This window comes from Saccharothrix xinjiangensis (assembly GCF_039527585.1).
In the GTDB taxonomy this organism is placed as follows: domain Bacteria; phylum Actinomycetota; class Actinomycetes; order Mycobacteriales; family Pseudonocardiaceae; genus Actinosynnema; species Actinosynnema xinjiangensis.
Genome location: NZ_BAAAKE010000024.1, coordinates 56,653 through 114,323, shown reverse-complemented (window position 1 = coordinate 114,323; position 57,671 = coordinate 56,653). Strand labels below are relative to the sequence as shown.

The following is a 57,671-nucleotide window of genomic DNA, read 5'->3' as shown; positions in this document are numbered from 1 at the left end:
ACAGGAAGCCCCACAGCAGCGTGGCGATCACGCCGGGGATCGCGTAGGGCAGGAAGATCGCGATCCGGGCGAACCCGCGCGCCCGCGCCCGCTCCTCGTCCAGCAGCAGCGCGAAGACCAGCGCCAGCCCCAGCATGGTGGGCACCAGGATGCCGCCGTAGACCAGCACCCGCACCACGCCCGCGCCCAGTTCGGCGTCGGTGAGGGCGCGCACGTAGTTGTCCAGGCCCGCGAACACCTCGCTGCGGCTGCCCTTGCCCAGCCCGAGCCCCTTGACCTCGACGCGGAACAGGCTCAAGTAGACGGTGTAGCCGATGGGCAGCAGGAACGTCAGCGCGAAGAGCACGACCGCCGGCGCGGCGAAGGCGTACGGCGCCGCGCCGGCGGTCGTGGGCCGTGCGGTGGTCTTCCTCATCCGACCGAGAACCCGTTCGCCTTCAGGTCGGCGAGGGTCGCCTCCTGCACCTCCGCCAACGCCGGCACCAGGTCCGCGCCCGCCGTGATCGCCTCGCCGAAGGCGTTCTTGTAGGTGGTGTAGGCGACGTTCACGTTGGGGCCCCAGGTGAAGCCCGCCGCGGTGTCCGCGATCTCGGCGGCCCGGTCGTAGAAGTCGGGCTGGTTGGCGAAGAAGGCCGGCGGCTCGCTCAGCGCGCCACCGGTCTGCGCGGCGGTCGCGGCGGGGTAGACGCCGCTCTCGGCCACCAGGGCGGCGACGGCCTCGGGGTCGGTGTTGAGCCACACCGCGAACTCGGCGGCGACCCGCTGGTTCTTCGAGCCGCCGGTCACGGCCGTGGTGGAGCCGCCCCAGTTGCCGGTGCGCGGCGACGCGGGGTCCCACTGCGGCATCGGCGCCATGGCCCACTTGCCCTTGGTGCCCTCCGCGTTGCCCTGGAGCACGCCCGGCGCCCACACGGCGCTGAGCCAGCCGATCTGGACGCCGTCGTTGAGCGCCTTGTTCCACTCCGGCGTGTACATCGGCGACTTGTCCACCGCGCCCTCGGCGACCAGGCCGCTCCAGTACCCGGTGACCTTGCGCGAGGCCTCGTCGTCGACGGCGACCTTCCACTTGTCGCCCTCCACCGACCACCACTGGCCGCCGGCCTGCTGGACCAGGCCCGCGAACCAGCCCGGGTCGTTGGAGGAGAAGGTGCCCAGGAACCGGTCGGGGGCCTTGGCACGCAGGTCGCGTGCCGTCCGCGCGTACTCGTCCCAGGTCGTCGGCACGGTCAGGCCGTACTGCTCGAACAGGTCGGCGCGGTAGTAGAACATCATCGGCCCCGAGTCCTGGGGCACGGCGTACACGCCGCTGCCGCCGAGCGTGACCTGGTCCCACACGCCCGGCGCGAAGCGGTCCCGCGCGCCGCCCGCGACCTCGGAGACGTCGGCCAGCACGTCGTTGCTCACCAGGGTCGGCAGCGCCTGGTACTCGACCTGGGCCAGGTCCGGCGGGTTGCCGCCCTTGGCGCTGGTCAGCAGCTTGGTCACCAGGTCGTCGCCCGACGCCTGCTTGCTCACCACCACCCTGGCGCCCGGGTGGCCGGCGTTCCACTTCTCGACGACCTTCTCGATGTTGGGCGCCCAGGACCAGAAGGTCAGCTCGACGGGGCCGCCGGCGTCCTCCGCGCCGCCGCCGCAACCGGCGAGCAGGGCGAGTCCGAGTCCGACGGCGAGGGACTTCTTCGCCAGGTCGAGTCGCATGGGATCTCTCCGGGGTGTACGCGTCGCCGACGCCCTTGCCGGCGGGAACCGCGCTGTGAACGTGCACAGTAGTTTCGTGGCCCGGGACCATGTCAACCACTTGACACCGCCTTGTTGCACGTCGTTAATCAGCATTGGAAGTTGTGCACGTTCACAGCCGCAGGAGTGTTCATGGCGTTCGGGGTCTCACGTCCGGGTGGTTCGTCCTGGCCGGTGGGTGTGGGCGGTCTGGTGTACGGCGGCGACTACAACGCGGAGCAGTGGCCCGAGCAGGTGTGGGCCGAGGACGTGGAGCTGATGAGCCGGGCCGGGGTGAACCTGGTCAGCGTCGCCATCCACTCGTGGGCGCTGCTGGAGCCCCGCCCCGGCGAGTTCGACTTCGGCTGGCTGGACCGGCTGCTCGACCTGCTGCACGGCGCGGGGGTCTCGGTCAACCTCGCCACGCCCACGGTCGTGCCGCCCGCCTGGCTCTACCGGACCCACCCCGGGATCCGGCCGGTGACCCGCGAGGGCGTGGTCCTCGACCGGGGCTCGCGCGCGACGTTCTGCCCCAGCTCGCCCGCCTACCGCGACGCCGCCGCGCGCGTCACCCGCGCCCTCGCCGCCCGCTACGCAGGCCACCCCGCCCTGGCGCTGTGGCACGTGCACAACGAGTACGGCGCGCCGCTGGGCGCCTGCTACTGCGAGGAGTCGGCACGCGCCTTCCGCCGCTGGCTGCGGTCGCGCTACGGCAGCGCGGACGCGCTCAACGCGGCCTGGGGCACCACCTTCTGGGGCCAGCGCTACGAGGACTGGGACGAGGTCGAACCGCCCCGCGCCACGGCCACCGCGAACAACCCGGCGCAGGAGCTGGACTTCATGCGGTTCTGCTCCGACGAGCTGCTGGCCTGCTACCGCGCCGAGCGCGACCTCCTGCGCGAGCACTCGTCGCTGCCGGTCACCACGAACTTCATGACCACCAACTGCAAGTCCATCGACTACTGGCGGTGGGGCGCGGAGGTCGACGTGGTGGCCAACGACCACTACCTCACCGCCGAGGCCGAGCGGCCCCACGTGGACCTGGCCCTGTCCGCGGACCTGACCCGCGCGGTCGCCGACGGGCAGCCGTGGATGCTGATGGAGCACTCCACGAGCGCGGTGAACTGGCAGCCGCGCAACCTCGCCAAGCGGCCGGGGGAGATGGCCCGCAACAGCCTGGCGCACGTGGCCAGGGGCGCGGACGCGGTGATGTTCTTCCAGTGGCGGGCCTCCCGGTCCGGCGCCGAGAAGTTCCACTCCGCGATGGTCCCGCACGCCGGCACGGACAGCCGGGTGTGGCGCGAGGTGGTGCGGCTGGGCGAGGACCTGGCCTCGCTGCGCGAGGTGCGCGGCAGCCTGGTGCGCGCCGACGTGGCGGTGGTGTGGGACTGGGAGTCGTGGTGGGCGCTGGAGCTGCCCTGGCGGCCCTCGGTGGACCTGGGCTACCGGGAGCGGGTCGGCGCGTTCTACGAGCAGCTGTGGGACGCCCACCTGACCGCGGACTTCGTCCCGCCGGAGGGCGACCTGGCCGACTACCGGCTGGTCGTGGTCCCGTCGCTGTACCTGACCACCGCGTCGGCGGCGAAGGTGCTGGCGGACTACGTGTCGGGCGGCGGCACGCTGGCCGTCTCGTGCTTCTCCGGCGTCGTCGACGGCAACGACGCCGTGCACCCCGGCGGCCACCCCGGCGCGCTGCGCGACGTGCTCGGCCTGACCGTGGAGGAGTTCCTGCCGCTGCGCCGGGACGAGCGGGTCGCGCTGACCGGCGGCCTCACCGGCGACGTGTGGGCGGAGGACGTCCGGCTGGGCAGCGCCCGCTCCGTGCTGGACTACGCCGACGGCCCGGCCGCGGGCGGGCCCGCCGTCACCCGCAACCGGTTCGGCGCCGGCAGCGCCTGGTACCTGTCCACCAGGCTGCGCGGCGAGTCGCTGGCCCGGGTCCTGCGGCAGGTCGGCGACGACGCCGGCGTCCCGCCCGTCGACCTGCCCCGGGACGTGGAGGTCGTGCGCCGCCACGGCGTCCACGCCGACTACGCGTTCGTCATCAACCACACCGGCGCGCCCGCCGAGGTGGCGCTGAGCGGGGTCGACCTGCTCACCGGCGCGGACTGGCCCGCGGGCGTCACCGTGCCCGCCGGTGGCACGGCGGTGCTGCGGCTGGGGTGACCGGGCGCTCGGCATCCACCGGTTGCCCCACCCGCGAGGTGGGTAGCCTCCCGGCACGCGGAGCCGGACGTGCTGGACGGGGGAGGCCGATGCAAACGGGAAGCGGGTTGTGCTGCGACGTGCGACCGGTGGAGGGCTGCCTCCTGGTCCGCCCGAGCGGTGTGCTCGACGTGGCCAATTACGCCTCGCTGCGCAACACCCTGCTCAAGTGCGCCGTCGAGCAGCCGCGGGCCGTGGTGGTGGACCTCGCGGACCTGGAGGTCCGGGGCGAGTACCTGCTCAGCGTCTTCGCCGCGGTGTGGCTGCGGACCTGCGACTGGCCGTCGGTGCCGCTGCTGCTCGCCGGACCGGTCGAGCAGTTGCCGCGGGTCACGGCGCTGCGCCGGTACGTGACCGTGCACGACACGGTCGACGAAGCGTTGGCGCACGTCGGCAGGCCCGCACCGCGCCGGCGGGCGCACCGCGTGCTGCCGAGCGCCACCGGCAGCCCCCGGGCGGCGCGGGCGTTCGTGCGCGAGGTGTGCGTGGACTGGTCGGTGCCGGAGGCGGTGAAGCACACCGCGGTCCAGGTGGCGTCGGAGCTGGTGACGAACACCGTCCTGCACACGATGTCGGAGGCCCGGCTGAGGCTGGAGCTGCGGGGCGCCGGGCTGACCGTCGCGGTCGCCGACGACGACCCCGCGGCGGCGGTGCTGCGCGACCCCGGCGGTGCGCCGCAGCGGGGCGCGGGGCTGCTGCTGGTGGCGCAGCTGGCCCGGACGTGGGGGTGCGTGCCGGACCCGGTGAACGGGCGCAAGGTCGTCTGGGCGGTGCTGGACGCCACCGCCGGCTGAACCCGGGGCGTTCCGGCGACCCGGTCACTCGACCGGGTCGGACGGCTCCATCACCAGTATCGCGCCCTGCGAGGTGCCGTCCTGGCGGCGCATCGGCGCGACGACCACCCGGACCGTGGTGCTGCGGCCCCGCCGGTTGATCGCGTCGAGCAGGAGGACGTCCTCGACGTTCGTCCCGGACAGCGCCCCGCGGACCGCGGAGCGCAGCTCGCCGACCGGCAGGCCGATGTCCAGGTTGAGCAGGTGCGCGCCCACGGCCTCGTCGCGGCGCAGGCCCCACAGGTCCTCGGTGCCCCGGTTCCACACCAGCACCCGCAGGTCGGGGTCGACGACGATCACGCCGAAGCGCACGGAGGTCAGGATCGCCTCCAGGAAGTCGTTGACCTGGTCCAGCTCGGCGCTGCGCTCGCGCAGGGTGTCGTTGATGGCCTGGAGCTCGTCGTTGGTCGACTGGAGCTCCTCGTTCATGGTCTCCAGCTCCTCGTTGGTGGACTGGAGTTCCTCGTTGGTCGTCTCCAGCTCCTCCACCGTCGACTGGAGCTCCTCGTTCGTCGTCTCCAGCTCTTCGTTGGTGGACTGGAGCTCCTCGTAAGCCGTCTCCAGCTGCCGGTTGGTGTGCTCCAGCTCCTCCAGCAGCTTGCGCGCCGCGGTGACGTCGTGGAAGACGATGGTGACGCCCAGCAGGCCGTTGTCGGCGTGGACGAGCGGGTTGACGTGGATCTCGAACCAGATCACCTCACCCGGCGAGCGGCTCCACTCGACGTCCTTGATGCGGATCGCGCGGCGCTCGACCTTGGACCGCTCGACGTAGGCGCGCAGCTCGACCGGCCGGTAGGAGATCTCCAGGTCGCGCAGCGGTCGGCCGATGTCGCGGTGGGAGAGCCCGAACGCGATCTCGGCCTGCTGGTTGATCAGCGCGACGATGTCCTCGCCGGTGATGACGACCTGGGCGACCGGGCCGGCGGCGAACGCGTGCTCGCGCAGCTCGGCCAACCCGCCCACGTCGCCGGTGCGGTCGGGCACCCTGGCGTGCGGCACGAGGTTGCCCACGCCCGCCGGCGCGCCGGGCGTGCGGCGGAACGTGCGGCGCTTGAGGTCGACCGGGTCGAAGATCCTGGTGTGCGAGAGCAGCATCTCGGCCTTGCCCAGGAACAGCATCCCGCGCGGCGACAGCGCGAAGTGGAACCGGTTGAGGATCTTGCCCTGGGTCTCCGCGTTGAAGTACATCAGGGTGTTGCGGCACACCAGGAGGTCGATGCGGGAGATCGGGGCGTCCTGGACCAGGTCGTTGCGGCCGAAGATGACCGACCGGCGCAGGTCCTTGCGGAAGACGTGCCGGTTGCCCTGCTGGTCGAAGTACCGCTGGAGCTGCTCCTCGGTGAGGTTGTGCACCTCGGCGGCGGAGTACGACGCCTGCCGCGCCTGCCCCAGGGCCTCCTCGTCGACGTCGGTGGCGTAGATCTTCACCCGCTGCCGGAACCGCTCGGCCCCCAGCGCGTCGGCGAACACCATGGCCAGGCTGTACGCCTCCTGCCCGCCCGCGCAGCCCGCGCTCCACACCCGGATCGGGTCGTCCGGGCCGCGCTCGGCGAGCAGCTGGGGCACGACGTCGGCGCGGACGTGGTCCCACGCCTCGGCGTCCCGGAAGAAGTCCGTGACGTTGATCAGGATGGTGTTGAACAGCGCGTTGAACTCCTCCGGGTTGACCTGGAGGAGGTCCACGTAATCGCTGAAGTCCTCGATGTCGACCTGGGCCATCCGCCGCCGCACGCGACGGGCGAGGCTGGTGCGCTTGTAGCCGGTGAAGTCGAACCCGCGTGCTTCTTTCAGGTACTTGAGGACGGCTTCGAACTTGCTGTCCGGCTCGACGGGTTCGGTGTCCACGGAGGTGGAGGTTACTCGCAGTCCGGCAGGGGGACGCGTGCGCGGGTGACCGCTCAGCCGAGCTGGTCGCCGCTCGCGACGCCTTCCTCCGGAACCGGTTCGCCGCGGGCGAGCAGGAACCCGCGGAGCACGTCCACCGCGCGGACGGACTCCTCCAGTCGGCCCTGGTAGCGGGCGGCCTGGCGGCCGTCGCCCCGGGCGCGCGCGTTCTCCAGCATCCGCTCGGACAGCCGGACCTTCTCCTCCAGCGTGCGCAGCGCCGTCCAGAGCGCCTTCTCGAAGGCGTCGCCCTGCGCCTGCGCCAGGGCCTCGACCGACCACGCGTGCCCGATCTGGCACCGGAAGCGCAGCGTGCCCGGGTGGACCTCGTTCAGCACGCCGTTGCAGTCCGGGCACGTGTACCCGCTGGCCTCGCCGATCATGTGCGTGTCACCCACAATTCCCCTCCAATCCCGGACGATCCGGTCCTCCTGCTCCACCTGCGGCGGAGTGGGCGGCGCGGAGGACGGCGCCACCCGCTCCCGGGCGAGTTCCGCCAGCGCGGCGCCCAGTTCCGCGGCGGGCAGCACGCGGTCGGCCCGGACGTGGCGCAGCACGTTCTCCGGCATGCCCGGGTGCAGCGCGTCCGCCGGGGACTGCACCACGACCAGGCCACCGCGGGCGCGGACCGCCACCGCGCCCGCCACGCCGTCGTCGAGGACGCCCGAGAGGACGACGCAGGTCACCCGCGGGCCGCCCGCGATGGCGGCGGACCGGAACAGCGCGTCGACCGCCGGCCGGTGCCCGTTCTCGGTCGGGCCGTGGGACAGCGCGAACCGGTCCTCCACGACGAGCAGGTGGTGGTCGGGCGGCGCCACGCAGACCTGGCCGGGCGTCAAGGGCATGCCGGACCGCGCGAAGACCGCGGGCAGCGGACCGGAGCGGTCCAGGATGGCGGGCAACGCGCTCGCGCCGCCCGCGGGCATGTGCAGCACCACGGCCACCGTCGCGGGCAGCTCGGCGGGCAGGCCCGCGACCAGCGTGCGCAGCGCCTCCACCCCGCCGGCCGAAGCACCCACCACGATCAGGTCACGGTGCGCCTCGGCCATGTGGGCTCCCCCCTCGACGGACGTGCCAACCCTAGTGCCCCGGCCGGGTGGTCGCGACGCAGCGCGCGCCGGCCCAGGCCGCCGGTCACGTCGCCGCCGGTGACGTCGCCGCCGGTCACGTCGAAGGTCGGCTCAGCCCGTTCTCCACCGCCTGCCGCGAGGCCGCGGCGGCCTGCCGGTGCTCCTCGGCCTGGCGCAGGTGGTGCTCCCGGTCCGCCTTGAGCCCGTTGGCGGCGATCCTCTCGTGCACGACGGCGGCCCGTTCGTGCGCGTCGGCGGCGGAGAGGTAGGCGGTCATGGTGCGTTGCAGTCGGTCGGCCGCCCGCGCCGCGGCCTGCTGCGCCCGGCGGTTGGCCTCGGTCAGGTGCCGGGGCCCGGAGGCGCCGATCCTCGGGCCCTTCTCGGCGAGCCGGTTGTGCAGCTCGTTCGCCCGGGTGCCCGCCTCCCTGGCCGCCTGACGGGCCAGTTCCGCGGTGTCGCGGGGGTCGATGCCGGTGTCGCAGATGATCTCGGCGAGGCGCCGCACCTTGATGTTCAGCTTCTGCGAGGCCGTCGACAGCAGCTGGAACGCCTGGTCGGACTTGATGCGGTGCCGTTGCATCAGGATGCCGAGGGCCTGGCTGATGGTCTCGCGGCTGGCCACCGCGGTGCGCAGGTCCTCCTCCCTCAGCGCCGTGGCCAGCGCGATGGCCGCATGGGTCGCGTACAGCTCCGCCACCGCCTCGCCGCCCTCGTCGAGCGCGCCGGGTTCGCGGGCGTAGAGGTTGAGGGCCGACCGCCCGCCGTCGCGGGTGGGCAGGTGGCAGGCCACCACGCCGTGGACGCCCAGCTCCACCGCGCGTTCCCGGAACCGCGGCCAGCGCGCGTCCGCGGCCAGGTCGCCGGCCCGCAGCACCCGGGCGTGGGGCAGCACGCGGAGGCACGGCCCGTCGCCGGCGTCGTACTGGGCGGCGTCGGCGGAGACGGCCAGCTCGTCGGTCGCGGCCACGGTCTGGAGGGCGCCGGTGCGGGCCAGCGACAGCGAGGCGGAGTCCGCGCCGGGCACCACGGTGAGCGCGAGTTCCACGATGCGCTGGGCAGCCGCGTCGACCGACTGCTGCTCGGCGAGCACCCGAGCCGCGTCGGTCAGCACCCTGGCCAGTTCCAAGCCCACAGCCTTCCCCTCCGCCCCGAAGATATGGGGAGTCCTGGGCAGGGCGCCAGGTGGGCCGGTCACCGGTGACTCCACCTCCTTACCCGTTGATAGGGCCTCGGGTGAAGTTGTACCTCTGAACGGGTGAAGTTTGATTGGTGGCCGAAACAATGGGAAGTCAGTTCGGGCTCCGACCGGCCGGCGCTGCCCTTGGTGCGGGTGAAATCCGGTGACGACGTGGTGGACCTCGACGTCGCCGACCCCGTGCGCCGGCTCGTCGGGCGCGCGTCGGCGGGTCGTGGGCCGCGCGGGCGGGCCCGACGTCCCGGACCGCGTCCACCGGGTGGACCGCCGGTCCACCCGGTGGGGTGTGACACCGGGCATCCAGTCCACAACGGACAGTCCGAACAGGCCGGTTGTTTCGGTGCACACCGGTCGGGTAACCGGGATTCGGGCCACCCTCCCTGCACGGGTGGCCCGCTCAGCCGGTCGAACAGCGCGCCGCCGCCGCCGGGTGGTGGTCGCCGGGCGCGGCCCGCCCCGCGGCACCCGGCGCCAGAGCAGGACGGTGAACGCCATGGGCCAGCCACTCCCGCCAGCCGGGGTCCCGACGGTCGGCGTCGAGGAGGAGTTCCTCCTGGTCGACCCCGCGACCGGCGTGCCGGTGCCCAGGGGGCGCGAGGTGGTCGCCGCCGCGCGCGAGCGGTTCGGCCTGGACCTGGACCACGAGTTGCTCGCCGCGCAGGTCGAGGCCAAGACCGGCGTGTGCCACGACCTGGCGCAGGTCCGCCGGGAGCTGGTGGCGATGCGGTCGGCGGTCTCGCGGGCCGCGGGGGAGGCCGGGTGCCTGGCGCTGGCGGTGGGCGCCGCCCCGCTGGGCGAGCCCGCCGGGCCGATCGCCGACCTGCCGCGGTACCGGCTGATCGCCCGCACCTTCGGGCGGCTGGCCGACGAGCAGTCGATCTGCGGGTGCCACGTGCACGTCGGGGTGCCCGACCGCGAGGTCGCCGTCCAGGTGTGCAACCACCTGCGGCCGTGGCTGCCGGTGCTGGTCGCGCTCACCGCGAACTCGCCCCTGTCCCGGGGCCGCGACACCGGGTACGCCAGCTGGCGCACGGTGGTCTGGCACCGCTGGCCGACCGCCGGCCCGCCGCCGTACTTCTCCTCGTGGGCGCACTACCAGGAGGTGGCCGACCTGCTGCGCGAGTCCGGCGCGGCCACCGACCCCTCGATGCTCTACTGGGACGTGCGCCCGTCGTGCCACCTGCCGACCGTCGAGGTGCGCGTCGCCGACGTCGCGGCGGGCCCCACCGAGGCGCTGCTGCTCACCGCCCTGGTCCGGGCCCTGGCGACCACCGCCGTGGCGGACGTCGAACGCGGGGTGCCGGCCCCGGCGGTGCCCACCGAGGCGCTGCGGCCGGCCGGGTGGCGCGCGGCCCGCGACGGCCTCGCCGGCCGGACCCTCGACGTGCTGTCCGGCAAGCAGGTGCCGGTGCGGCACCTGCTGCGCAGGCTGGTCCGCCACGCGCGGCCCGCCCTGTCCGCCAACGGGGACCTGGACCTGGTCGAGCGGGCGCTGGCCGCACTGCACCGCGTCGGGTGCGGCGCCGAGCGGCAGCGCCGCCTCCTCGCCCGCACCGGCACGCCGACCGACCTGCTGGACGTCCTGACGGCCGACGCGCCGGACCCGCTCGTGCCGGCGCCGTACCCGGGGGAGCGGCGCGCCGGCGGGAGTTGGCCGGTGCCGCTGGGGGCTTCACGGGAGGGTTTCTGAGGGCGGGGAGGGCAGTTCGCTTCGCGCCGCCTGGCTACCCGCTCACGCCGCGCACCGGGGTGGTGCTGGCGCGGACCGTCAGGCGCGGCGCCAGGAGCCTGGCGGTCGGTCGGCCGTCGAGCACCGCCTCGACCGCGGCCCGGCCCAGGGCCGCCGGGGACACCGACACCGACGTCACGGCCCACCGACCGCGCCGCGCCGCCTCGTCCGAGCACAGCGCCAGCACCGAGACGTCCTCCGGCACCCGCAGCTGCCTGCGCTGGAAGTCCTCCAGGACCGCGGCCAGCGCCGCGTCGTCCGACGCCACCACGGCGGTCGGCCGGTCGTGCGCGAACACCTGGTCCACCTCGGTCGACCAGCAGTGCGCCCGCAGCGCCACGTTCCGCTCCCGCGCGCCGCGCGCGACGCCGTGCTGGAAGTCCTCCGGCGGCCCGCTGTGCACGAACGCGACCGCGCGGTGCCCGAGGTCGGCCAGGTAGTTGGCGGCGCGCACGCCTGCGGCGACCCGGTCCAGGTCCACCCGCGAGTGCGCCGGCGCGCCGGCGTCCCCGCCGACGAGCACCACCGGCACCGACGTGTCGAGCGGCGGCGACGCCGGGGCCACCACGACGACGCCCGACGCGCCGCGGTGGTGCGCCGACGGGCTCACCAGCAGGTCGGCCCCGCCGGCGTGCGCGGTCGCGGTGGCCGCGCCGAGGAACGCGCCCAGCCAGTCCGCGCCCAGCGCGCCGTGCCCCGGCAGCGCCAGGTGGAGCATGACGCCGTGCGCGTTCTTGCGCGGTTGGTACCCCAGGGCTCGGACGCTCGCCTCGACCCGCCGGCGCGTGCCGGGGGAGATGGAGCGCTTGCCGCTGAGCGCGTACGACACCGTGCTGACCGCGACCCCCGCGTGTCGTGCCACTTCCGCGATGGTCACCATGCCCGTCCTCCTGAAGGTGCGTGGGAAGCGGGGGTTCAGGATGCAGAGCTATAACGCTTAAGTCAACGAATCCCTGTTAGTTGGCTCGCTGAACTATTTCGGTCCTGGTGGGGTCCTGAGGATCGGGAGGCGTGCGGCTTCGGGGGTGGGTTGGTTTGTTCACGAATGTGGAAGGCTTGACCGCTTAATGGACCAACGCGTACCGTCCGATCGTTCGCATCGGGAGGGTGCAGGTCGGAGCGTCGCGGGAGAGGTTCGTCGTCGACGAACCCGATAAAAGCGGCTGTCGCGCGTTCATTCATGTGAACCTGCCCGACTTTTCACCACCGTGAATCTCCTTGTCGCCCGGAGAAATTCGTGGTTACTCTTCTGGGAGCGCTCCCAGATATCCGGTGACCCCGTGGACCCGCATCGTCGGCACGCCCCGGGGCGCCGCTTCCGGACAGTTCTGCTCGCAAGGAGGCGACGCATGAATTCGCGCACGGACAAGCACAGGAGAGGCCGGCTCGCGCTGGGCGCGGCGGCCGTGTCGGTCGCCGCGTTGACCGGGGGTCTGGTGGTGGCGGCGGGCACGAGCGCGAGCGCGGCGGTCGGGTGCCGGGTGGACTACGCCGTCACGAACCAGTGGACCGGCGGTTTCGGCGCCAACGTCACCGTGACCAACCTGGGTGACGCCTTGTCGGGGTGGACGCTGGAGTGGTCGTTCACGGCCGGTCAGCAGGTCACGCAGCTGTGGGGCGGTGTGTTCTCCCAGTCCGGCGGCGCGGTGGCGGTGCGCAACGCCGGCTACAACGGTTCGCTGGCCACCGGCGCGTCGGTCACGCCGGGCTTCAACGGCTCCTGGACCGGCTCCAACCCCGCGCCCACCTCGTTCAAGCTCAACGGCGTCACGTGCACCGGCTCCACCACCGGCACCACCACGACGACCAGGACCACCAGCACCACCAGCACCACCAGCACCACGCGCACCACCGGCACGACGACCCGGACGACGACCACCACGACCAACCCCGGTGGCGGCGCCTGGCCCTCGCCCACCGGCAGCGTCAAGCAGACCGACACCCGGAACGTCGGCACGTACTTCGACGGCGGTCTCAAGAGCTACTACGGCATCGGCGACGGCGGGCAGGGCGAGAGCCAGGACCCGATGTTCGTGGTGTCCGACGGCGGCACGATCGAGAACGTCATCATCGACGCGCCGGCCGGCGACGGCATCCACTGCGAGGGCTCCTGCACCATCCGCAACGTCTGGTGGAACGACGTGGGCGAGGACGCGGCCACGTTCAAGGCCTCCAGCTCCTCGGCCCGGTACCTGGTCGAGGGCGGCGGCGCGAAGTCCGCGTCGGACAAGGTGTTCCAGCACAACGGCGCGGGCACCCTGACCATCCGCAACTTCCAGGTGCACAACGCGGGCAAGCTGTACCGGGCGTGCGGCAACTGCTCGACCTCGTACCAGCGGCACGTGGTGATGGAGAACGTCACCGCGTACTCCACCAAGGTGCTCGCGGGCATCAACACGAACTGGGGCGACACCGCCCGCTTCTCCGGGATCAAGATCAGCGGCAGCACCACGGTCTGCGAGAAGTACCAGGGCGTCCCGAAGGGCTCCGAGCCGAAGAAGATCGGCGAGGGCGCGGACGGCGTGCACTGCATCTACTCGCCCTCCGACATCACCCAGCTGTAGCGGGAGGGCCACCGGGTGCGGGCGGGGCACCACCCGCCCGCACCCCTTCGCCGCGCCAGGGGGGCACGTCACGTTTGCCGTTCCCGCCGGGGGGCACCCGAGGGGCCAGAGCCCCTGCGGGAATCGAGGTCGTGGTGCCGTCCGACGAGGTGACGCTGCTGGCCGGTCGTTACCGCCTCGACCGCTTGATCGGTTGCGGCGGCATGGCGGACGTGCACCGGGCGTGGGACCTGGAGTTGGCGCGCGCGGTGGCCGTCAAGGTCTTCCGGCCGGGCGACGACCTGACCGCGGGACGCCGGTTCGACAACGAGGCCAGGGTGCTGGCCGGCCTGTCGCACCCCGGGCTGGTGCCCGTCCACGACGCGGGGCAGGACCGGGGCCTGGCGTTCGTCGTGCTGGGGCTGGTCGAGGGCGGGACCCTGCGCGACCGCATGGCGTCCGGCCCGCTCGCACCCGACGAGGTCCGCGCGCTGGGCGCGCGGCTGGCCGAGGCGCTGGCCCACGTGCACGCGTGCGACGTGGTGCACCGCGACGTCAAGCCGTCCAACGTCCTGCTCGACCCCGGTGGCACCGCCTACCTGGCCGATTTCGGCCTGGCCCGCCTCGCCGACGCCACCCGGCTGACCCGCGCCGACCAGATCGTCGGCACGGCCGCCTACCTCGCGCCCGAGCAGGTGCGGGGCGGCCCGATCGGCCCGGCGGCCGACGTCTACGCGCTCGGCCTGGTGCTGCTGGAGTGCCTGACCGGGCAGCGCGAGTACACGGGCGGCGAGGTCGAGGCGGCGGTCGCCCGCCTGCACCGCGAGCCCCACGTGCCCGACGACGTGCCCGGCGACCTGGCCCGGTTGATCCGGCGGATGACCGCGACCGACGCGCGGGACCGGCCGACCGCGGCGGAGTGCGCCGGGGCCCTGGCCGCCGGCGCCGCCGGCTTCGAGGAGGACCCTCGCGAGCAGGGCGCCGCCGACCGGTCCTGGGGCGTGGTGTTCACCGCGGCGGCGCTGCTGGGCGTGATGGGTGTGGTGGGGTTCGCGTGGTCGTCCACGACCGGTGTGCCCGACCCGCCGCCCCGGGTCGCGCCGTCCGGCACGCCGCGACCGGTGGAGCCCGCGGTGGAGCCCGCGGTGGAGCCCGCCGTGGAGACGGTCACGGTGACCGTCCCGGTGCCCACGGAAGCGCGTCCGGTGCAGGCGCCGTCCACGTCGGTCGAGCCCGTCGCCGGGGCTGCGCCGGAGCCCGGGGTCGAGGAGCCCAAGGGCCCCAAGGAGCACAAGCAGCCCGGGGCGCACAAGGACAAGGCCCGTGATCCCCAGTCGGTGGCCGGGTCGAAGCCCAAGCCCTGACGGGCGCTCCGCGGTCAGGCGCCGGTGGTGTCGGTGTCGGACGTGGTGGTGCCGGTGGAGCGGGTGTCGGCCGTGGCGGTGCCGGTGAGGTCGGTGCCGGCCGGGTCGTCGAGGTCGCGGAGTTGTTGCCGGAGGCGTCGGGCGTCGGTGTCGCGGCCCTGTTGCCGGTAGAGCTCCAGCGCCTCCCGCCAGGCCGCGCGGGCCTGGTCGTGCCGGCCGAGGGCGACGAGGGGGTGCCCCAGCCCGTCGAGCGCGTATGCGACCGCGTAGGTGCCGCCGTAGGCGCGTAGCCGGGTGAGGGCCCGCTGGTAGTGGTCGACGGCCCGGTGGTGGCGCCCGCTGAGGTGGTCGACGCCGCCGAGGTTCACCAGGGTGTCCGCCTCGCCGGCGTCGTCGTGGTGGCGGCGTTGCAGGACCAGGGCGGTTTCGCAGTGGTCGCGGGCGGTGTCGTGGAGCCCGAGCCGGGCGGCGATCCACGCCGCCGTGCTGTGCGTGCGCGCCGTCTGCACCGGGTTGTCGAACTCCCGGTGCAGGTCCGATGCGCGGGTGGCGTGCTCCAGGGCGCGCCGGTCGTCCCCGCGCTGCGCCAGGACCAGGGCGAGCGCTCGGAGGGTGTGGGCCCGGTTGACGGGGTCGCCGGCGTTCTCGGCCGTGGTGAGGGACTGCTCCAGGTGCGCCGTGGCCTCCTCGTGCCGCTCCAGGTCGGCGCAGGCGTAGCCGAGGTAGCGCAGGGCGCGGGCCTCGTCGGCGGGGCCGAGGTGCCGGGCGGCGTCCAACCCGGTCCGCAGGACGGCGAGCCGGTCGTGCAGGTGTCCCCGCTGGGACTGGTAGAGGTGGGTGGCCCAGGCCAGGTGCCACGCGGTGCGGTGCCACCCGGCGGTGGCGGCGTGGTGCTGGGCGGCCGGCAGGCACGGGTGCTCGGTGTCGAACCAGCTCACGGCGGCTTCGGCGGTGAGCGGCGCGTGAGCGGCGCGTGCGCGGGCGCCGGGGTCGAGCGGTATGGGCGTGGCGTGGGGGTCCAGCAGGTGGGCGGCGGTGGCCGCGGTGGCGGTGTAGAAGTCGAGCAGCCGCCTCGACGCCTCCGCCCTGACCCGGTCGTCCAGGTCGGAGGCGAGGCCGGCGGCGTAGGCGCGGACGAGGTCGTGCATCCGGTGCCGACCGCCGGGTGCGCGGTCGACCAGCGAGGCCTCGACCAGGGCGCGCAGCACTGAGTGGCACGCCTCCTCGGGCAGCCCGACCAGGCGGGCGGCGGCGGGCAGGCCGATGTCGGGTCCGGGGGCGGCGCCCAGCAGGGCGAAGACCCGGCGTTGCCGACCGGTGAGCCGGCGCAGGGACCAGGACAGCACCGCGGGCAGGCTGGCGGCGGGGTCGTCGGAGTCCAGGGCGCGCAGGCCGAAGGCGCGGAGGTCGGCGACGGCGTCGGCCGGCGGCAGGCGGGGGTCGGCGGCGCGGGCCGTGACCAGTCCCAGCGCCAGCGGCCACCCGCCGCACAGCTCGACCAGCTCGGCGGTGGCGCGTTCGTCGGTGTCGGTGCGGGCCGGGCCGAGGGCGGCGGTCAGCAGGGCGTGGGCCTCGGTTTGGGGGAGCACGTCCAGGCGCAGCGTGTGGGCGCCGTGACGGGCGACGAGCCCGTGCAGGCTGTTGCGGCTGGTCACCAGGACCGCGCAGCCGCCGCCGCCCGGTAGCAGCGGGATGACCTGGTCGGCGGTGGCGGCGTTGTCCAGCACCACCAGCACCCGCCGGTTCGCGACCAGGCTGCGGTACAGGGCCGCGCGCGCGACAGGGCCGGCGGGCCGGCGGTCCCGAGCCACGCCCAGGGCGTCGAGGAACCCCCCGAGCACGTCGACCGGTCGGGCCGGGCGGCCGGACGGGCTGAAGCCGCGCAGGTCGACGAACAGCTGCCCGTCGGGGAACCGGTGCAGGTGCCGGTGGGCCCAGACCAGGGCGAGCCAGGTCTTGCCGACCCCGCCCGCACCGCTGATCGCAGAGAGCGCCACCGCCCCGCCCGCGGCTGGCACCGGTCGTCCGTGACCCGGCGCGGCAGCGGCCAGGGCGCGGTCCAACCCGGCCAGTTCCGCAGCCCGTCCGGCGAACACGGAGGGGAGCGCGGGCAGCTGTCGCGGCACCACCGGCGCGGGTGCTGCCGCGTGCAGGTACACGTCTCCGTGCACCACACCGGCCTGCAACACCCCACCCGCAACGCCGAACGCCGCGTTGCGCACAACAGGACCGGCTCCGCCGGTGGGCGCGCGGTCGGAGTCGTGGTCGTCGGGTCGTTCCGGCTCGGGCGTCACCACCGGAGGGCACCTCCCCGGTCGGGTCGACGGCTGACGGGTCCCAGCGTTCCACCGCACCGGTCGATCGGCCCCCGCGCACGGCCGTCGGCTCACGTTTAGCGCTTAACCGGGGTGCGGCCTGGCACGATCTTCCTACTAGAGGTTCATACCATTGGCAATTGCGGTACGCCGTCATTTCGGCAAGACACTCAACTATTTAAGAGCAGGTGGCACCTGAGGTGCAGCTGGGTGTCCGTCACCTGGAACACCCTGGTCAGGGCGGTCCGGGGAGGTGCTTGACCGGTTAACGGAAATCGGCGTACGGTCCGTCACCTCTGGTCGGGCCGTCGCCCACCAGCGTTCCGCAACGACGCGCACGCCTTTCGAGGAGCGACCATGGGAATGCCCAGGGCGGTGGTCCTCGCCGCCGTGACCTGCCTGATCGCGGCCGGCTGCGGCAGCGGCGGCGGTGAGGAGGTCATCAGCGGGCCCAAGGGCGAGATCACGGTCCTGACCAACCGCACCGACCTCGTGGACACCCGGTTCGCCGAGTACGCGCGGCGGTTCAACGAGGTCCACCCCGGCGTCGAGGTGACCTTCGAGGCCATCACGGACTACGACAACGAGGTCAAGGCCCGGATGAGCACCGACGACTACGGCGACGTGCTGCTCATCCCGAACTCCATCACCTCGCTGAAGGACCTGCCGGACTACTTCGAGCCGCTGGGCGCGGTGTCGGAGCTGGGGGAGAGGTACCGGTTCGTCACCGAGAAGGCGTTCGGGGACGAGGTGTACGGCCTGGCGGTGGCCGGCAACGCGTTCGGCTTCGCGTACAACAGGAAGGTCTGGGCCGACGCGGGCGTGACCACGCCGCCCGGCACGCCCGAGGACTTCCTCGACGCGCTGCGCGCCATCGAGGCGAGGACCGACGCGATCCCGCTCTACACGAACTACCGCAACGGCTGGCCGCTGACCCAGTGGCAGGACGCGTACCCCTCGGTCAGCGGCAGGCCGGGCGTGTCCGCCGAGCTGGCCGCCGACGACGCGCCGTGGACGCCGGGCAAGCCGCAGCACGTCGTCGACTCGCTGCTGTTCGACGCGGTCGCCCTGGGCCTCACCGAGGACGACCCGACCACCACCGACTGGGAATCCTCCAAGAGCATGATCGGCACCGGCGCGATCGCCACCATGATGCTCGGCTCCTGGTCGGTCGCCCAGCTGCGCGCCGCCGCGCCGATCCCCGCCGACATCGGCTACCTGCCCTTCCCCGTGAAGGTCGGCGGCAAGTTCCACTCTGCGGTCGCCGGTGACTACAAGATGGGCATCAGCGTCCACTCGGCGAACAGGGGAGCGGCCCGCGCGTGGCTCGACTGGTTCGTCGACGAGTCCGGCTTCGCCGCCGCGGAGGGCGGCATCCCCCCGCGCAAGGACGGCCCGCGACCGGACACCCTGACCGACCTCACCGCCGCCGGCGTCGAGCTGTTCGAGGTCGACCACGCCCAGGACGCCCTGGTCACCGAGATCGACGACGCCGCCGGGATCGGGCTGTACGAGCAGGAGTACCGGCAAGCCCTGGTCGACGCCGCCCGCGGGGTGGGCGGGAAGGGCGAGCGGGAGGTGTTCGACGACCTGAACGCCCGGTGGGCGAAGGGCAGGTCCCTGGTCACGAAGTGACCCGCGCCCCTCCGGCGCCGGCCGTCCTCTCCCGGCGACCAGCGCCGGTCCTCCCGACCGTGGGAACTCCTGGTTAAGGTCGTGCCATGGGGGATTCACGTCGGATCACGGTGTTCGTCTCGTCGCCGGGTGACGTGGCCGAGGAGCGGGCGCAGTGCGGGCGCGTCGTCGAGGAGCTGAACACGATCCTGGGCGCGTTGGCGCCCGAGCGCGACGTCCGGTTGGAGCTGGTCCGCTGGGAGACGCACACCCACCCGGACCTGGGGGACCACCCGCAGCGCGTGGTGGACGAACAGCTGGGCGCGGACTTCGACGTCTTCGTGGGCATCATGTGGAGCCGCTTCGGCACGCCCACCTGGCTCGCGGGGTCCGGCACCGAGCACGAGTTCCGCGACGCCCACGCGGGGTGGCGGGCCCGGCGGCGGCCCGCGCACGTGTTGTTCTACTTCTGCGAAGCGCCGGTGGACGACCCCGACGACGGCGAGCGGGAGGCGATCCTGGCGTTCCGGCGGGAGCTGGAGCGGATCGGCCTGGTCGGCGTCTACGACGACCGGGCGGCGTTCGCCGACAAGGTGCGCCGTGACCTGGTCCTGGTGCTCGGCAGGATACTGCACGGCCACCGCCGACCGGCCGGCGCGGTGTCGGGGGCGGACCTGGAGATCGCCCGCGCTCGGGTGACCGGACCGGCCGCCGAGTACGACCGGGTGCGCGAGACCACGGCCCCGGGCCCCGACCGCACCAGGCGGCTGGAGGTGGTGGCCTCCACCCTGCGGACGCTGGCGCGGTCGACCTCGCCGCTGCTGCCCGAGCTGGTGGCCTCCGGGTCGGCCGGCACGCGGCTGGCCGCCGTGTGCGCCTTGCAGGCCCTGCCGGACGTCCGGTACCTCGACTGGCTCGCCCGCCGGTTCGACGGGGACCAGCCGTTCATCGCCTACCACGCCGGGATGGCGCTGCTGACCGCGGCGCGTGAGCTGTCCGCCGTCCACCCGCACCGCCTCGCCGGGGCACTGGAACTGGCCGAGGCGCTGGTCGCGAGGTTGTCCCCCACCTCGGACCGGGCGACCGCGGTGCGGGCGGCCCGGGTGGCGTTCGAGGAAGGGCGTTCACCCTGACGGGCGCCTGACCGGGGCGAACCCGGGGGCCGGCCGGTGCCGGGCGGCCCCCGGGACGCGTCAGAACCGCACCGTGGCGCAGCCCAACCGGGGACCCGCGGTGCCCGCCCGCCCCGGCTCGGTGGCCGTCCGCTCGGCGTGCAGCACCACGGAGCCCGCCCGGCGGTCCGCGAACCGCCACGGCACCGAGGCGGCCACCACCGCGCGCCCGCGCGCGTCGGTGGTGAAGTCGAGCCAGATCTCGTTGTCGGGGTTGGCGTAAGCCGGGTCGACCGACGGCTGCACCGGGTCGACCGCGTGCTGGTGGTGGGCGCCCGCGTCGGTGGGCAGGGCGCCGCACGGCCGCTGGTGGGCGTGCGCGCCGTAGGTGCGGTTGGGCACCAGGCCGTAGACGCTGAGCAGGGTCTTGGTCGAGGTCCGGGCGGGCGAGGCGACCACCATCACGGCCGCTCCGGGTGCGATGAGCGCGGTGTCGTAGGTGTAGGCCTTGGTCGCCTGGTCCGGCGGTGCGAAGCGGGCGACCGTCACCGCGACACCCGTTGGCGAGCCGGTGGCGGAGGCCGGGGGCGCGCCGGTCAGGCCGGCCGCGAGCACACCGATGAGCAGGAGCACTGGACGACGTTTCACGCGTCGTTGCCTTTCGGAGGGAGCGGCGGCGTCGGGGCGTCCTCGACGCTAGCACCGGTCGAGTGGTGAAAATCAGGGGTGTTCGGGTGTTCTTCTCGTCCACACTGGACCGGTGCTGCTCACCCTGACCACCACCCACCGCCCGGCGACCGACCTCGGCCACCTGCTGCACAAGCACCCCGACCGGGCGCAGTCGTTCTCCACCTCCTCGGGGACCGCGCACGTGTTCTACCCACGCGCGGACGACGAGGAGTGCACCGTCGCGCTCCTGCTGGAGGTCGACCCGGTCGCCCTGGTCCGCAAGCCCGGCAGCACGCTCACCCAATACGTCAACGACCGGCCCTACGTGGCCGGGTCGCTGTTCACCGTCGCCCTCGGTTCGGTCTTCCGCACCGCCATGAACGGCCGCAGCGACAGCCGGGCGGAGCTGGCCGCCACCCCCATCCCGCTGACCGCGCGCCTCCCGGTCCTGCCCCACCACCTGGTGGAGCGCCTGTTCACGCCGCTGGGCTGGACCGCCGACATCACCCCGATCCCGCTCGACGGCGTCGAGGGGGACTCCCGCTACGCCGACGTCACCCTCACCGGCACGCTCACCCTGTCCGACGCCCTGCGGCACCTCTACGTCCTGCTGCCCGTGCTCGACGGCGGCAAGCACTACTGGGTCGCCGAGGACGAGGTGGACAAGCTGCTGCGGGCGGGGGAGGGGTGGCTCGGCGCGCACCCCGAGCGCGAGCTGATCACCACCCGCTACCTGGCTCGCCGCCGCCCGCTGGTGCAGTCGGCGCTGACCAGGCTGGCCGAGGCGGAGGAGGTCGAGCCGGAGGAGCTGGACAACGCGCTGGACGAACCGGTCCTGGCGGAGCGGCGGGTCTCGCTGGCCGAGCAGCGGCGCGAGGCCGTCGTCGAGCAGCTCAGGGCCGCCGGCGCCCGCCGGGTGCTCGACCTGGGCTGCGGCGGCGGCGCGCTGCTGCGCGCCCTGCTCCGGGAACCGGCGTTCACCGAGGTCCAGGGCGTGGACGTGTCCGCGCAGGCGCTCCAGGTCGCGGCCCGCAGGCTGGACCTGGACCGGATGCCCGACCGGCAGCGCGAACGCCTCGTGCTGCGCCAGTCGTCGCTGACCTACGCCGACCCGGAGCTGGCCGGCTACGACGCGGCCGTGCTGATGGAGGTCGTCGAGCACCTGGACCCGGACCGGTTGCCCGCCCTGGAGCACTCGGTGTTCACCGTCGCCCGCCCGCGCACGGTCCTGGTCACCACGCCGAACGTCGAGTACAACGACCTGTTCGAGGCGCTGCCGCACGGGCAGCACCGGCACGCCGACCACCGCTTCGAGTGGACCCGTGCCGAGTTCCGCGACTGGGCCGCCGGCGTGGCCGGGCGACGCGGCTACACCGTGCGACACCTGCCGATCGGGCCGGAGGACGCCGAGCGCGGCGCGCCGACCCAGCTCGCGGTCTTCACCCTGGGGGACGACAACTGATGGAGCTCAAGATCCCGGACCTGTGCCTGGTCGTGCTGGTCGGCGCGTCCGGCTCCGGCAAGTCCACGTTCGCGCGCAGGCACTTCGCCCCCACGCAGGTGCTGTCCAGCGACTTCTTCCGCGGCCTGGTCGCCGACGACGAGAACGACCAGTCCGCGTCCGGCGCGGCGTTCGAGGCGCTGCACTTCGTGGCCGGCAAGCGCCTGGACGCGGGCCGCACGACCGTCGTGGACGCCACGAACGTGCAGCGCGGCGACCGGGCCCACCTGGTGGAGCTGGCCAAGCGGCACGACGTCCTGCCGGTCGCGATCGTCCTCGACCTGCCGGAGGAGGTGTGCCTGGCGCGCAACGCCGACCGCCCCGACCGCGACTTCGGGCCGCACGTCGTGCGCCGCCACCGGGCCGCGCTGCGCAAGTCGGTCAAGGGGCTGGGCCGCGAGGGCTTCAAGCGCGTGCACGTGCTGCGCTCGCAGCCCGAAGTGGACGAAGCGGTGGTCGTGCGGGAGCGGCTGCTCAACGACCTGCGCCACGAGACCGGCCCGTTCGACGTGATCGGCGACGTGCACGGCTGCCGCGCGGAGCTGGAGGAGCTGCTCGTCGAGCTGGGCTACGCCCTGGTGCGCGACGAGCGGGGCCGCCCGGTCGACGCCGTCCCGCCGGCGGGACGGCGGGCCGCGTTCGTGGGCGACCTGGTCGACCGCGGCCCGGACACCCCCGGCGTGTTGCGCCTGGCCATGGGCATGGTCGAGGCGGGCCACGCGTTCGCGGTGTGCGGCAACCACGAGCAGAAGCTGGTGCGCGCCCTGCGCGGCCGCGACGTGCAGGTCAAGCACGGCCTGGCCGAGTCGCTGGCCCAGCTGGCGGCCGAGCCGGAGGACTTCCGCGACCGGGTCGAGCGGTTCTGCGACGGGCTGGTCGCCCACTACGTGCTCGACGGCGGCGCCCTGGTCATCGCGCACGCCGGCCTGCCCGAGCGCTACCACGGCCGGGCGTCCGGGCGGGTGCGCGGGTTCGCGCTCTACGGCGACACGACCGGTGAGACCGACGAGTACGGCCTGCCGGTGCGCTACCCGTGGGCCGACGACTACCGGGGCCGGGCGACGGTGCTGTACGGGCACACGCCGACGCCGGAGGTCGAGTGGGTCAACAACACCCTGTGCCTGGACACCGGCGTGGTGTTCGGCGGGCGGCTCACCGCGCTGCGGTACCCGGAGCGCGAGGTCGTGTCCGTGCCCGCGCACCGGGTCTGGTACGAGCCGGTGCGCCCGCTGGTCGCGCCCGAGCCGGAGCGGGCCCCGGACGTGCTGGCGCTGACCGACGTCACCGGCCGCCGCACGATCGAGACCGGGCAGCACGGCCGGGTCACCGTGCGGCCGGAGCAGGCCGCGTCGGCGCTGGAGGTGATGAGCCGCTTCGCCGTCGACCCGCACGAGCTGCTGTACCTGCCGCCGACGATGGCCCCGACGGCGACCTCCGCGCGCCCGGACGTGCTGGAGCACCCCGAGGACGCCTTCGCCGAGTACCGCGACGCGGGCGTGCGCGAGGTGATCTGCGAGGAGAAGCACATGGGGTCGCGGGCGGTGCTGCACGTCCGCCGCGAGTCCGGCGGCGTGGTGCACACGCGCACCGGTCGCGCGTTCTTCGACGCGCCGCTGGGCGACGAGCTGGTGGCGGTGGTCCGCGAGGAGGTGACCCGGGCCGGCCTGTGGGAGGAGCTCGACACCGACTGGCTGCTGATCGACGCCGAGCTGATGCCGTGGAACGCCAAGGCGGCGGGCCTGATCCGGGACCAGTACGCCCCGGTCGGCGCGGCGGCGACCGGCGGGCTGTCGGCCGCGGCGGACGAGCTGGCGCGGGCGCGCGGGCGCGGCGTCGACGTGGCCGACCTGCTCGACCGCACCGCGCGGCGGCTGGCCAACGCGACCGGCTACCGCGACGCCTACCTGCGGTACTGCGCGCCCACCGACGGGCTCGCGGGCGTGACCATCGCGCCGTTCCAGCTGCTCGCCGCGCGCGGGCGGACCTTCCACGACCGGGACCACCTCTGGCACCTGGACGTGCTCTCGCGCCTGGGCGGCCCGTTCCGGCCGACCCGGCGCCTGGTGGTCGACACGACCGACGAGGAGCAGGTCGCGGCGGGCGTCCGCTGGTGGGAGGAGCTGACCGCGGCCGGCGGCGAGGGCGTGGTGGTCAAGCCGCTGGCCAACCTGGTGCGCGGTCGGCGCGGCCTGGTGCAGCCGGGCGTGAAGGTGCGGGGCCGCGAGTACCTGCGCATCATCTACGGCCCGGACTACACCGAGCCGCGGAACCTGGAACGGCTGCGCAAGCGCGGGCTCGGCGCGAAGCGGTCGCTGGCGCTGCGCGAGTACGCGCTGGGGCTGGAGGCGCTGGAGCGCGCGGCCAAGGGCGAGCCGTTGTGGCGCGTGCACGAGTGCGTGTTCGCCGTGCTCGCGCTGGAGTCCGAGCCGGTGGACCCGAGGCTTTGACGGCCCGGAACCCCCACCCGGCTCGGGGTGGGGGCTCCGGGCCCGGCTCGGTGATCACCCGGATACGGCGGTGCGGTGCGCTCCCTAGCGTCGTCCCATGCCAAGAAAACGATCGATCACCCGCCGGTTCGGCGCGCTGGCCGGCGCGGTGGTGGCCGGTGCGGTGGTGGCCGCGGTCCCGGCGACCGCGGCCACCGCGCCACCCCGGTCCGACCTGCCGGCGCCGACCGGCCCGCACGCGGTCGGCGTCACCGAGCTGCACCTCGTGGACCACGCGCGCCGGGACCCGTGGGTGCCCGGCGTGGTGCGGGAGCTGATGGTCACCGTCCGGTACCCGGCGAAGCGCGGTGGCGCGCCCGCGCCGTTCCTGACTCCCGCCGCCGCGGAGGTGGTGGCCGAGGCGGACGGGGCCCGGCTCGGCGTCGACGCGGACCTGGTCGACTACGGCTTCGCCACCCACTCGGTCGCGGGCGCCGACGTGGTGGGAGCCCGGTGGCCCGTCGTCCTCTACTCGCCGGGACGGGGTGAGTCGCGGGCCTTCGGCACCGCGCTGACCGAGCAGCTGGCCGCCGAGGGGTACATGGTGGTGGCCCTCGACCACACGCACGAGCCCCCGGCGGTGGAGTTCCCCGGCGGCAGGGTGGCGCGGCGCGCGTTGCCGCCGTCGAGCCCCGAGGTGCTCAGGGAGATGATCGCGACCAGGGTGGGGGACACCCGTTTCGTCCTCGACCGGCTGGAGGTGCTGGCCGCGGGCGGGAACCCCGACGCGGAGCGGCGGCGGCTGCCGCGCGGCCTCGGCCGGGCCCTGGACCTGTCCCGGGTCGGGGTGTTCGGCCACTCGGGCGGCGGGTTCACCGCGGGGGAGGCCGTGCTGGCGGACCGGCGCGTCGACGCGGGCGCGAACCTCGATGGCAGCATGGCCTACGCGCAGTCGACCGGCGACTTCGGCCGGGTCGCCCGGGAAGGCCTGGACCGGCCGTTCCTGCTGATGAGCGCCGGTGACCACAGCGCGGCGTCCGACCCGTCCTGGCAGGAGTTCCTGGCCAACCACCGGGGCTGGGTGCGGCGGCTGCACCTGCCGGCGGGCGAGCACTTCAGCTACACCGACCACCAGGTGCTGCTGTCGCGACCGGGCCTGGACCCGGCCGTGCCCGAAGCCGCCATCGGCACCGTGGACCCCGGTCGGAGCGTCGCCGCGCAGCGCGCGTACGTGACCGCCTTCTTCGACCTGCACCTGGGGCACCGGCCCCAGCGGCTGTTCGACGGGCCGTCCGACCGGTACCCCGAGGTGGAGTTCCACTAGGCGCTGGTCGCGCCGGTGCTCGTCGCCGCCGCACCGGCTCCACCCGCCGGCGCCCGCGTCACACCGCCCGCCCGGCGGCGGCGAGCCGCCGCCGGGCGCGCACGGCGCGGACCACCGGGTGCACGAGCACGACCAGCAGCGACAGCACCGGGGTGGACCGGCCCAGGACCAGGTGGCCCAACGCGTAGTCGAGCGCGGGCACGGCCAGGCACGCCGCGAACGCCCACGGTGGCGCGGTGCGCGGCTTCGGCCCGGTGGCCCACGGCGTCCGCCCGAACGGCTTGGCCACCGACAGCCACACCTGGCACGCCAGCGCCGAGAACATGAGCAGCGACCCGACGCGCAGCAGCGCCGTCGAGCCGCCCGGGTGCAGGTTCGGGCTGAGCACGAAGATGCCCGCGTACAGCTGGGTGATCGTGACGACGACCTTCACGGCGACCCACCAGTGCCGGAAGTAGCCCCACGGCGTGAGCCCCGACAGCAGCAGCCCGCTGAACGCCGACGCGCCCGCCATGGCCTGGAGCACCTCGACGTCGAGCAGCAGCGCCACCTCGAACGCCCACACGCGCCCAACCAGCGCGTAGTTCACCACCACGAACAGCGCCAGCGCCATGAACATCCACCCGGTGGACGTCATGACGTGCAACCACACCAGCAGCTTCCGGCTCATCGTCGACCCCCACTAGTAGCCGCACTACATATAGCACGGCTACTAGTGGGGTGGCGCTCAGACCCGGCAGGGGCTGCCGCCGGGCTCACCCGGCAGCGCCTCGACGTTCGCCCTGGCCTCGCCCAGCACCACGTCGGTCAGCGGCGTGTCCAGCACCAGCGCCTGCTGCGTCACGCTGGTCGCCGTCGTGGTCGTGCTGTTGAGCCGCAGCGACCCGATCACCAGCGGGATGGTCAGCGGTGCGCTGCCGACCGCCACGTTCACCCCGTTGATCCGCAGGCTCGCGATCTGCGACGAGCCGGCGAACACCGGGTTGAGCGACGCGTCGCAGGTCACCGAGGCGTTCGCCTGGATCACGCCCACTTCGACGTTGACCAGCAGCGCGGTGATGCGGGTGTGCTCGACCCGGGCCGTGGACACCGCGCCGTCACCGGGTGCGGGTGGCAGCGCGAGCAGGTCGTCCGGTGTCTGGTCCGTGCGCGCGGTCAACGCGCCGGCCTGCACGTTGAGGATGCCCGCGGGCAGGTTCACGTTCGCCACCTGCGCGAAGTCGTCCACGCACGGCACGTCCGGCGGGTTGGCCCGGGCGAGGATCACGCCGGCCAGGTTCAGCGCCGTGGCCTGGCAGGAGAACACGCCGGTCCGCTCGGAGGTCGTGATCCGCACGTCCGACAGCACCGGGCTCGTGCCGGACGGCGCCGCGGTCAGCGTCGCCCGCACCTCGATGTACCTGCCGACCAGCGCGAACTCCGTCCCGTTGGAGACCGGTGCGAACGCCTCGCCCGCCAGGCCCGCCTCGGTGTCCGAGGCCCGCGCCTCGAAGGTGATCGAGGTGCCCGGCGGCACGCTGCCCTGCGGTTCGGTGTTCCAGGTGACCGTGCCCCAGGTCTGGCCCGCGACACCGCCGTCCTGCACCACCGACCAGGTGCCGACGGGCGCGGTGATCTCGCCCAGCACCGACCCGGTCATGTCGCTGTAGTTGTACGGACCGGCCCCGGCGCCGAGGTCCACGGTCAGGTCGACCGCGCCGACCGGGAAACCGCCGCCGCCGATCGGACCCGCGTCCGGGTCGATCCGCTGGGCGTTGTTGGAGTTGATGTTGGCGACCCACACCTTGCCGTTGGTGTCCACGGCGACGCCGGTGGGCCCGTCGCCGCCGGGCAGGGTCACGTTGCCGACGTAGGTGCCGTCGGTGCGCAGGTGGCCGACCGTGGTCGTGCCCGCGTCGAGCGAGTGGGCGACCCACACGTTGCCGTCGTTGTCGACCGCGACGCCCTGCGAGCGCGCGTTGCCGTGCGGGAAGGTGCCGAGGATGTTGCCCGCCGGATCGAGCTTGACCACGACGCCGCCGTTGACGCTGGTGTGCCAGATCTCGCCGGTCCGCGGGTCCATGCCCAGGCCGTAGTCGCCGTGGGCGGTGTTCAGGCACGCGCCCGTGCCGGCGCCCGGCTCGTAGCGCAGGAGGTTGGCGCCGTACCGGGCGGACCACAGCGTGCCCGCCTGGTCGACCAGGCCGCCGTAGCCGCCGCAGCCGAAGCTGACCGGCGTGCTCAGCGGCGACCCGTCCACGCCGGAGATCTTCTGGTGCTGGGTGTTCGAGCCGCCGGTCCACAGGTCGTTGTTGGCGTCCACGGCGACCGTGCGGGTGTTGGTGCCCGCGACCCGGCTGTAGGTGATCAGGCACTCGTCGGCGGCGGTCTCGACGCCGCCGTCGTCGTCGACGCCGCCCGTGTTGACCCACGGCCGGATGTCGCCCAGGCCGCGCGAGGTCGCGAACAGGCCGTCACCGTCGCGGTCCTGGCAGGTGTTGTAGGCGAACGGGCCCTGGAGGTAGTCGCCGGCGGGGTCGGGCGTGCCGCCGGAGTCGACCCGCGTGCCGCCCCGGATCACGCCGACCCGGGTGACCGAGCCCTGGCCGCCGCCGGCCTCGTTGCGGTTGGACAGCCAGGTGTTGCCCAGCTTGTCCACGGTGGTGCGGGAGGGGTTGCGACCGCGGCCGTCCGGCGCGGACAGCCACTCGCCGATGATCTCGCCGGTGTCCACGTCGATGCGGATCATCGTGCCGCGCGCGGAGGCGGCGACGTTGACGTAGGGGAAGAACACGCTCTGCCGGTTGAGCTGGAGCTGGTCGTCGTTCGGCGAGTCGTGGTTGACGTCCTGGAGCACGCCCTGCTCGAAGTCGACGTCCAGCGTGTAGAGCACGTCTTCGCCGGTCACCGGGGCGGCGACCGCCGTCGCGGACAGGCAGACGGGGAGCAGGAGCGCCCCGACGGCCGCGATCGCGACTCGTCTTCGGGGGTGGCGCATGGGATCTGCCCTTCTGTGGTGGGAGCTGGATCGGGCATTTCCGTCACGTGACACCCGCGTGTCGACCGCGCTCCGAAGGGCGTTACCGCAGGTCAAAAGGTGAGTAGCCGGGTCGGCAAAAGTAGGGGTGGACGTTCACCCCCTTCCGCGAGGGCCTCCTCCCAACGGCCCTGCGAAGCGCTCCGCACGGTCACCGCCGACGCCCGTCCGCTGCGGCGAACGGTCCAGCTCGCAGGGCTGATAGGGGGGAACCCTCTTCACGGACGTCGCAATTCGGCGGGTTCGCGGAGTTCGTCATCGGAAAGGGCGGAATCGGCCGGGACGCGCAGTTCGCGCCCGCCGATCGGCTGACCGTTCACCGTGGTGGCCCAACCGGTGGGTGCATCGGTGAAGAAAGCAAATCCCGGTGATCCGGCGAAATGGTCGTGACCCGGCGCCGTCGAACGGCCCGCGCCCGGCTCGTTCGGCACCACGCAGTCCCGCGTGGCCGCGCCCAGGCCGGCGCGCCGCGCGCCGGTGGCCGCCTGTCGGGGCCGGGCATTCTCGCGCTCGTCCCGACGAAGGAGAGCGTCGGGCGCCGGAATACTCCTCGCGGGGAATTCGGGAGAGCGTGGCCGGCCAATCCTGCGGCCCGTGCCGATCGTGCCCCGATCAATTCACCGCGGAGGACCACGTCACCGGAGAAAAGTGACGGCAAAAAGGGGAGCGCCCTCCCCGGGAACAGCGGAGGGGCCCGCCGGAGCGGGCCCCTCCCTGGTCTTCCGGCGCCGGGGCGCCGAGGTCACCGGCGCGGGAACAGGTCCCGGTAGGCGCCCTGCGTCTGCACGTTCAGCTCGCCGACGCGGATGAACTTCGCCGTCACGGTCCGCGGGTCGCGGAGGTCAAGGACGTCGAGGCCCTTGGCCATGTCGGACGAGAAGATGTGGCCGTTGTAGTAGTAGGCCGACCACGTGCCGCCGCCCGCGCCGTTGGGCAGCGGACCGCGCTCGAACCAGGCGATCTCCCTGGGGTTGCGGGTGTCGGTGAAGTCGAACACCGAGATGCCGCCCTGGTACCAGGACTGCACCATGATGTCCCGACCCTGCACCGGGATCAGGGAACCGTTGTGCGCCACGCAGTTCTCGGTCTCCGCCTGGTGCCGCGGGATCTTGTAGTACGAGCGGAACTCCAGCTTGCGGCCGTCGCCGCGGCCGGTGATGTCGTACAGGCCGTTCGCGCCGCGCGTCGGGGCGATGGACGCCTTGCAGGTCGGCGCGCCGCCGCCGCCCAGCTCGTCGGTGAAGATCACCTTCGTGCCGGCGTTGTTGAAGGTGGCCGAGTGCCAGAACGCGAAGTTCACGTCGTCCTGCACGCGGTTGATCTCGCGCGGGTTCTCGCGGTCGGAGATGTTCCACAGCACGCCGTCACCCATGCAGGCGCCCGCCGCCAGGTCCTTCGACGGGTACACGGTGATGTCGTGGCAGCCCGAGGTGGCGCGCACGTAGCCGGTCTCGACCGTGCCGTCCCGGCCGGGGTTGCCGCCGTCCGGGAACATGACCTTCTCCGAGAGCAGGGACGCCTCGGTCGGCTTCTTCAGCGGCACCTTGACGATGGAGATCAGGTCGTGCGGCGGCTGGCAGTCGGGGAACTCGGCGTTGGGGCCGTACGAGGAGACGTACAGGTAGGCGTTCTTGCCGCGCTTGTCCGGCACCAGGGTGTGGGTGTGCGAGCCGCACTTGGTCTCGACGGCCTTGATGTAGCGCGGGTTGCGCTTGTCGCTGATGTCGAAGATCTTGATGCCCTCCCACGCGGCCTTGTTGCTCGCCGGGAGGGGGGTGCTGGTGCACGAGTCGTCGCTGCGAGACGAGTCGGTGGACAGGAACAGCAGGTCGTCCTTGACCGAGATGTCGTTCTGCGAACCCGGGCACAGCACCGCGCTGGCCACCTTCGGCTTGCGCGGGTTGCTGATGTCGTAGACGACGAAGCCGTCGTAGTTGCCGGCGAACGCGTAGTTGCCCTGGAAGGCCAGGTCGGACCACGTGGACGAGGTGGTGAACGGCGCCGGCTTCGGCAGGTTCGCGATCAGCTTGAGGTTGCGCGTGTTGCGGATTTCGTCGACGCCGGGGATGCCGCTGTCCGGCTGCTCCTGGCTCGACAGCTGCGCCTCCGAGAGGCCCGCCAGCTCGGCGTCCTCGGGGGCCGCGGTCGCTTGCGGGCCCAGGGCGAGCCCCGACAGGCTCAGCGCGAAGGCCCCCAAGACCGCGATCGGCGCTCGGCGGCGGCGTCTGGTCGACTCGCGTGGTTCCACTTCAGCTTCCCCTTCCAACCCAGTGCAGGGATCCGCAAATAGTGCCTGTTCGCAACGCTAAGTACCAGACCCGTTCGTCGGGAATTCTCGCCTTTTCACCCCGTGGACCACCGGGTAGGTTGGGGCGACCGGCGTAGTGGGGAGTTGTGGATGCGGGTCCTGGTCATCGCGGTGCTGGCGGCCGTCCTGGCGGGCTGCACGTCCGGCGCCGAGGATCAACCACCCATCATCGCACCCCAGGGGCCTGGTGAACAGGCGCGGACGCTCTCGCCCGACGACGTCGGCACCGACCGGTGGGTCGCGCCCAGCGAGGCCGACGTGACCTACGTGGCGAAGATGATCGGGCACCACCGGCAGGCGCTGGAGATGTCCGCGCTGGCGGCCGACCGCGCCGCCGACGAGACCGTGAAGGGCCTGGCCTCGCGCATCCACGACAGCCAGGGCCCGGAGATCGACGGCATGGAGCAGTGGCAGCGGGACCACGCCGAGAACGCGGCCACCCACGGGCACGGCGGCGAGGCCCCGGAGGTCGACCACGCGTCCATGCCCGGCATGGCCTCGCCCACCGACCTGGCCGCGCTGGAGGCGGCCCGCGGCGCCGACTTCGACCGCCTCTACCTGCGGCTGATGATCGCCCACCACGAGGGCGCCATCAAGATGGCCGTCGAGCTGCTGTCCTCGGGCTCCGACGTGCGGGTCGAGGAGATGGCCAACGACGTGGTCGTCACCCAGACGGATGAAATCGAGCGCATGAAGGCCCTCCTGCCCACCTGACCCCGAGCCCGCCCCGGCACCGCGTGTCCTCCAGTCGGACACGGCGTGTCGTCCGGTCAGGCATCGCGTGTCGTCCGGTCAGGCACGGCGTGTCCTCCGGTCGGACACCGCGTGCCCTCCGGTCAGGCGGTCGGGCCCGCCGGTCCCACCCAGACGCGGATCGCCGTGCCGTCCTCCCGCGTGTGCACGCGCACCAGGTCGCACAGCAGGTTCACCAGCATCACGCCGTACCCGCCGTTCGCGCTCGCGCCCGGGTTCCGCCTGCCCACCATCGGGTTGGCCAACCGCCCCGCGTCCCGCACCTCGCACACCACCACGCCGCCCTCGCGCCACAGCAGCAACACGCCCACGCCGCCGCCGTGCACCACGCTGTTGGTGGTCAGCTCGTTGACCGCGAGCACCAGGTCCTCCACCTGGTCGGCGGTCAGCCCGGTCTCGGACGCGAACCCCGCCACCAGCCGCCGCACCGCCGACAGCTCGTCCAGGTCGAACCGGCTGACGATCGCGTCCGCGGGCACCGGCGGCAGCGGCCGGTTGAACTCCTCCGCGGTCAGGAACGGCTCGCGGTAGGCCGTGCTCGGCCGCTGCCGCGAGTCCTCGACCACGACCGGGTGCGTCGTCTCCGCGTCCAGCACCACCGCGCGGTCCAGGCGCGAGGCGTCGTACGGGCACAGCAGCCACGCCGCCCGGTCCTCGAACGCGGTGTTGACCATGGCCTCGTGCTGCACGCACGCCGGGTACTCCAGCTCCGTCCGGCCGGGCCAGACCGGCTCGCCGATGATCCGCACGCGCGCCGCCGAGGAGTTGTCGGCGAACGCGGCCAGCACGCCCGGGATGATCCGGCCGGGGTTGCGCCCGGCGCGCCTCATGTCCAGGAACTCGACGTGGTCGGCCCGCCGCCCCAGCGCCGAGCGCAGCAGGTCGATGCCCGGTTGGGTGACCGCCACCAGGACGGGTTCGCCCGCCGCCAGGCCATCGCACACGAACGGCACGGTGCTCGCGAGGTACTGCTCGTCATCGCGGTAGAAAAGTGCCTCGTGCACGAAATCGACCACCGGGGAACCTCCGAACGGTTGCTGGCGGGAGCCTGCCCGTCCAGTATCACGCCCGGACGAACCGGCTGAGCGGCCGGACCCGTCCTCGGGGCGGTCGGTGCGTGCGGACCGCGGCCCCGTGGCGGAACCGCGGTTCGCCGAGGCGGCCGGGACGGTCCGCGACCCGGGCGACGGCTGAGCCGACCCGACGAACCGATCACCGCCGGGGGCAGGACCCGCCACACGGTATCCGGCCGAACCGGGCGGGGCGAGACCGGTGACCCGGCCGACCGCGGTCACCCGGCGGTCAGGTTCTGCTCCACCTCGCCCGCCAGCGCCTCCAGCATCCGGGCGGGGAACTGCTCGTCCGCGCAGCCGTCCACGCGCAGCTCGGCCACGCAGCCCGCGACGCCCGACAGGGACACCCGCAGCTCGCCGCGGCAGCCGCGGCCGGACAGCGGCTCCCAGGTCAGCAGCAGCCGGTCGTAGTCGGCGGCCAGGTTGAGCTGGCGCGGTTCGTCCTCCTCGCGCAGGATCAGCACGTCGCCGTTGCGGCCGACGACCTGGTAGGGCTCGGGGAGCCACGAGGCCAGCCGTGACGGGTCGGCGGCCGCGTTGAACACCAGGTCGGGGAGGGCGGGGACGTCGCGTCTCGCTTGGATGGTCACGTGCGAGGGGTTACCCCGTTCGAGGGATCGCACACCGGGAAACCCGCAGCTCCGATCCCGGCCGGACCCGTGACCAGCCGCCGGCCGCCACCCCCGCCGGCCGCCATCCCTGCCGACCGCCCACCCCGCCGACCGCCAACTCCACCCACAACTACGACTTGCCGCCCCCCGGCTCGGTCATGGCCCGCATCGCCCGCGCCTTCACCGGGTCGGGCAGCACCCGCCCCGCCGTGGCCTGCGCCTTGTTCCGCAGCGACCCGGCCACCACGTGGTCCTTGCCCGCCATCAGCGCCTCGAACCCCTCGCGCGCCACCTCGGCCGGGTCGTCCTTGGGGCCGGTGGCCACCTTGGTGTCCTCCATGCCCGCCCGGCGGAAGAAGTCGGTGTCCGTGGGGCCCGGCATCAGCGCGGTCACGGTCACCCCGCTGTCGCGCAGCTCCTCCCGCAGCGACTGGGAGAAGGACGCGAGGAAGGCCTTCGACGCCGCGTACACCGAGTGGAACGGCCCCGGCCCGGTCGCCGCGACCGACGAGGTGAACAGCACGCGCCCCTCGCCGCGCTCCACCATCGGGGGCACGATCCGCTTGGCCAGGTGCACGGCCGAGCCGATGTTCAGCTCCACGACCCGCAGGTGCGCGCGCAGGTCGCTGTCGTCGACGAAGTCGCCGCCGAGGCCCACCCCGGCGTTGACCGCGAGCGCCGCCACCGGCCGCCCGACGTGCTCGACCACCGCGACCAGGTCCTCGTTGCCCTCGTAGGTGGCGAGGTCCGCCCGCACCGGGTCGACCCGCGCCCCGCCCGAGGCCAGCTCGCGCGCCACGGCCTCCACGGCCGGGTTCTCCGCCGCCACGACCAGGTCGAACCCGTGTTCGACGAAGACCCTCGCCAGCTCCAGCCCGATGCCGCTGGACGCGCCGGTCACCACCGCCAGTGGCCGCGTTTTGCTCTCCGGTGTGCTCATGGGGATCGGCTACCCGGCGTCGACTACTCTCAGTCATATCACCCAATCCGGTTTCACACGGTGTGGCCGTGGGAACCCCACACTGCCCCTGGGTGAGGAATGGCGGTGAGGGATGTCCGGAAGACGCGGTCAGGTCGGTGTGCTCGACGTCGGCTGCTTCAGCGCCCACCTGCTGGTGGTGGACGGCTCGCCGTTGCACCCGGTGCTCTCGCACAAGACCAGGCTCCGCCTCGACCGGGCCCTCGACCGGGACAACCGGTTGACGCCCGAGGGCGTCCACCAGGTCGTGAACGCCATCCGCACCGCGCACCGCATCGCCGAGCGGGAAGGCGTGGCCGACTTCGTGCCGTACGCGACCTCGTCGATCCGCGACGCGGCCAACGCCGACGAGGTGATCGCCGAGGTCGCCCGCCGCACCGGCACGCGGCTGCGCGTGCTGCCCGGCGACGAGGAGGCGCGCCTGTCCTACGTGGCTGCGCGGCGCTGGTTCGGCTGGCAGGCCGGCTCGCTGCTGGTCCTGGACGTGGGCGGCGGCACCGTGGAGCTGGCGGCGGGCGAGGACGCCGTGCCGTCGCTGGCCCGGTCGCTGCCGTTCGGCGCGCGCACCCTGACCCGCCGGCTGGCGCTCGGACTGGCCGACGAAGGGCTGTCCCGCAAGGACCGCGAGCTGGCCCGCGTGCGCGAGGCCGTGCGCGAGGCGCTGGCCGACACGAACCCCGCCGACCACCGCGCGGTCGGCTGCTCGAAGGTGTTCCAGCAGCTCGCGCGCCTGGCCGGGGCCCGCCCCCAGCACGAGGGCCCGTTCACGCCGCGCTCACTGCGGCTGACCGACCTGCGCCGCTGGATCCCGCGCCTGGCGAGCATGCCGCCGCCGAAGCGTGCCCGGCTGCCCGGCATCTCCCGGCACCGCGCCGAGCAGTCCCTGGCCGGCGCGCTGGTGGTGGAGGCGCTGATGACGGCCACCGGGCACGAACAGGTGGAGATCTGCCCCTGGTCGACCCGCGAGGGACTGCTGCTCACCCTGGGTGGTCAGGGCGACGACGATGAGATCAGCCAGGTGGCGTGAAGGGATCAACGGGGATGCTCGCGCTGTCGGTCGAGTCCCACCGGACCGGGTGCGCGGTGGTGGTGGCGACCGGGGAGCTGGACCTGGCGGGCGCGCGCCGGGTGCTCGACAAGATGGACCGCCTGATCACCGAGGGGCGCGACCGGATCGTGCTGGACATGTCGGGGGTCGCGTTCTGCGGCGCGCAGGCGATGAGCGCGCTGGTCCGCACGCGGGCCAGGGCGCAGCGCGCCGGCGGGTGGCTGCGGCTGGCCGCCGTGCCGCCGCACGTGCGCCGGGTGTTCGAGCGCACCGACCTCGACCGGTTGTTCCCGCGTTACCCGGACGTGGGGTCAGCAGCCACCGGTCGGGTAGTTTCCGGCCCCGACCACCGGGTAGTCGAGCGGAAACCACCCTCCCAAGCGAGGTGATCCGCAATGAGCAGCACCACCACGACGCGCGTGCCGCACCCGGTGCGCGCGGCGGCGATGGCGGTCGCGGTCGTGTTCCTGCTGGTCGGCGTGCTGGGGTTCGTGCCGGGCATCACCGCGCACCTGGACCGGATCTCGTTCGCGGGTCCGGACTCGGGCGCGCACCTGCTCGGCGTGTTCCACGTGTCCGTGCTGCACAACCTGGTGCACCTGCTGTTCGGCGCGGCCGGCCTGGCGCTGGCCCGCACGGTGCCCTCCGCCCGGTCGTTCCTGATCGGCGGCGGCGTCGTCTACCTGGTGCTGTGGCTGTACGGGCTGCTGGTCGACAAGGGGAGCGCGGCCAACTTCGCGCCGTTCAACACCGCTGACGACTGGCTGCACCTGGGCCTGGGCGTCGGCATGATCGCACTGGCGTTGGGCCTCAAGGGCAACCCCAACGCGCGCAGTGCCTGAGGTCGTGACGTCCGCGTTCCGCGCACTGGCAGGCGTGCGCGGCGCGCGGGCGTTCCACCCGCGTGGCCGGTGGTTCACCGGCACGGTGACCACGACGTTCGACCCCGCCCTCCCGCTGCCGAAGGGGCGCACCGAGGTGCCGGGCAGGCTGTCCAAGGGCGCGGGCACCCCCGGTGGCGCGCCCGACGTGCTCGGGCTGGCCTTCCGGCTACCCGGACCGTGGGACGTGCTGCTGTCCACCTCGTTCGCTCGCGTGCTGCCCCGACCCGCGCGGACCTGGTCGAGCGCCCGCTACGGCAGCATCGCCCCGTTCCGCTGGCGCGGCGACCTGGTGTGGCTGGCGGCCGTGCCCGACCCGGGGCAGGCCGGCTCGGCGGCGCTGGACGACCTGCCCGACGAGCTGGGGTTCACCCTGGAGGTGGGTCCGCCCTGGCGTCCGGTCGGGCGGCTGGTGGCCCGACCGCTGCCCGTCGACGACGAGCAGCCGCCGCTGGACCCCGTGCGCAACCGGCCGCCGGGCCTGGACCTGGCGCCGGCCCCGCTGGCCAGGCTCAGGGAACGCGCCTACCGCGGCAGCAGACGCGGTCGCCCGGCCGAACAAGACCCGTGAGCGCGCGCAGCCCTGCGCACGACCACCCGGATTGTTCGCGCCCCCTCATCAGCCGAAGGTGGGCGCCACGTGGCCGCCGGACTTCACCTTCCCTGCCAGGCGGCCGAGTGGAACGGAGAACCACCGATGCGACACGACCGCTCGGCCCGGCGACGGGTCGTCACCGCCTGCCTGGCGACGGCAGCGCTGCTGCTCGCCGGCGTCGGCCACGGTTACGCGGCCGGCCGACCCGAGGGCGAGATCCTCGGCGTCGGCGAGCCCGGCGCGGTGAGGGACAGCTACATCGTCGTGCTGCGCGCCGACGCGATCACCGCTCAGCAGACCCAGTTCCAGGCGAACGACCTCGCCCACCGGTACGGGGGCGACGTCAAGCTCACCTACACCGCCACCGTGCGCGGTTTCTCGGCCACCATGAACGAGGCGCAGGCCCGCGAGCTCGCCGCCGACCCGGCCGTGGCGTACGTCGAGCAGGACGCCGTCGCGCACGCCACCGCCACCCAGGACAACCCGACGTGGGGCCTGGACCGGGTCGACCAGGAGAACCTGCCGCTGGACTCGAAGTACAACTACGCGAACACGGCCGCCAACGTGACCGCGTACGTCATCGACACCGGCATCCACAAGGCGCACAGCGACTTCGGCGGCCGGGCGGACGACGGCCGCGACTTCGTCGACGACGACGCGGTGGCGCAGGACTGCCACGGCCACGGCACGCACGTCGCCGGCACCATCGGCTCGACCACCTACGGCGTGGCCAAGGGCGTGAAGCTGGTCGGCGTCCGGGTGCTCAACTGCCAGGGCTCCGGGCAGTGGTCGCAGATCATCGGCGGCGTGGACTGGATCGCGCAGAACGCGGTCAAGCCCGCGGTGGCGAACCTCAGCCTCGGCGGCTCCGCGAACTCCACCGTGGACACCGCCATCAAGCAGCTCGTCGCCTCCGGCGTCACCACCGCGGTCGCCTCCGGCAACGACAACCGCGACGCGTGCAACACCTCGCCCGCCCGCACGCCCGAGGCGATCACGGTCAACGCGACCAACAGCTCCGACAACCGCTCCTCGTTCTCCAACTACGGCCCCTGCACCGACATCTTCGCACCGGGCACCGGGATCACCTCCACCTGGCGCACCGGGAACACCAACTCGATCAGCGGCACCTCGATGGCCTCGCCGCACGTGGCGGGCGCGGCGGCGCTGTACCTGTCGGCCAACCCGGCGGCCACGCCGGCGCAGGTGGTCGAGGCCTTGACCGACAACGCCACCGCCGACGTGGTCAAGAACGCGGGTTCGGGTTCGTCGAACAAGTTGCTGCACACGGGGTTCATCAGCGGCGACCCGAACCCGCCCACCTGCTCGGGCGGGTCCAACGCGGACGACGTGGCGATCCCCGACGTGGGCGCGGCGGTGACCTCCGCCATCTCGATCACCGGCTGCTCCGGCGCGGGCACCGCGACCACCAAGGTCGAGGTGGACATCGCGCACACCTACACCGCGGACCTCGTGGTCGACCTGATCGCACCGAGCGGCAAGGCGTACCTGCTGCGCGGGTCCGGTGGCGTCGGATCGTCGGGCGGCATCCACGAGACCTTCGCGCTGGACACCTCCGCGGAGACCAGGAACGGCACGTGGAAGCTCCAGGTGACGGACGTCTACATCTACGACACCGGGACGATCGAGGGCTGGACGCTCACGTTCTGACCTGCTCCCCGATCGACGCACCGGCGGCGCGCGCGGCCTCCTCTCCCGCGCGCCGCGGGTGCGCCCACCCCGGGCCCGCGGGGGGACCCGGGCCACACCGCTCCGCCGCGCCGCGCGACAGCACCTTCCGAAGTGCCTCCCGCCGCCGCCCCCGGGCTCTAGCATCGAGGGGGTGTCACTCGATCCGGCCACCACGCTCCGGGGCGCCCTGCGCGTCCTCGGCGAGGGCGATCCGACCTGGTTGGCGCAGGTCGACGACCTGCTCGGCGGTGTGCTGACCACCGGCTACGGCGGCCGGCGGGCGCTGTGGGCCTGGCTGGAGCCGGACAGCGCGCTCCCCGCGCTCGTCGACTCGGCCCTGACGGCGGAGCCCGCCCGGCGGGCCGCCGCGCACACCCTGCTCCTGTGCTCGGCGTTCTTCGCCCGCCTGCGGAGTGAGCTGGGACGAGCGCCCGTCGCCGAGGACGAGGTGTTCACGTCGTACCTCTACGCCGTCGAGATCCCCACCCGGTCGGCGATGAGCGGTCCTCACGCCACCAACTGGATCAAGAAGCAGGGCGCGCTGGTCCACCGGCACCTGCCGACCCGCGGCCCCCTGCTCCCCGAGACCTTCGCCGACGACGTGGTGGCCCGCTACCGCGAGGCGTGGCTGGACCTGGTCGGCACCGCCTACGTGCGCCCCCGCTTCCGGACGGCGTCGGCGACGCCGGGCGCGCGTCTGACCGACGAGCGGTGGTGGTCGGCCGAGACCGTGGTCGACGACGACGTCGACCTGTTCATCGCCCGCCACTTCGAGGGGATCACCTCGCTCACGCGCCCCCTGCTGGTGGTGGGCGGTCCCGGGATGGGCAAGACCTCGCTCCTGCACCACCTCGCCGCCACGTTGCCGACCGCGGAACTCGTGGTCCCGTCGGTCGTCACCCTCTTCCGCGGGCTGCTGCCGGAGCCCGCGGAGGGCTCGCCGCGGGTGCTCCTGCTCGACGGCTTGGAGGCCGTGCTCCCGGAGCGCGCGGACTACCTGCTGGACGTGCTGGTCTTCCAGCAGCGCGAGTTCCAGTCGGGCCGGCCGGTGGCGGTGGTGGTCACCGCGCCCCTGTCGGCGCTGGACCGGGTCGACTTGCCGGACGGGACCCCGGTGATCAAGGTCGAACCGTTCGACGACGAGCGGGTCCGCGCGTGGGTCGAGGCGTGGAACGAGGCCACCGCCGGCACCGGGCGGCGGCCGGTGGACCCGGCGGACGCGCTCACCCGGGGTGAGCTGGCCCGCGAGCCGCTGTCGCTGCGCTTGATCACCGAACACCACACCGCCCCCGGGACCTCGGTGCTCGACGGCGACCTGACCCGGGCGGGCCTCGTCCGCCAGGCGATCGGGCGGGGGTGGCGGCACGCGGTGGCTGCCGACTACCTGGCGGCCGAGGACCTGGTGGAGAGGTGCGACGACGTCGCGGGGTTGTCGCGCCGCTCGCTGGCCGTCCGCCCCCTGGTCTTCGAGTTCGTGGCCCAGTTGGTCGCGGAGAAGCCCGAGTCGGGGCGCCGCCGCTTCCTGGCGGAGCTGGACGAAGGACTCCGCGGGCCCTTCCGCGAGGTGGCCGCGTACTCGGCCAACCTGGTCCTGGCGAAGCTGCACGCGGCGGGTCCCGGCGCCACCCACGGCCCGGCGGCCGTACTGGTGCCCCGGTGGAAAGCGGGCCTGAGCGCCGACGACCACCGCGCCACGATGTCGCTGCTCGTCCTGAACGGCGACGTGCTCAGCCTGCGCGTGGATCCCCCGACGCCGCCCGCCCACCACCTGGTCGAGTTCGCGCACCGGGACCTGGTCGCCGGTTCGGGCCCGGTCGGGCAGGTCACCTGGTCGGCGGACGGCTCGTTCCTCACCGCCAACTGCGACGGCCGCCCGGTCCTCTGGCGGATCGGGGCCGGCGAAGGGCCGGAATCGACCCACGCCGAGCCCCAGGGCACGACCGACGTGGCCTGGCACCCGACGACCGCCCGGGTCGCGGTCGTGCGACGGAACCGGCACGGAGGGGAAGTCGTCCTCGTCGACCTCCCCGGGGGGACGTCGCGATCCCTGTGCGAGGTGACCCGCGGCAGCCGCGTGGCCTGGGCGCCCGACGGTCGGGAGATCGCCGTGCTGGACGACTCCGAGCTGCGGCTCGTCAACGCCGTCACCGGCCGCGCGCACCGCTCGGTCTCGTTGCACCGCTTCCTCCCGGAGAGGGGCAGCTACCTCCTGCGCCCCCGGTGGACCGCGGAGGGGCGGTTCATCGTGATCTCCAACGGCCAGGTCGTGCACCTGCTGGACGCGCGGAGCCTGGAACCCCGGTGGCGGTCACGGGTCGGCGGCGAGGTGATGGACCTGATCGCCCGCGACGAGAACGACGTCGTGGCCGCCGGCTCCTCGCCCGACGGCAACGGCGTGCAGCTGCACCAGGTGTCGACCGACGCCGTGCTCGCCGTCCTGGAGGGGCACACGAGGAAGGTGCTGTGCGTCAGGTTCTCGCCGGACGGCCAGTACCTCGCCTCGGCGTCCGCCGACAACACCGTCCGGATCTGGCGCCGCCGCGACCTGACGTGCGTGGCCGTCCTGCCCCGGGAGCACGTCGGCCGCCGGGGCGGGCTGGCCTTCCACCCGACCGAACCGCTGCTCGCGGTCAAGGACGGCAACCGGGTGGACGTGGTGCGCCTGCGCACCGACCTGCTCGGCCGGGCCGCCGCGGCCGAGTCGGCGCGCCGCTACGCCAACGCCAAGGTCGTGCTGGTGGGCGACACCGGGGTCGGCAAGTCCGGGCTCGGGCTCGTGCTCAGCGGCCAACCCTACGAGCCGACCTCCTCCACGCACGGGCGTCGGGTGTGGACCTTCGAGCGCACCCACTCCCACACCCCCGAGGGCGAGGCGCACACCCGCGAGATCCTGCTGTGGGACCTGGCGGGCCAGCCCGGCTACCGGATGGTCCACCAGCTGCACCTCAACGAGGTGGCCGTGGCGCTGGTGGTGTTCGACGCGCGCGGCGAGACCGACCCGTTCGCCGGGGTCCGCCACTGGCAGCGGGCGCTGGAGCAGGCCCGGCGGCTCGACGGGGCGACCGCGGCGCGCCCGCGCACCTACCTGGTGGCCGCGCGGGTCGACCGGGGCGGGATCGCGGTCGGCAGGCGGCGGATCGACGAGGTCGTGGCGTCGCTCGGCTTCGACGGCTACCTGGAGACCAGCGCCAAGGAGGGCTGGGGCGTCGAGGAGCTGGCCCGCGCGATCCGCGACGGCGTCGACTGGGAGGCGGTGCCGGTGGTCGGGTCGAGCGCCCTGTTCGAGGCGATCAGGGAGTTCGTGCTGGAGGAGAAGCGGCAGGGCCGGGTGCTGTCCGCGGTCGACGACCTGTGGCACGGCTTCCGCCGGGTCTGGGGCGGCGCGCCCGAGGCGTCGGCGGACCACTTCTCCACCTGCCTGGGACGCCTGGAGAGCGTCGGCCTGGTCCGGCGGATGGCGTTCGGCGACCACGTGCTGCTCCAGCCCGAGCTGCTGGACGCCTACGCGTCGGCGCTGGTCCAGGCGGCCCGCGAGGAGCCGGACGGGCTCGGGTCCGTGCCGGAGGCCGACGCGCTGGAGGGTCGGTTCCGGATGCCCGACGACGAGCGGCTCGGCAACCGGCAGCGGGAGCGGGTCCTGCTCGTCACGGTGGTGCAGGAGCTGCTGCGCCGGGAGATCGCGCTCAAGGAGGTGACCGACCGGCAGGTCGACCTGATCTTCCCGTCCCAGTTCACCCGGCAGCGCCCCGACGCGCCGCGCGTCCCGGGCGAGGACGTGGTGTTCGCCTTCTCCGGCCGGCTCCACTCGGTCTACGCGACGCTCGCGGTCCGGCTGTCCCACTCCCGGCTGTTCCGGCGGGACGGGATGTGGCACGACACGGCCACCTTCGCGGCCCTGGCCGGCGGCACGTGCGGCATCGCGCTGCGCGAGACCGGCGAGGGCCGGGGCGAGCTGGTCGTGTTCCACGAGGGGCCGGTGGAGCCGGTCGTGCGGGCGCAGTTCGAGACCTACGTGGTGGAGCACCTGGCGGCGCGCGCCGTCGAGGGCACGGTGGAGGCGCGGCGGGTGCGGGTGTGCGGCGTCTGCGGCTACGCCATCCCCGACGACGTAGTGCGGGGCAGGCTCGCCAGGGGCGCGACCACCGCCCGCTGCCCGATGTGCGACGAGGGCGTGGTCGGCCTGGTGGACGAGCGGGTCGGCGACGTCCGGTCCGCGGTGGTCGAGATGAACGCCAGCGCCGACGAGCAGCGGGACCGGGACGTGGCGGCGACCGCGCTCAAGGGCAAGCGGGAGGCCGGCGACTACGACGTGTTCCTCTGCCACAACACCCGGGACAAGCCGCGCGCGGTCGAGCTGGCCGCACGGCTCGAAGCGCGCGGCATCCTGCCGTGGCTCGACGTCCGCGACATCAGGCCGGGCTCACGGTGGCAGCAGGCGATGGCCAGGGGCATCGCGGTGAGCCGGTCGGCGGCGGTGCTGGTCGGCCCGGCGGGGCGCGGCCCGTGGCACGACGCCGAGATGGAGCTGATCCGGGACCGGTTCGTGCGCAGCGGCAGGCCGGTCATCCCGGTGATCCTCGACGGCGCCGAGGGCGACCCGGAACTGCCGGACTTCCTGGCGCTGTGGCACACCGTCGACCTGCGGGTGGCCGACCCCGACCCGATCGACCAGCTGGTCTGGGGCATCACCGGCGAACCGCCGCGCTGAGCGCCGCCGGAGCCCCGGACCGGGACGCGCCCGATCGGCGGTACGGCGCGGGTCCGGTCGGGCACGAGCATGGGCGCCATGGTCTTCGCGCGTCGAACGTCCGGGCTCCTCGCGGCCGTGGTCCTGCTGTGCGGCCTGGCGGTCGCGCCCGCACCCGCGGCCACCGCGTTCAAGGTGTTGCAGATGAACCTGTGCAACAGCGGCGTCGCCGGTTGCTACCAGGACGGCCGGGCGGTGGACGAGGCCGTGGCGATGATCCGGGGCCGCCTGCCGGACGTGGTGTCGGTCAACGAGGTGTGCACCTCCGACCTGCCCGGGCTCACCGCCGCGACCGGCCCGGCCGCCCGGCACCTGTTCGCCTTCGCGCGCAACCGATCCACCGGCGCCGACTACCAGTGCACGGCGGGCAGGGGCGCTTACGGCAGCGCGGTGATCGTCAAGGAGGGCGTCGCCACCGGCGGCCACGGCACCTACACCGCCCAGGACGGCGGCAACGAGATCCGGGCCTGGGCGTGCGCCCTGAGCGCGGTCCGCGGGTTCACCGCGTGCACCACGCACCTGTCCACCACGGGCACGACCGCGCTGGCCCAGTGCCGGGAGCTGGCGCCCGCGATCGCGCTGTCGTTCGACCCGACCGGGTCGCCGACCACCCGGCACGTCGTGGCGGGTGACCTGAACCTGCGGTACAGCCCCGGTTCGGCGGTGAACGCGCAGAACTGCGTGCCCTCGGGCTGGTTCCGCAAGGGCGACGGCGACGTGCAGCACGTGATGGCCCGGACGTTGGCGTTCACGTCCACCCAGGAGTACGCCATGCACCGGACGGACCACCCGGCGTTCGTGGTCAACTACACCTTCTGACCCACCGCGCTCAGCGCCGGTCGCCGAACGCCCCGCGCAGCTGGTCCCGGACCCGGCGGCCGGCCAGTCGCACCGGGTCGAGCACAGACCGGCGCACCCGGCGAGCCGGCGCGACCACCGCGGCCCGCCACACCTGCCGCAGCACCCGGCCGACCGGCGCGAGCACCGCGCGGTGGACGTGCCGCGCCGGGACGACGACCACGACGACGACCACGCGGCGCAGCAGCCAGCCCAGCGCCGCGAACACCCGCTTGACGCGGGCGAACGCCCACCCCAGGGCATCGACGAAGAGCCGCAGCCCGCGGCCGAGCCACCGCGCCACCCGCACGACCACCTCCCGCCACAGCCACCGCAGCGGGACCGCCACCAGCGTCCGCAGGCACCACGCCACCGGCCTGCCCACCGCCCTGAGCGCACGACCGAGGTAGGCGCCCACGGGGATGTCACCCAGGCGGCGCAGCAGCCGGCCCACCGGGGCCCACAGCCGGCCGAGCACCTTCCCCACACCCCGCCCGACCGGCGAGAACACCGCGCGCAGCCCCTGGCCCACCCAGCCGAGCACCGTCCCCGCGCCCCGCCTCACCCAACCGAGCGCACGTCCCGCGCCCCGCCTCACCCGACCGAGCACGCGCCCCGCGCCCCGCCCTGCCCAACCGAGCACGCGCCCCGCGCCCCGCCCCGCCCAACCGAGCACCGCGCGCAGCCCCCGCCCCACCGGCGCGAGCACCGCGCGCAGGACCCGCCGGACCCCCTCGGCCAGCCACCGCAGCCCTCGGCCCACCGGCGCGACGAGCCACCGCCGCAGGAACCGCGCCACCGCGCCACCCGACCGCCGGATCCGCCCGGCGACCGCCCGCAGGGGCCGCAGCACCGCCCGCCCGACCGCCTTGAGCCACGTCCACGCCAGCGTCACCGGCACCACGACCACCACGGCGACGACGCGCGCCACCCACACCGCCCACCGCGGCGGCTGCGGCTCGTCCTCGGAGCTCCCCCTCGTCATGACCACATCGACGCGGCGCGACCCGCCTCGGTTGCGCCCGTCATGAAGTCGTTGCCGCACAAGCAGGTCACCACCGCCGACGCCGCCGGCCCGCGGACCCCGCGAACCGCGGTCTCCCCGAAGAACCGCGCGAGCACCGCCCCGCGCCACCCCGCGGGTTCCCGAACCGCCGGCGCCCGCGAGCGCCTCGCCCGCCACCACGGCGCCCGGCGCGACACCGTCCTGCCGGAACGCCGTGCGGGTCCCGGGTTCCCGCCGCCCGCTGACCGCCGATCACCCGGCCGTGGTGCGGGCGACGGCGTGTACGGTGATGCCGACGACAGGCGTCCGTTCAACCAAGAGCGGGCGCCTGTCGCTGCTCTGCGCTGAAAGTCGCGAGGAACGAGGGTGGCATGGCTGAGACGACGGCCAAGGGGACCGCGGTCGCGCGGCGGAACACCGGCAAGACCGCGCCGGTGGACCAGCCCGAGCTCCGGCAGCTCCTCGCCGGGTTGACCGCGGTCCGCGACGGCGACTTCGGCACGCGGCTGCCCGACGACGCGGACGGCCTGCTCGGCGAGATCGCCACCGTCTTCAACGGCATGGTGGACCAGCTGTCGCTGTTCACCTCCGAGGTGACCCGCGTGGCGCGCGAGGTCGGCACGGAGGGCCGGCTGGGCGGCCAGGCCGACGTGCCCGGCGTCTCGGGCACCTGGAAGGACCTCACCGAGTCGGTGAACGCCATGGCGGGCAACCTGACCAGCCAGGTCCGCGACATCGCGCAGGTCGCGACGGCCGTGGCGCGCGGCGACCTGTCGCAGAAGATCGACGTGGACGCGCGCGGCGAGATCCTGGAGCTGAAGGAAACCGTCAACACGATGGTGGACCAGCTCTCGGCGTTCGCCGACGAGGTGACCCGCGTGGCGCGCGAGGTGGGCAGCGAGGGCCGGCTGGGCGGTCAGGCGCAGGTGCCCGGTGTCGCGGGCACGTGGCGCGACCTCACCGACTCGGTGAACTTCATGGCCGGCAACCTCACCGACCAGGTCCGCAACATCGCCCAGGTGACCACGGCGGTGGCGCGCGGCGACCTGTCGCAGAAGATCACGGTGACCGCGCGGGGCGAGATCCTGGAGTTGAAGAACACCATCAACACGATGGTGGACCAGCTCTCCTCGTTCGCCGACGAGGTCACCCGAATGGCCCGCGAGGTCGGCACCGAGGGCATCCTCGGCGGTCAGGCGGACGTCAAGGGCGTCTCCGGCACGTGGCGCGACCTGACCGACTCGGTGAACTTCATGGCGGGCAACCTGACCGCGCAGGTGCGGTCGATCGCCCAGGTCGCCACGGCGGTGGCGCGGGGCGACCTGTCGCAGAAGATCACGGTGACCGCGCGGGGCGAGATCCTGGAGTTGAAGAACACCATCAACACGATGGTGGACCAGCTCTCCGCCTTCGCCGACGAGGTCACGCGCGTGGCGCGCGAGGTGGGCACCGAGGGCCGGCTGGGCGGTCAGGCGGACGTCAAGGGCGTCTCCGGCACCTGGAAGGACCTCACCGAGTCGGTGAACGTCATGGGCGACAACCTGACCGCGCAGGTGCGGTCGATCGCCCAGGTGACCACGGCGGTGGCGCGGGGCGACCTGTCGCAGAAGATCCGCGTGGACGCGCGTGGTGAGATCCTGGAGCTGAAGGACACCATCAACACGATGGTGGACCAGCTCTCGGCCTTCGCCGACGAGGTCACCCGCGTCGCCCGCGAGGTCGGCACCGAGGGCAACCTCGGCGGCCAGGCCACCGTGCGCGGCGTGTCGGGCACCTGGAAGGACCTCACCGACAACGTCAACGTCATGGCCTCCAACCTGACCAGCCAGGTGCGGTCCATCGCGCAGGTCGCCACGGCGGTGGCGCGGGGCGACCTGTCGCAGAAGATCACCGTCGAGGCCAAGGGCGAGGTCGCCGCGCTCGCCGGCGTCATCAACACCATGGTCGACACCCTCTCCGCGTTCGCGGACGAGGTCACGCGCGTGGCGCGCGAGGTCGGCACCGAGGGGATGCTCGGCGGTCAGGCGCGGGTGCCGAACGTGGCGGGCACCTGGAAGGACCTGACCGACAACGTCAACTCGATGGCGAACAACCTGACCAACCAGGTGCGCAACATCGCCCAGGTCACCACCGCCGTCGCCAACGGCGACCTGACCCGCAAGATCGACGTCGACGCGCGCGGCGAGATCCTGGAGCTCAAGACGACCATCAACACCATGGTCGACCAGCTCTCGGCCTTCGCCCAGGAGGTCACGCGCGTGGCCCGGGAGGTCGGCACCGAGGGCAAGCTCGGCGGCCAGGCCGAGGTCGAGGGCGTCTCCGGCACCTGGAAGCGGCTGACCGAGAACGTCAACGAGCTGGCCGGCAACCTCACCCGCCAGGTCCGCGCCATCGCGGAGGTCACCAGCGCGGTCGCGTCCGGCGACCTGACCCGGCAGATCACCGTGGACGCCTCCGGCGAGGTCTCCGAGCTGAAGGACAACATCAACTCGATGGTGGAGTCCCTGCGCGTGTCCACCAAGGCCAACCAGGCCCAGGACTGGCTCAAGACCAACCTGGCCGGCATCTCCGGCCTCATGCAGGGACGCCGTGACCTCGCCGTCGTCGCCGAGCTGATCATGGACGAGCTGGCGCCGCTGGTCTCCGCCCAGTACGGCGCGTTCTACCTCTCCGACGACGCGGACGAGCAGCCGGAGCTGCGCCTGATCGCCTCCTACGGCCGACCCGACTCCGACGAGGACGCGGTCGCCAGGCCCACCCGCTTCCGGCTCGGCCAGTCCCTGGTCGGGCAGGCCGCGCGCAGCCGCCGCACCATCGCCGTCGACGACGTGCCGCCCGGCTACGTCACGGTGTCCTCGGGCCTCGGCCAGACCTCGCCCATCAACCTCGTGGTGCTGCCCATCGTGGTCGAGGACCAGGTGCTGGGCGTGATCGAGCTGGCCTCGGTGCACGAGTTCACCCCGATCCACCGCGACTTCCTCGAACAGCTGATGGAAACCGTCGGCGTCAACGTCAACACCATCGTCGCCAACGCCCGCACCGACGAGCTGCTGGTGGAGTCCCAGCGCCTGGCCGCCGAGCTGCAAGCCCGCTCCGGCGAGCTCCAGAAGCGGCAGGAGCAGCTCCAGGACTCCAACGCGGAGCTGGAGGAGAAGGCGGCGCTGCTGGCGCAGCAGAACCGCGACATCGAGACCAAGAACCTGGAGATCGAGCAGGCCAGGCAGGAGCTGGAGACGCGCGCCAAGCAGCTGGCGCTGGCGTCGAAGTACAAGTCGGAGTTCCTGGCCAACATGAGCCACGAGCTGCGCACCCCGCTCAACAGCCTGCTCATCCTGGCCCAGCTGCTGGCGCAGAACCCGACCCGCAACCTCACCCCGAAGCAGGTCGAGTACGCGGGCATCATCCACTCGGCGGGCTCGGACCTGCTCCAGCTGATCAACGACATCCTCGACCTGTCCAAGGTCGAGGCGGGCAAGATGGACATCACGCCCGAGCGCGTGCCGCTGCGGCAGCTGCTGGACTACGTCGAGGCCACGTTCCGGCCGATGACCACGCAGAAGAGCCTGGGCTTCCGCATCACCACCGCCACCGGCGTGCCCGCCGAGCTGCTCACCGACGACAGCAGGCTGCGGCAGGTGCTGCGCAACCTGTTGTCCAACGCGGTGAAGTTCACCGAGATCGGCAGCGTGGAGCTGCGCATCGAGCCCGCCGACCCGGCCGAGCTGCCCGCGCCGGTGAAGCGGCACGGCCAGGCCATCGCCTTCCGCGTGGCCGACACCGGCATCGGCATCGCCGAGCAGCAGCTGGAGTCGATCTTCGGCGCGTTCCAGCAGGCGGACGGCACCACCAGCCGCAAGTACGGCGGCACCGGCCTCGGCCTGTCCATCAGCCGCGAGATCGCCTACCTGCTCGGCGGCGTGGTGACCGCGGAGAGCACCCTGGGCAAGGGCAGCACGTTCACCCTCTACCTGCCGGTGGCGCGCCCCGAGTTCCAGGAGCTGCCCGCCGCGGGCGGCTCCCCGTCGCTCACCGCGCTGCCCGAGGCGGAGCACCCGGCCCCCGCCGAGACCGGCTCGGGCGCACCGGCGCACCAGCGCCGGCTGCTGGTCATCGAGGAGCGGCCCCAGGGCCTGCTCTCCCTGGTGGCGCAGAGCGCGGTCACCGACCTGGCCGGCAGCAACGACCCGCGGGGACCGGTCGAGGTCATCACCGTGGTCGGCGCCCAGGAGGCCGCCGCCGTGCTGGCCGCCGAGGCGTGCCACTGCGTCGTGCTGGAGCTGGACATGCCCGACGGCGCGGCGCTGGAGTTCCTGGAGGCCATGGACGGCGACGCCGGGCTGGGCAACGTGCCGGTGCTCGCGCACAACAACCGGCGGCTGGCGCCCGAGCAGGAGCGGCGCCTCCAGTCGCGGTCCGGCGACCGGCCGCTGGAGCTGCTGTCCAGCCTGGACGAGCTGCGCGAGCGCATCGCCCTGCACCTGACCGCGGAGGTGCCGGGCGCGGTGCTGCCGCTGGTGCGCCACGAGGACCCGGCGCACCAGCACGAGCCGCGCCAGGTCAACGGCAGGCTCGCCGGGCGGACCGTGCTCATCGCCGACGACGACGCGCGCAACCTGTTCGCGCTGAGCAGCATCCTGGAGCTGCACGGGGTGAGCGTGCTGCACGCCGAGAACGGCCGGGAGGCCATCGAGGTGCTGTCGGCCAACCCGGAGGTCGACCTGGTCCTGATGGACGTGATGATGCCGGAGATGGACGGCTACGCCGCCACGACGGCCATCCGGGCCATGCCCGAGCACGTCGACCTGCCGATCATCGCCGTCACCGCCAAGGCCATGCCGGGCGACCGGGAGAAGAGCCTCGACTCCGGCGCCAACGACTACGTCACCAAGCCGGTGGACTCCGACGACCTCATGAACCGCGTGCAGCGCTGGCTGGACCGCTGACGCCGTTCCGCCGCCCGCAGACCGAGGAGCTCCCGCTTGTCGACTGACGCCCCGAACCACCCGTCACCCGCGGTCCCGCCGCGCCCCGCGATCACCGGCACCGGCCTGACCCGGCTCGCCGCCACGGTCGAGCGGCTGTCCCTCGAGGTGCGGGAGGCGCACGCCATGGCCGACGGGCGGGCGCTGGTCGAGATGGCCAAGGGCGTCCTCGTCGAGCGGCTGGGCTGCGGACCGGCGGAGGCGGCGCGCCAGCTGGAGCTGCTGGCCGACCAGGCCGGGATCGGTCGGCTGGAGCTGGCCGCGGACGTGGTCAACCAGGCGTCGCGCGACCGGTTCGCCGAGGTGGCGGGCGAGCTGCTGGCGCCACCGCCCGCCGACGCCACGGCGGGTTCCGGCCGGTCCGCGGTGGTCCGGCTGCGCACCGCGGAGAGCGGCGCGCTGGCCGCGGGCGACACCCAGGCCGTGGCCGAATCGCTGCTGGAGCACGCGCTGGCGCCGCTGGGCGCGACCGCGGTCGCCATCTGGTCGGCCGCGATGGACGCCTCGCTGACCCTGCGCGGCTCGGCCGGGTTCCCCGTCGAGGAGGCCAAGAGGTGGCGGTACGTGCCGCCGGGCATCTCCACCCCGGCGCGGCGGGCGCTCACCGAGCGCACCACCGTGTGGATCCCGGAGCTGACCGAGTCCGGCCTGCCCTCGGTCGGGCACCACGACCTGCACGGCGCGAGGGTCGCCGCGCCCGCGGAGTCCGGTGGCCGCGTCGTGGGCGTGCTGGAGATCTGCTGGCCGGAACCGCAGCCGCCGCAGCCGCCGCAGATCCGGCGGCAGGTCGAGGCGCTGGCCGAGCTGTGCGCCCACACCCTGGAGAGCACGCCCGGCGCGGAGCCGGACGCGGACGGCCCGGTGGCCGACGAGCTGGTCGACCTCGCCGACGTCCTGCTCGACCCGGCTTTCGTGCTGCGCCCGCACCTGTCGTCGGGTGGCGAGCTGCTCGACTTCCGCATCCACCACGTCAACAACCGGTTCGTCGACCTCGCGGGCAGGCCGCGCAGCTCGGTGACCGGGATGCTGCTGCTGGAGGCCTACCCGCTGGCCGCGGACGAGGGCGACCTGTTCGACAAGGTCGAGCACGTGCACGCCACCGGCGAGCCGTTCCGCAGCGAGCGCATGGCGCTCACCGCCCTGGTGGAGCAGGTGCCGCTCAGCGTCACCGCGGGCGTGGGCATCACCAGGCACGGCGACAGCGTCCTGGTCGTGTGGCGCGTGGAGGACGAGACCACCCGGCTGGCGAACCTGCTGCACCACGCGCAGCGCCTCGGCCGCATCGGCGGTTTCGAGGAGGACGTGATCGGCGGGCGGATCACCTGGAACAGCCAGCTGTTCGCCCTCTACGGCCTCGACCCGACCGACGACCCGGTGCCGCTGGCCGAGCTGGCCGGGCACTGCCACCCCGACGACACGGCCACCATCACCCGGTTCCTGCGCGCCGTCCTGCACCACCGCCGCCCCGACTCGACCTCGTTCCGGTTCCAGCGGCACGACGGGATCGTCCGCCACATCCGGGTCGTCGCCGAACCCGTGCTGGCGGGCGACCGCCTGCTCGCCGTGCGCGGCGCCTACCAGGACGTGTCGGCGCAGCACTGGACGGAGGTGGCGCTGTCGGCCACCCGGGACCAGCTCGCGCACACCGAGCAGCAGGCGGCCGAGCAGAGCAGGCTGGCGCTCCAGCTCCAGCGCGCCATCATGCCGCTCACCCAGCCGTCGATCGACGCGTTCGGGCTCCAGATCGCGGTGCGCTACCGGCCCGCCGAGCAGGAGCACCTGGTCGGCGGCGACTGGTACGACGCGGTCGTGCTGCCGTCCAAGCAGATCCTGCTGTCGGTCGGCGACATCACCGGGCACGGCATCAAGGGCGCCACCGGCATGGTGGTGCTGCGCAACGCGCTGCGCGGCCTGGCCGCGACCGGCGCGGGCCCGGCGCAGCTGCTGTGCTGGCTCAACCTCGTGGCGCACCACCTGACCGACAACATCCTGGCCACCGCGGTGTGCGCGCTGTACGACCCGAACACGCGGGCGCTGCGCTGGGCGAGGGCGGGCCACCCGCCGCCCGTGCTGGTGCGCGACGGCCTGGCCAGGGCGCTGGACAACCGGCGCGGGGTGATGCTGGGCGCGATCTCCGAGGCGGACTACGAGGAGGAGGAGCTGGTCCTGGGTGACGACGACACCCTGCTCCTCTACACCGACGGGTTGATCGAGCGGCGGGACGCCGACCTCGACGAGTGCCTGGACTGGCTGCTCACCGCGGCGTCCGGTTTCGAGGGCTCGCTGGAGCGGCGGCTGGACCACCTGCTCGACCGCAGCCCGGCCGACACCGACGACGACACGTGCATCGTGGGCGTCCGGCTGGCGTAGGCGGGTCGCCGGTTCGCGGTGCCCGGCGCGCCCGACCGCTACCGCAGGCACCGGCCGCACGGCCGGGCGGTCGGGTAGCGCTGCTCCAGCTCCCGCCGGGTGCCGCAGATCTTCACCCGGTCGCCGATCCACGAGCCGCCCCGCGGAGGGGGACCGCTGACCTCGCGGCACGTGGCCCGGTGCAGGGCCATGCCGCCCGGGTCGAGGGTGTGCTCGGCGTCGAGGACGAACTGCTCGGGGTGCGTGGTGATCCACCACTCGTAGGACCCGTTGTCCTCGTTGAACTCCAGCATGGTCACATGATCCCCGATGTGCCGGGCGCGACGACGTCGTTCCGGTGGGCGATGATGACCAGTTGCACGCGGTCGCGGGCGTCGAGCTTGCGGAGCAGGCCGGTGACGTGGGTCTTGACCGTCGCGGTGCTGATGTGCAGTTCCCGGCCGATCTCGGTGTTCGACCGGCCGAGCGCGATCAGGGCCAGGACCTGGCGCTCCCGCCCGGTGAGGCCGTCGAGGCGCGGCGCCGGCCCGCCCCGCGGCCCCTCCGGCCGCCGGCAGAACTCGGCGATGAGCCGCCTGGTCACCGAGGGCGCGAGCAGGCTCTCGCCCGCCGCCACCACGCGGACGGCGTTGAGCAGCTCGGCCGGCGTCACGTCCTTGAGCAGGAAGCCGCTCACCCCGGCGCGCAGGGCGGAGAACACGTACGCGTCGAGGTCGAACATGGTCAGCACGATGATGCGCGTCGCGGCGGTCTCCGGCGCGCCCAGGATGATCCGGGACGCCTCGATGCCGTCCACCTTCGGCATCCGGACGTCCATGAGCACCACGTCCGGCCGCAGCCGCCGGGTCAGCTCCACGGCGGCCACGCCGTCTTCGGCCTCGCCGACCACGGTGAGGTCGTCCGCGCTGTCCACCAGCATCCGGAAGCCGCCGCGCAGCAGCGCCTGGTCGTCCGCGATGAGCACGCGGACGGGGTCGCTCACGGCCGGTCCGCGGTGGCTCGGGGCAGCGTGGCGGTCACGGCGAAGCCGCCGCCGGGGCGCGGGCCCGCGGCGAAGCGGCCGCCGTAGAGCGCGACGCGCTCGCGCATGCCGATCAACCCGTGCCCCCCTCCCGGCAGGGGGCGCGGGACCGGCCCGTCGGCCCGCCCTTCGTCGACGACCTCGATGCGCAGCCCGCCGCCGTCCACCACCAGGTCGACGCGGCAGCGGGTGGGCGCGGCGTGCTTGACGACGTTGGTCAGCGCTTCCTGCACGATGCGGTACGCCGAGTGGTCCACGCTGCCGGGCAGCCCTTCGACGCCCTCGGCGCGCAGGTCGACGGCGACGCCGGCGGCGGCGACCCGCTCGACGAGGGCGGGCACGCCGACCAGCCCGGTGGACGGCGGCAGCGGCGTCGCCACCGGGTCGCCGGTGCGCAGGACACCGAGCATGTGGCGCATCTCGACCAGCGCGGACCGGCTCGCCGCCTCGATCGAGGTCAGCGCCTCCCGCGCCGCGGGCGGCAGGTCGGGCAGGACGTGGTTGGCCACGCCCGCCTTGACCACGACCACGCCGAGGTCGTGCGCCACGACGTCGTGCAGCTCCCGCGCGATGCGCAGCCGCTCCTCGGCGACGGTCCGCTCGGCGAACTCGCGCACCTCCCGCTCGGCGTGCTCCCGGCGCTCGCGCACCGCCCAGCCGATCGTCCACGCGGTGACGACCAGCGCCGTGCCCAGCACGAGCAGCGGGGCCGGGGCTCCCGGGCCGCCGGGCGTGCCCGCGACGAGACCGCCGACCACGACCACCGCGCCGCCGACGCCGACCGCGGGCGTCGGCGCGGCCCACCGGACCTCGGTGGTCGTCGCGACGGTGTAGGCGGCGAGCGCGAGCGCGAGGAACGGCTCGCGCACCACGTCCAGGAGCGCGGCCGTCACCGACAGGGCGGTGACGGCGCCGAGCACCGGGACCGGCCACCGCCTGCGCACCGCCACCGGCAGGCTCACGCCCGCCGCCAGCAGGCCCGGCAGCACGGCGACGTCACCCGGGAACCGGACGCGCAGCTGGACCAGGTAGGTGATCAGGAGCAGGGCGGCGGCGACGGCGTCGAGCGCGACGAGCTCGCGGCGCCCCAGTCGCCGGGCGAAGGCGACGCGCCTGGTCGAACGTCCGGCCACGCGGCCAATCTACGGCAGCACCACGTGGCGCACCTCCGCCCCGGGGATGACCTACCGCGGTAGGGGAACGGGGTGCGGAACGGCCCCGCGGCCGGCCCCCGGGACGATGCGCGCGCACCGCGCCGCCGGCGACGATCGGGGCGTGATCGAAGTAGAGGGGTTGACCAAGCGCTACGGCGACGTCACCGCCGTCGACGACCTGACTTTCGCGGTGCGCCCGGGGCGGGTGACCGGCTTCCTGGGGCCCAACGGCGCGGGGAAGACCACGACCGCGCGGATCGTCCTCGGGCTCGACCGGCCGACGCGCGGCCGGGCGCTGGTGAACGGCGTCCACTACCGGGAGCTGCGCCACCCGCTGCGGGAGGTCGGCGCGCTCCTCGACGCGGGCGCGGCGCACAAGGCGCGCCGGGCGGTCGACCACCTGCGGTGGCTGGCCCGGTCCAACGGCATCGCCGCGCGGCGGGTGGACCAGGTCCTGGAGCTGGTCGGCCTCGCCGACGTCGGCCGCCGGCGCGCGGGCAGGCTGTCCCTGGGGATGTCGCAGCGGTTGGGGCTGGCCGCCGCGCTGCTGGGCGACCCCGCGGTCCTGCTGCTCGACGAGCCGGGCAACGGGCTCGACCCGGAGGGCGTGCGCTGGGTGCGGACCATGGTGCGGGCGTGGGCGGCGGAGGGGCGCGCGGTGCTGGTGTCCAGCCACCTGATGGCGGAGGTGGCGGTGACCGCCGAGCACCTGGTGGTCATCGCGGGCGGGCGCCTGCTGGCCGACACCACCACCGACGAGTTCGTCCGCCGCCACTGCGCCCCCGCCGTGCTGGCCCGCACCACCGAGCCCGCTCGGCTGCTCGACCTGCTGGCGGGGCAGGGCCTGGAGGGACGGCACGACGCCGGGTCGTCGGTGGTGCTGGTGCCCGGCGCGGACACCGCGGCGGTCGGCCGGGTCGCGGCCGCCGGCGGGATCGCGCTGGACGAGCTGAGCCACCGGGCCGATTCGCTGGAGGAGGCGTTCCTGCGGCTCACGGCGGACGCGCCGGGGTTCCGCGCGACCGCGCCGGGGGTGGTGTCGTGACCGGGGAGGCCACCGCCGGCAACGCGACCGCCCATGCCGTGCGCGCGGAGTGGACCAAGATCGCCACCCTCAGGTCCGCGGTCGTCCTGCTCGTGCTGACCTGCGTGACGGCCGTCGGGCTCGGGTGGCTCAGCGGCTGGTCCGTGCGCAACGCCTTCGACCGGGGCCTGGACGTCGTGCGGCCGGACTTCCACCCCGTCGCCACCGGCCACTACCCGCTCCAGTACGCCCAGGTGCTGCTGATCGCCTTCGCCGTGCTGGTGGTCGGCTCCGAGCACGGGTCGGGCACCATCCGGGCGTCGCTGACCGCGGTGCCCTCCCGCGGCCGGTTCTACCTGGCCAAGGTGGTCGCGGGCCTGGCGCCCGCCGCGGTCGTCGCGGTGCTCACGGCCGCGGGCGGTTTCACCGCGACCCAGCTCGGGCTGGGCCGGTACGGCGTGCCGCTCGACCACGACGACGTGCTGCCCACGACGCTCGGCGCGGCCGGCTACCTGGTGCTGATGTACGCCCTGTGCGTCGGCGTGGCCACGGTGCTGCGCAACACCGCGCTGACGACGTCGCTGCTCGTCGTGCTGGTCATGGTGCTCTCACCGATGGCCAACCAGGTCGAGGCGCTGCGCGGTGTCGCGCGCTACCTGCCCGACCACGCCGGGGCGCAGCTGATGGTGGTCGGCGCGCAGGCCGACCCCGAGCTCGGGCCGGTCGCGGGACTGCTGGTCCTCACCGCGTGGGCGACCGCCGCGCTCGTGGGCGGCTACCTCGCCCTGCGGTCCCGGGCGGTGTGAGGTCCCGGTGCGTGAACAGGTAGTTGCGGCGGCGCTCGTCCACCCGCCCCGCGCCCCGCCACACCCCACCGTCCCAAGTGGACATCCGGTAGCCGCGGTCGGCCAACCAGTCGACGACGGAGGCCGCCGAGCGCCGGAACCGGTCCAGGTGGCGCTGCTCGATCTCCAGCAGGAACGCCGGGGCGTCGCGCTCGACCAGCGCGACGCCGCCGCGCAGCACGTCCAGCTCCGCGCCCTCCACGTCCACCTTGACGAAGTCGACCCGGTCGACGCCCAGCCGGTCGCGGAACTCGTCCAGCGTGCACGTCGGGACCAGCACCTCGGCGTGGTCGTCGAACTCCGCGTTGGAGCCGAGGCCGGCCGCGCCGTCGGTGAGGAAGGAGCGCCCGCTCACCGGCCTGCCGCCGCGCAGGGGCACGCTCATGGTGCGCGTGCCCGACCGCGCGCCCAGCGCCAGGCGGTGCCACCGCACGCCGGGCCGGTCGCGCAGGCCCAGCAGCCGCGACGGCGCGACGTGCGCGAACGGCAGCGGCTCGACGCTGTGCACCGCGCCGGACGGGCCGACCAGCCGGGACAGCTCGGCGGTGTAGAGGCCCAGGGCCGCGCCGACGTCCAGGCAGACGTCGCCCGGCCCGACCAGGTCGCGCAGCCCGAGCAGTTCCGGCTCGACCCACCGGCTGGTCCGGGCGAGCGCCCGGATGCCGCCGTCCACCAGGCGGTCGCGGAAGCGGGGCAGCACTGCGCGCGTGTCAACCGGCATGTATTTCCTCGGCTTTTCCCATTGATCCGGTGCGGCGGTGCGGAAAATTACGCGGAAAGCGCCGAGGTGACATCACCCTCAAGAGCTACTCGGGTGTGGCTCTTGTCGGGGATGCGTCGGTGATCTGCGATTTCCTAGGCTCGTCGGGTGCTGAAGCGAATACCGGAAACCGCGCTCCACGCGCTGTGCGCCGCATTCGTCGCGATCGTCACCCGGATCGGCCTGCCCCATCACCGGGTGTGGGCGTGGTGGGCGGTGTGCGCTTGTTCGGCGACCGCGGCGCTGACGCTGCCGAGGCCCGGCGCCCGCCCGGCGGCGGTGCGCTCGGTGACGCTCGGCGCGCTCGTGGGCCCGCTGGCGCTGCTCGCGGTCGGCCTGCTGGTGCGGGACGATGATCAGCGGCCGGGCGAGGGGAGGAGCCGGACCGATGTGGCGACGCCCGCCCGGTGACCCGGGGACCCGGTTCGGTCCCCGGGCGACCCCGGCCCTCGTCGCGCTGCTGTTCGCC

44 protein-coding genes (2 of these 44 only partly in view) are annotated in these 57,671 nt (G+C 73.8%); 24 read left to right on the top strand and 20 right to left on the bottom strand.

What is annotated here, in order from left to right; all coding sequences use genetic code 11:
* Positions 1-415 carry the 5' end (the start) of a carbohydrate ABC transporter permease gene (locus ABD223_RS33490; RefSeq protein ID WP_344040729.1) on the bottom strand. 500 nt of this gene lie to the left of the window's left edge, so only the first 415 of its 915 coding nucleotides appear in the window; the start codon lies at positions 413-415; the stop codon falls past the left edge of the window.
* The gene (locus tag ABD223_RS33485; RefSeq protein WP_344040728.1) at positions 412-1,698 is read right to left on the bottom strand and encodes an extracellular solute-binding protein; all 1,287 of its coding nucleotides are present in this window, start codon (positions 1,696-1,698) and stop codon (positions 412-414) included. Before ABD223_RS33485 ends, ABD223_RS33490 begins: the two co-directional genes overlap by 4 nt.
* A 171-nt stretch (positions 1,699-1,869) precedes the next feature.
* On the opposite strand from ABD223_RS33485, the gene ABD223_RS33480 reads away from it, so the two are divergent.
* The gene (locus ABD223_RS33480; RefSeq protein ID WP_344040727.1) at positions 1,870-3,882 is read left to right on the top strand and encodes a beta-galactosidase; all 2,013 of its coding nucleotides are present in this window, start codon (positions 1,870-1,872) and stop codon (positions 3,880-3,882) included.
* Between the two features lie 89 nt (positions 3,883-3,971).
* Entirely contained in the window at positions 3,972-4,715 is a 744-nt protein-coding gene (locus ABD223_RS33475; protein ID WP_344040726.1) for an ATP-binding protein, read from the top strand.
* Between the two features lie 24 nt (positions 4,716-4,739).
* Here the strand turns inward: ABD223_RS33475 and ABD223_RS33470 are convergent, their stop codons facing one another.
* From ABD223_RS33470 to ABD223_RS33460, 3 genes are all read right to left on the bottom strand, one after another.
* Positions 4,740-6,599, bottom strand: coding sequence for a CheR family methyltransferase (locus tag ABD223_RS33470; RefSeq protein WP_344040725.1), 1,860 nt, complete (start codon positions 6,597-6,599; stop codon positions 4,740-4,742).
* A gap of 53 nt (positions 6,600-6,652) precedes the next feature.
* Positions 6,653-7,687 (bottom strand): chemotaxis protein CheB, encoded by a 1,035-nt coding sequence (locus ABD223_RS33465; protein ID WP_344040724.1) that lies wholly within the window; start codon positions 7,685-7,687, stop codon positions 6,653-6,655.
* 115 nt (positions 7,688-7,802) lie between these two features.
* Positions 7,803-8,840, bottom strand: coding sequence for a GAF and ANTAR domain-containing protein (locus tag ABD223_RS33460; protein ID WP_344040723.1), 1,038 nt, complete (start codon positions 8,838-8,840; stop codon positions 7,803-7,805).
* A 556-nt stretch (positions 8,841-9,396) separates the two neighbouring features.
* Between ABD223_RS33460 and ABD223_RS33455 the strand changes: the two genes are divergently transcribed.
* Positions 9,397-10,593 (top strand): carboxylate-amine ligase, encoded by a 1,197-nt coding sequence (locus ABD223_RS33455; RefSeq protein ID WP_344040722.1) that lies wholly within the window; start codon positions 9,397-9,399, stop codon positions 10,591-10,593.
* 34 nt (positions 10,594-10,627) lie between these two features.
* Here the strand turns inward: ABD223_RS33455 and ABD223_RS33450 are convergent, their stop codons facing one another.
* A complete protein-coding gene (locus tag ABD223_RS33450) occupies positions 10,628-11,512 on the bottom strand; it encodes a LacI family DNA-binding transcriptional regulator (RefSeq protein ID WP_344040721.1) in 885 nt (294 codons plus the stop codon).
* Between the two features lie 469 nt (positions 11,513-11,981).
* On the opposite strand from ABD223_RS33450, the gene ABD223_RS33445 reads away from it, so the two are divergent.
* Both ABD223_RS33445 and ABD223_RS33440 read left to right on the top strand, forming a co-directional pair.
* Positions 11,982-13,196: a pectate lyase gene (locus ABD223_RS33445; protein ID WP_344040720.1), complete on the top strand. Its 1,215-nt coding sequence runs from the start codon at positions 11,982-11,984 to the stop codon at positions 13,194-13,196.
* A 131-nt stretch (positions 13,197-13,327) separates the two neighbouring features.
* Positions 13,328-14,539, top strand: a complete 1,212-nt coding sequence (locus ABD223_RS33440; RefSeq protein WP_344040719.1) for a serine/threonine-protein kinase — start codon at positions 13,328-13,330, stop codon at positions 14,537-14,539.
* 14 nt (positions 14,540-14,553) lie between these two features.
* Here the strand turns inward: ABD223_RS33440 and ABD223_RS33435 are convergent, their stop codons facing one another.
* Positions 14,554-16,836: an ATP-binding protein gene (locus ABD223_RS33435; protein ID WP_344040718.1), complete on the bottom strand. Its 2,283-nt coding sequence runs from the start codon at positions 16,834-16,836 to the stop codon at positions 14,554-14,556.
* Positions 16,837-17,211: 375 nt separating this feature from the next.
* On the opposite strand from ABD223_RS33435, the gene ABD223_RS33430 reads away from it, so the two are divergent.
* A complete protein-coding gene (locus ABD223_RS33430; RefSeq protein ID WP_344040717.1) occupies positions 17,212-18,489 on the top strand; it encodes an ABC transporter substrate-binding protein in 1,278 nt (425 codons plus the stop codon).
* Positions 18,490-18,575: 86 nt separating this feature from the next.
* Complete coding sequence (locus tag ABD223_RS33425; RefSeq protein WP_344040716.1) at positions 18,576-19,601, top strand: hypothetical protein; 1,026 nt, start codon at positions 18,576-18,578, stop codon at positions 19,599-19,601.
* Positions 19,602-19,661: 60 nt separating this feature from the next.
* On the opposite strand, the gene ABD223_RS33420 is transcribed toward ABD223_RS33425, so the two are convergent.
* A complete protein-coding gene (locus ABD223_RS33420) occupies positions 19,662-20,213 on the bottom strand; it encodes a superoxide dismutase (RefSeq protein ID WP_344040715.1) in 552 nt (183 codons plus the stop codon).
* Between the two features lie 127 nt (positions 20,214-20,340).
* Between ABD223_RS33420 and ABD223_RS33415 the strand changes: the two genes are divergently transcribed.
* The 3 genes from ABD223_RS33415 to ABD223_RS33405 all read left to right on the top strand — a co-directional run bounded on the left by ABD223_RS33415 (position 20,341) and on the right by ABD223_RS33405 (position 25,500).
* Positions 20,341-21,711: a 3' terminal RNA ribose 2'-O-methyltransferase Hen1 gene (locus ABD223_RS33415; RefSeq protein WP_344040714.1), complete on the top strand. Its 1,371-nt coding sequence runs from the start codon at positions 20,341-20,343 to the stop codon at positions 21,709-21,711.
* On the top strand, positions 21,711-24,197 hold the full coding sequence (locus ABD223_RS33410; RefSeq protein WP_344040713.1) for a polynucleotide kinase-phosphatase: 2,487 nt from the start codon (positions 21,711-21,713) through the stop codon (positions 24,195-24,197). Before ABD223_RS33415 ends, ABD223_RS33410 begins: the two co-directional genes overlap by 1 nt.
* A 97-nt stretch (positions 24,198-24,294) precedes the next feature.
* The gene (locus tag ABD223_RS33405) at positions 24,295-25,500 is read left to right on the top strand and encodes an alpha/beta hydrolase family protein (protein ID WP_344040712.1); all 1,206 of its coding nucleotides are present in this window, start codon (positions 24,295-24,297) and stop codon (positions 25,498-25,500) included.
* A 58-nt stretch (positions 25,501-25,558) separates the two neighbouring features.
* Here the strand turns inward: ABD223_RS33405 and ABD223_RS33400 are convergent, their stop codons facing one another.
* The 4 genes from ABD223_RS33400 to ABD223_RS33385 all read right to left on the bottom strand — a co-directional run bounded on the left by ABD223_RS33400 (position 25,559) and on the right by ABD223_RS33385 (position 30,713).
* Positions 25,559-26,170 carry a hypothetical protein gene (locus tag ABD223_RS33400; RefSeq protein WP_344040711.1) on the bottom strand — a complete coding sequence of 204 codons (612 nt, stop codon included), beginning with the start codon at positions 26,168-26,170 and terminating at the stop codon, positions 25,559-25,561.
* Positions 26,171-26,227: 57 nt separating this feature from the next.
* Positions 26,228-28,477: a choice-of-anchor P family protein gene (locus ABD223_RS33395; RefSeq protein WP_344040710.1), complete on the bottom strand. Its 2,250-nt coding sequence runs from the start codon at positions 28,475-28,477 to the stop codon at positions 26,228-26,230.
* Positions 28,478-28,734: 257 nt separating this feature from the next.
* Positions 28,735-28,950, bottom strand: a complete 216-nt coding sequence (locus tag ABD223_RS33390; RefSeq protein ID WP_344040709.1) for a hypothetical protein — start codon at positions 28,948-28,950, stop codon at positions 28,735-28,737.
* Between the two features lie 308 nt (positions 28,951-29,258).
* Positions 29,259-30,713: an LVIVD repeat-containing protein gene (locus ABD223_RS33385; RefSeq protein ID WP_344040708.1), complete on the bottom strand. Its 1,455-nt coding sequence runs from the start codon at positions 30,711-30,713 to the stop codon at positions 29,259-29,261.
* Positions 30,714-30,914: 201 nt separating this feature from the next.
* On the opposite strand from ABD223_RS33385, the gene ABD223_RS33380 reads away from it, so the two are divergent.
* A complete protein-coding gene (locus tag ABD223_RS33380; protein ID WP_344040707.1) occupies positions 30,915-31,538 on the top strand; it encodes a DUF305 domain-containing protein in 624 nt (207 codons plus the stop codon).
* Positions 31,539-31,660: 122 nt separating this feature from the next.
* Here ABD223_RS33380 and ABD223_RS33375 read toward each other — a convergent pair whose 3' ends face one another.
* From ABD223_RS33375 to ABD223_RS33365, 3 genes are all read right to left on the bottom strand, one after another.
* Entirely contained in the window at positions 31,661-32,593 is a 933-nt protein-coding gene (locus ABD223_RS33375) for an anti-sigma factor RsbA family regulatory protein (RefSeq protein WP_344040705.1), read from the bottom strand.
* 275 nt (positions 32,594-32,868) lie between these two features.
* Positions 32,869-33,240: an SRPBCC family protein gene (locus ABD223_RS33370; protein ID WP_344040704.1), complete on the bottom strand. Its 372-nt coding sequence runs from the start codon at positions 33,238-33,240 to the stop codon at positions 32,869-32,871.
* Positions 33,241-33,391: 151 nt separating this feature from the next.
* Positions 33,392-34,201, bottom strand: a complete 810-nt coding sequence (locus tag ABD223_RS33365; RefSeq protein ID WP_344040703.1) for an SDR family NAD(P)-dependent oxidoreductase — start codon at positions 34,199-34,201, stop codon at positions 33,392-33,394.
* 112 nt (positions 34,202-34,313) lie between these two features.
* Here ABD223_RS33365 and ABD223_RS33360 point away from each other — a divergent pair, with 112 nt between their 5' ends.
* From ABD223_RS33360 to ABD223_RS33330, 7 genes are all read left to right on the top strand, one after another.
* Entirely contained in the window at positions 34,314-35,267 is a 954-nt protein-coding gene (locus ABD223_RS33360; protein WP_344040702.1) for a Ppx/GppA phosphatase family protein, read from the top strand.
* Positions 35,264-35,677, top strand: coding sequence for an STAS domain-containing protein (locus tag ABD223_RS33355; RefSeq protein WP_344040701.1), 414 nt, complete (start codon positions 35,264-35,266; stop codon positions 35,675-35,677). The genes ABD223_RS33360 and ABD223_RS33355 overlap by 4 nt, the downstream gene beginning before the upstream one ends.
* A gap of 6 nt (positions 35,678-35,683) precedes the next feature.
* Positions 35,684-36,130: a DUF4383 domain-containing protein gene (locus ABD223_RS33350; RefSeq protein WP_344040700.1), complete on the top strand. Its 447-nt coding sequence runs from the start codon at positions 35,684-35,686 to the stop codon at positions 36,128-36,130.
* Positions 36,123-36,740: a hypothetical protein gene (locus ABD223_RS33345; RefSeq protein WP_344040699.1), complete on the top strand. Its 618-nt coding sequence runs from the start codon at positions 36,123-36,125 to the stop codon at positions 36,738-36,740. Before ABD223_RS33350 ends, ABD223_RS33345 begins: the two co-directional genes overlap by 8 nt.
* A gap of 126 nt (positions 36,741-36,866) precedes the next feature.
* Positions 36,867-38,435: a S8 family peptidase gene (locus ABD223_RS33340; RefSeq protein WP_344040698.1), complete on the top strand. Its 1,569-nt coding sequence runs from the start codon at positions 36,867-36,869 to the stop codon at positions 38,433-38,435.
* A gap of 172 nt (positions 38,436-38,607) precedes the next feature.
* Positions 38,608-43,164, top strand: coding sequence for a TIR domain-containing protein (locus tag ABD223_RS33335; RefSeq protein WP_344040697.1), 4,557 nt, complete (start codon positions 38,608-38,610; stop codon positions 43,162-43,164).
* A gap of 78 nt (positions 43,165-43,242) precedes the next feature.
* Positions 43,243-44,022, top strand: coding sequence for an endonuclease/exonuclease/phosphatase family protein (locus ABD223_RS33330; RefSeq protein ID WP_344040696.1), 780 nt, complete (start codon positions 43,243-43,245; stop codon positions 44,020-44,022).
* 10 nt (positions 44,023-44,032) lie between these two features.
* Here the strand turns inward: ABD223_RS33330 and ABD223_RS33325 are convergent, their stop codons facing one another.
* Positions 44,033-45,025: a hypothetical protein gene (locus tag ABD223_RS33325; RefSeq protein ID WP_344040695.1), complete on the bottom strand. Its 993-nt coding sequence runs from the start codon at positions 45,023-45,025 to the stop codon at positions 44,033-44,035.
* Between the two features lie 392 nt (positions 45,026-45,417).
* On the opposite strand from ABD223_RS33325, the gene ABD223_RS33320 reads away from it, so the two are divergent.
* Both ABD223_RS33320 and ABD223_RS33315 read left to right on the top strand, forming a co-directional pair.
* The gene (locus tag ABD223_RS33320; RefSeq protein ID WP_344040693.1) at positions 45,418-49,989 is read left to right on the top strand and encodes a HAMP domain-containing protein; all 4,572 of its coding nucleotides are present in this window, start codon (positions 45,418-45,420) and stop codon (positions 49,987-49,989) included.
* Between the two features lie 36 nt (positions 49,990-50,025).
* Positions 50,026-52,398, top strand: coding sequence for a SpoIIE family protein phosphatase (locus tag ABD223_RS33315; protein ID WP_344040692.1), 2,373 nt, complete (start codon positions 50,026-50,028; stop codon positions 52,396-52,398).
* Between the two features lie 38 nt (positions 52,399-52,436).
* Here the strand turns inward: ABD223_RS33315 and ABD223_RS33310 are convergent, their stop codons facing one another.
* The 3 genes from ABD223_RS33310 to ABD223_RS33300 are packed head-to-tail and all read right to left on the bottom strand — an operon-like array spanning position 52,437 to position 54,552.
* Entirely contained in the window at positions 52,437-52,691 is a 255-nt protein-coding gene (locus ABD223_RS33310; RefSeq protein WP_344040691.1) for a hypothetical protein, read from the bottom strand.
* A 2-nt stretch (positions 52,692-52,693) separates the two neighbouring features.
* On the bottom strand, positions 52,694-53,380 hold the full coding sequence (locus ABD223_RS33305) for a response regulator (RefSeq protein ID WP_344040690.1): 687 nt from the start codon (positions 53,378-53,380) through the stop codon (positions 52,694-52,696).
* Positions 53,377-54,552, bottom strand: coding sequence for a sensor histidine kinase (locus ABD223_RS33300; RefSeq protein ID WP_344040689.1), 1,176 nt, complete (start codon positions 54,550-54,552; stop codon positions 53,377-53,379). Before ABD223_RS33300 ends, ABD223_RS33305 begins: the two co-directional genes overlap by 4 nt.
* 142 nt (positions 54,553-54,694) lie before the next feature.
* On the opposite strand from ABD223_RS33300, the gene ABD223_RS33295 reads away from it, so the two are divergent.
* Positions 54,695-55,618 (top strand): ABC transporter ATP-binding protein, encoded by a 924-nt coding sequence (locus ABD223_RS33295; protein ID WP_344040688.1) that lies wholly within the window; start codon positions 54,695-54,697, stop codon positions 55,616-55,618.
* A complete protein-coding gene (locus ABD223_RS33290; protein ID WP_344040687.1) occupies positions 55,615-56,403 on the top strand; it encodes an ABC transporter permease subunit in 789 nt (262 codons plus the stop codon). Before ABD223_RS33295 ends, ABD223_RS33290 begins: the two co-directional genes overlap by 4 nt.
* On the opposite strand, the gene ABD223_RS33285 is transcribed toward ABD223_RS33290, so the two are convergent.
* On the bottom strand, positions 56,339-57,163 hold the full coding sequence (locus ABD223_RS33285; protein WP_344040686.1) for an FkbM family methyltransferase: 825 nt from the start codon (positions 57,161-57,163) through the stop codon (positions 56,339-56,341). The two genes, ABD223_RS33290 and ABD223_RS33285, sit on opposite strands and share 65 nt — an antisense overlap.
* Before the next feature lie 147 nt (positions 57,164-57,310).
* Between ABD223_RS33285 and ABD223_RS33280 the strand changes: the two genes are divergently transcribed.
* Complete coding sequence (locus tag ABD223_RS33280; protein WP_344040685.1) at positions 57,311-57,613, top strand: hypothetical protein; 303 nt, start codon at positions 57,311-57,313, stop codon at positions 57,611-57,613.
* Positions 57,591-57,671, top strand: the 5' end (the start) of a protein-coding gene (locus tag ABD223_RS33275) for a histidine kinase dimerization/phosphoacceptor domain-containing protein (protein ID WP_344040684.1). 795 nt of this gene lie beyond the right edge of the window; the window shows 81 of its 876 coding nt (coding positions 1-81); the start codon lies at positions 57,591-57,593; its stop codon lies beyond the right edge, outside the window. Before ABD223_RS33280 ends, ABD223_RS33275 begins: the two co-directional genes overlap by 23 nt.

Excerpts from the sequence above, each read along its gene's own strand:
- ABD223_RS33485 (WP_344040728.1), bottom strand. The coding sequence starts at position 1,698 with ATGCGACTCGACCTGGCGAAGAAGTCCCTCGCCGTCGGACTCGGACTC.
- ABD223_RS33480 (WP_344040727.1), top strand. The coding sequence starts at position 1,870 with ATGGCGTTCGGGGTCTCACGTCCGGGTGGTTCGTCCTGGCCGGTGGGT.
- ABD223_RS33475 (WP_344040726.1), top strand. The coding sequence starts at position 3,972 with ATGCAAACGGGAAGCGGGTTGTGCTGCGACGTGCGACCGGTGGAGGGC.
- ABD223_RS33465 (WP_344040724.1), bottom strand. The coding sequence starts at position 7,687 with ATGGCCGAGGCGCACCGTGACCTGATCGTGGTGGGTGCTTCGGCCGGC.
- ABD223_RS33455 (WP_344040722.1), top strand. The coding sequence starts at position 9,397 with ATGGGCCAGCCACTCCCGCCAGCCGGGGTCCCGACGGTCGGCGTCGAG.
- ABD223_RS33450 (WP_344040721.1), bottom strand. The coding sequence starts at position 11,512 with ATGGTGACCATCGCGGAAGTGGCACGACACGCGGGGGTCGCGGTCAGC.
- ABD223_RS33445 (WP_344040720.1), top strand. The coding sequence starts at position 11,982 with ATGAATTCGCGCACGGACAAGCACAGGAGAGGCCGGCTCGCGCTGGGC.
- ABD223_RS33430 (WP_344040717.1), top strand. The coding sequence starts at position 17,212 with ATGGGAATGCCCAGGGCGGTGGTCCTCGCCGCCGTGACCTGCCTGATC.
- ABD223_RS33425 (WP_344040716.1), top strand. The coding sequence starts at position 18,576 with ATGGGGGATTCACGTCGGATCACGGTGTTCGTCTCGTCGCCGGGTGAC.
- ABD223_RS33410 (WP_344040713.1), top strand. The coding sequence starts at position 21,711 with ATGGAGCTCAAGATCCCGGACCTGTGCCTGGTCGTGCTGGTCGGCGCG.
- ABD223_RS33405 (WP_344040712.1), top strand. The coding sequence starts at position 24,295 with ATGCCAAGAAAACGATCGATCACCCGCCGGTTCGGCGCGCTGGCCGGC.
- ABD223_RS33400 (WP_344040711.1), bottom strand. The coding sequence starts at position 26,170 with ATGAGCCGGAAGCTGCTGGTGTGGTTGCACGTCATGACGTCCACCGGG.
- ABD223_RS33395 (WP_344040710.1), bottom strand. The coding sequence starts at position 28,477 with ATGCGCCACCCCCGAAGACGAGTCGCGATCGCGGCCGTCGGGGCGCTC.
- ABD223_RS33380 (WP_344040707.1), top strand. The coding sequence starts at position 30,915 with ATGCGGGTCCTGGTCATCGCGGTGCTGGCGGCCGTCCTGGCGGGCTGC.
- ABD223_RS33365 (WP_344040703.1), bottom strand. The coding sequence starts at position 34,201 with ATGAGCACACCGGAGAGCAAAACGCGGCCACTGGCGGTGGTGACCGGC.
- ABD223_RS33360 (WP_344040702.1), top strand. The coding sequence starts at position 34,314 with ATGTCCGGAAGACGCGGTCAGGTCGGTGTGCTCGACGTCGGCTGCTTC.
- ABD223_RS33350 (WP_344040700.1), top strand. The coding sequence starts at position 35,684 with ATGAGCAGCACCACCACGACGCGCGTGCCGCACCCGGTGCGCGCGGCG.
- ABD223_RS33340 (WP_344040698.1), top strand. The coding sequence starts at position 36,867 with ATGCGACACGACCGCTCGGCCCGGCGACGGGTCGTCACCGCCTGCCTG.
- ABD223_RS33330 (WP_344040696.1), top strand. The coding sequence starts at position 43,243 with ATGGTCTTCGCGCGTCGAACGTCCGGGCTCCTCGCGGCCGTGGTCCTG.
- ABD223_RS33325 (WP_344040695.1), bottom strand. The coding sequence starts at position 45,025 with ATGACGAGGGGGAGCTCCGAGGACGAGCCGCAGCCGCCGCGGTGGGCG.
- ABD223_RS33320 (WP_344040693.1), top strand. The coding sequence starts at position 45,418 with ATGGCTGAGACGACGGCCAAGGGGACCGCGGTCGCGCGGCGGAACACC.
- ABD223_RS33310 (WP_344040691.1), bottom strand. The coding sequence starts at position 52,691 with ATGCTGGAGTTCAACGAGGACAACGGGTCCTACGAGTGGTGGATCACC.
- ABD223_RS33285 (WP_344040686.1), bottom strand. The coding sequence starts at position 57,163 with ATGCCGGTTGACACGCGCGCAGTGCTGCCCCGCTTCCGCGACCGCCTG.